Below are 55,443 nucleotides of genomic sequence, written 5' to 3'. Positions count from 1 at the left end.
CGCTGCCCGCGCTCGTGGCGATCGTCGTCGGAACCGTCGCGCTGGTCATCGTCGCGTCGCTGCCGCCGAGTCGACGCGCGGTCGCGATCGCGCCGGTCGACGCACTGGCCGTCGCCTGACCGGACAGACCACCGCGGCCGCCGAGGGGATGCCCCCCCCCGGCGGCCGCGGTATGTCGTGGGTGTGGCTGCTAGACGTCCGCGCGTTCGCGGGCCTTCGTGAGCGATGACCGCACAGCGGTGTCCGACTCGCGGGAGGGAACATCGAACGGCTCGGGAAGCACTTGCCCTTCGCCGACGCCTTCGACCTCTGCGACGTCACGCACCTTGGTCGACAGCGGCTTCTCGTCGACGAACAGCAGGACGATCAGTGCGGCGACGGCCAATGGGACGAAGAACAGGAAGATCGGGAGCAGCGCGTCGTTGTACGACTCGATGATCGGAATCCGGATCTGATCGGGCAGAGAGTTGACTGCTGCCGGGGTCAGGTCGTTCCGGCCGCTCGATCCGCCTGCCGCCGCTCCCGTCCCGCCGAGGCGCTCGCTGAGCAGATCGACGAGACGGGACGCGAAGATCGAGCCGACGATGGCCGAGCCGAGGGTCGCGCCGACCTGCCGGAAGTAGTTGTTCGCCGCGGTCGCGGTGCCGACGAGAGCCCCGGGGAACTCGTTCTGCACGATCAGAGTGAGCACCTGCATCGCGAGGCCCAGGCCGATGCCGAAGACGGCGAGGTACACGCACATCAGCCAGGTCGGCGTGTCGACGTGCATGGTCGACAGCAACGCGAGGGCGATGCCGATGATCACCGAACCGACCAGTGGGAACACCTTGTAGCGGCCGGTGCGCGAAATGATCTGACCGGACGCGATCGAGGTGATGAGCAGTCCACCCATCATCGGGATCATGTACAGGCCCGCCACGGTGGCGTCGACGCCGGTGACCATCTGAATGTACGTCGGCATGTAACCGAGCGCGCCGAACATCGTGATGCCGACCATGAGTGCGGCGATGGTGACGAGCGTGAAGTTGCGGTTGGAGAACAGTTGCATCGGGATGATCGGCGTCTGAGCTCGTTTCTCGACGAACACGAACGCAACGGCGAGGACGACGGATGCGACACCGAGGCCGATGATCTGCGGGCTCGCCCAGTCGTAGGTGTGTCCGCCCCAGGTGCACATCAGCACAAGTGCGGTGGTCGCGGCGGCGATGAGTGCCATGCCCGTGTAGTCGAGCTTGGGGCGTTCGGAGTGCTGCGGCTTGGGCAGGCGCATGAAGACGATCGTCGCGGCGATGGCGAGAGCACCAAGCGGGACGTTGAGCCAGAACGCCCAGCGCCATCCGGGGCCCTCGGTGAGCCAACCGCCGAGCAATGGACCCGCGACGGATGCGACAGCGAACACCGCGCCCATGAATCCCATGTACTTTCCACGGTCACGCGGCGAGACGACATCTGCGATAGCGGCCTGCGACAGGATCATGAGGCCGCCGCCGCCGAGGCCTTGGATCACACGGCCGACGATCAGCCAGGTGATGTCGCCTGCGAGGGCTCCGACGATCGACCCTGCGATGAACAGGACGATCGCGGTGAGGATCACCGGTTTGCGTCCGAGGAGGTCGCTGATGCGCCCGTACACGGGCATGACGATGGTGCTCGCAAGGATGTACGAGGTGATGACCCACGTCATCTGATCGACGCCGTGGAGTTCGCCGACAATCGTGGGGAGGGCCGTCGACAGGACGGTCTGGTTGAGCGCAGCGAGCAGCATCGTGATCATCAATCCGATGAACAGCAGAATGATGTTCTTCTGCGACATCGAGCTCTCGCCCGGCGTCTGGGACGCCTGCGTGGTCTCGGGTGTGGTCATGTGAGGTCCTTCAAGGTGGTTCGGAAGAGCTCGACGGCGGCGGTCAGAGCCGGGGAGTCCGGGTCGTCGACGATGTCGGGGTCGAGTGTGTAGGCGTAGCGGAGGACAGCGGATCCGACCATGACGAGCGCCGTGGCACGCGCGGCGTCGTCGGCGTCGAAGCGTTCGGACAACGCTTCCGCCAGGAGCTCTTGAGACGCGATGTGGTGCTGTCCACCGCGTGCCCTCAGCTCCGGGATGGACTTGACCAGCGCACGGCGCACCGGCTCGTCTGTGCGGACGTGTCGGACGCTGCTCGCGACCGCGTGCACGACCAGCGTGGCCTTCTTCAACTGGTCCGGACCGTCGAGTAGTCCGTCGAGGGCCTCGAACGGGACCGTCGCAGGTCCCGCGCCGAGGACGGCGTCCTCCTTGGTGGGGAAGTAGTTGAAGAACGTGCGACGGGAGACGCCCGCGCGGTCGGCGATGTTGGCGACCGTCGCTGCCGTGAACCCTTCGTCGCGGACGAGGTCGATCGCCGCGTCGTGGATGCGCTGCAGCGTCTCGGCTCGTTGCCGTTCCCGTAGTCCTCCGTGTGTTTCTTGCACTAGTGCATCATTGCATGGGTGCAACTATTGCACCAGTGAATGTGACCCACGAGACTCGGATGGAATGCTTGACCTGTGATGCGACGTTGGCACTGGATATGACAGAGTCGGGACATGCGCAGGCCTTCGATGTGCGGCACCGTCGAGTGGTGGTGATCGGCGCCGGTCAGGCCGGGTTGTCGGCGGCGCATTTCCTCCAGCGTGCCGGCCTCGTCGCCGGAGTCGATTTCGAAGTGCTCGACGCCAATCCGACCGCGGGCGGCGCGTGGAGCCATCGATGGGACGCGCTGACGTTCGACCGAGTCAACGGTCTCCACGACCTACCCGAATCGGAGCTGGGTGACGTCGATCCGCGCGAGCCCGCGCGCGAAGTGATCAAGCGCTATTACAGCCGCTACGAGACGGAGAATGGACTGTCGGTCGACCGACCCTGGCGTGTTCGGTCGGTCACCAGGATCGATGACGGCGCCTCCAGAGTAAGGCCGGTCGAACGTTACGAGGTCACGGCGGAGCATCCGGACGGTCGGACTGCGGTCTACCGCGCGGGCGCAGTCATATCGGGTACCGGAACGTGGGACCACCCGTACGTGCCGTGGTACCCGGGCGCATTCGGTGGTCGACAGCTGACCACGCGCGACTTCACGTCGCCGGCTGATTTTGTGGGCCGCCGAGTGCTGGTCGTCGGAGGCGGCATCTCTGCGGTCCAGTTTCTGCAGATGCTCGACGAAGCCGGTGTCGACACGCTGTGGTCGACGCGGACGCCGCCGCGGTGGCGGGAGGCTCCGTTCGACCCGATGTGGGGCCTTGATGTCGAGAACAGCGTCGCTGCGCGGACCAGAGCGGGTCTGCGGCCGCTGAGTGTCGTCGCCGCAACGGGGCTTCCGCTCACCGCCGAGGGGCGTGCCGATGTGGAACGTGGGCTGCTCGTGTCACGCGGGGCCATCGCTGCGCTCACCGACGACGGGGTCGATTTCGCCGACGGCACCCACGAATCAGTGGACGTGATCCTCTGGGCCACCGGTTTCCGGGCGGCGCTCAGTCACCTCGCGCCGCTGGGAATCCGCGACCCGGCCGGTGGCGTGGTCATGGCAGACGACGACGTGAGCGTCATCGTGTCACCGGGTCTGTTTCTCGTCGGCTACGGCAGAAGTGCGTCGACGCTGGGCGCCACTCGTGCCGGACGCCGTGCGGCGCGAGCCGCTGTCCGTGCGACCGATGTCAGTGCAACCGATGTCAGGGAGCCCGCAGAGTCAGTGACTGGTTGAGAGCGCCGAAGGGCCCCGACTCGTCGTGGAGGACGCTAGACGTCAGCCCGATTCCGTTGGGGCCGAACGATACCGACGTGTCGAAGCCGACCCACTCGCCGTGCGGTTCGCGGAACACGTGTGCGGTGAGGTCGAGGTTCGGGTAGGCGAGTTTCGTCGGATCCATACGGGCCGACATGCCGTTCGCGATGTCGAACATCCGGGTGGCGTGTGACAGCGGCCGGACGGTCTCGGTGTCCACGAGACGATGCGGAGACCGCGCCCATACCGTTCCGCGACCGGGTTCTCGGAGGAGCCGTCGAACCTCCGCGGATGCGATGTATCCGCCCCGCCACATCTGCGAGGCATCCCATGGCTCGTGTGCGTCGACCGGGGGAATCGGGTCGAAGGCGGTGCCCGCGACGGATGACGTGTCGGAGGGGGTGGTGAGCCAGGCGCGCAGGCGGACGATCACTCGGCCGTCGTACGAGAGGGTGCCTTCGACGAGTTCGATGGTCCGACCCGGCCGGATCACCTCGGCTGCGAGGTCGACCTCGCCGATCGGCATGATCCCGAGGATGTCGAAGGAGAGTCTGCTGATCACCAGGTCGCCCCGGCGTGCCGCATGATCGGTTTCGACCACATGCGTGAGCAGCCCGAGCGGCGCCGCGATGTGCTGCTCGTCCAACGACCACGCGCCCTGCACGTGATTCGTCGCCCGATACCGACCGTCGCCGAGGGCGTGGAAGTAGGGCTCGACGTCGCTGTTCCCGGTCATGGTTCGGAGCCTATCGACCTGAATGCCAATTTATCAACCCTGAGGTCGAAAATGTGGAGACGCCACCGCGGCGACGTGACCGCCGCCCGACGCACTGACCTGATCAGACGAACAGACGGAGTGCCGCGTCGACAACGGCGTCGCGTTGGCGGCGGTCGGCGTCGGACGTCGGGTCGAGCCACAGGGAGGCGTGATTGAGCATCCCGTGGAGACAGTGCAGGGCCACTGCCGGGTCGGCGGTGGTGAACTCGCCGCTCGCGACGCCTGCGTCGACGACGTCGCGGAAGATCGTGTCGTGTGTGCGCCGCATCGCCTTGATCGCGGTCGCATGCTCGGCGGGCCATGGGGCCGGGAAGGAGAAGATCGCCCCGACTTCGGGGTAGTCGACTGTCAGAATGTCGAGCTGAGTGTCGACCAGCACGCGGAAGCGGGCCGTCGCCGGCGCTCCGTTCAAGGGTTCCAGGGCCGTGCTCAGTCGACCGACGACGTCGTCGGTCAGCTTGGCCAATGCTTCGGCGACCAGCTGATCCTTGCTGGGGAAGTAGTAGTAGAGGCTGGCTTTGGCGATGTCTGCACGTTCGGCGACGTCTTCGAAGCGCATGCCGTGATATCCGTGCGCCGACAGCAGTGCGAGGGCCGCCTGGATCATCTCGGCCTTGCGCCGGTCGCGGCGTCGCGACGTGCGGTCGGTCGGTGTGCTCACCGGTCAACGGTGACACATCTCCCGCCGACAGTGTCGAACAGGTAGTGAGGATCGGCCTGTCACGCGAACGACAGGAACAGCCTTTCCAGCTTCTCCTTGTCGACGTTCTCGGGACCTTCGGTGATCAAGCAGTGTTCCAGGCCGGTGGCGACCATGGTGTATCCGCTGCGACGAAGTGCCTTGTCGACCGCGGCCAACTGGGTGAGTGCGTCCTCGCACTCGGCACCCTCCTCGAGCATGCGAATGACGCTCGCGAGGTGGCCGTGTGCTCGACGCAGGCGGGTGAGGATCGGTTTGAGGTCTTCGTCGGGAAGCTGCATCTTTCAGGCTCCTTCGGTGAGTGCGGCGAGGACTCCGGAGAGTCGCTCCTTCGCATCCGCGGCGATCGGTCCGAGTTCGGCGGTGCCGGTGAAGTCCTCCATGACGGACGGATCCATGATCTCCACCAATGAACTGTCGGGGCCGTCGGCGGAGACGACGACGTTGCACGGGAGCAGCGCGGCGACACGAGGATCGGCGGCCAGGGCCTGGTGTGCCAGTTGGGGGCGGCATGCGCCGAGGATGATCTTCGGTTCGACGTCGACGTCGAGCTTGGCCTTCAGCGTCGCTTTGATGTCGATCTCGGTGAGGACGCCGAATCCGGCGTCGGCGAGAGCTTCGCGAACGCGCGCGACGGTTTCGGCGTACTGCGCGGCGACGGTCGTGGACATGGTGAAGGCAGTCATCTTCTCGGCTCCTCTGCTCGGCTGGCTGGTGTGCTCCGCTCCAGTATTGCATAACCCCCTAGGGGGATGCTAGCTTCGCCTTCGAATAACCCCCATGGGGGATAAGGAGAGATGGATGACGACAATAGAAACGACCTCGACACTCGCGGACGAAGGCCGGCGTCGCGGACGCCTCGGTGCACTCGGCCTGTGGGTGGCCGCCCATCGACGCATCGTCACGTGGGGCTGGGTGCTGCTGATCGTGGTGCTCGGCGCCTTCGCCCCGATGGTCGAGAAGAACCTGTCTGGAGCGGGCTGGCAGGCGAACGGGTCGGAGTCGGTTCAGGTACGAGAGCTCGCGATTGACCACTTCGGCGGCAATGCATCGTCGGCGATCCAGGTGGTCATCCATTCGGAAGAACCGCTCGGCTCAGACGCGGAGAGGCAGGTGATCGACGGGGTCGTCGCGCGATTGCAGGCCGACGACCGGATCGGGGAGGTCCTGCGTCCGGTCGCGGGCGCAACTCTGTCCGCGGACGGGCGCACGGCGATCGTCATCGGCGGCGCACGCGCGAGCACGGACGACATGGTCAGGGCCGCGACAGCCCTCACGCCCGACCTGCAGGCCATGTCGACGGAGTTGATCACGGTCGCGGCCACGGGTGCGTCGGTTCTCTGGTCGGATTTCAACGCCGCGAACCTCGATGCGATGCTGACGTCGGAGATGATCTCGTGGCCCGTCACGCTGCTCATCTTGGTGATCGCGTTCGGGGCGGTCGTCGCGGCGGGGCTGCCACTGCTGTTGACGCTCGCCGGGCTGGTCTCGGCCGCCGGAGTCCTTGTGCTTGTGAACTTTGTTGTCCCCGTGTCGATCTGGGCGATGAACTTCGCGATGATGTTCGCGCTTGCACTCGGCATCGACTACGCGCTGTTCCTGGTCGTCCGTTTCCGAGCGGCTCTCGCGTCGGATGCGACGTCAACTGCCGATGCGATTGCGCGAACGATGGACACTGCGGGCAAGGCGGTGTTGCTGTCAGGAGTCACCGTCCTCGTGTCATTGTCGGCGGTCATGCTCGTCCCCTCGCCGTCGTTCCGATCGATGGCGGGCGGCGTGATGATCTCCGTGGTCTTCGTTCTCGCCGCGACCTTGACCTTGCTGCCGCTAGTCCTGGCCAAACTCGGAGATCGCGTCAACGGTCTCGCCTTGCCGTGGGCGAAGCTCGACCGACACCGGTCGCCGATCTTCGAGCGATGGGCACAGATGCTGTGGCGTCGACCGCTTCGGTTGGGCGGTGCCGCGTTCGTGCTGTTGGTCGCGCTGGCGATTCCGGCGTTGTCGTTGACCACCGCGATGCCGTCGATCAAAGTGTTGCCGGACGACGCGAGTGCTCGCCAGGGCTACCAGCTGGTTCAGGACGCGTTCGGTGACGGTGCCCCGGGCATGCTGCAGGTGATCGTCCCGACCTCGGACGCCGACGCCGCGTCGGCCGTCATATCGTCGGACAGGGGAGTGGTGGCGGTGATGCCGCGTGCAGTTCCGGCGGACGGCTCCGATCTCAGGCTGATTCAGGCGGTTCCCGCCGTGGATCCCTCGTCGTCGGACCTGGCCGACGTCGTCGATCGCCTTCGGGGGGATCTTCCGGATTCCGCCGTTGTCGGCGGCGCCGCCGTGGAGAACCTCGATCTTGCCGCTCAGCTCGACGAGAGTCTGCCGCTGGTGATCGGGGTGATACTGGTGCTCGGGTTCCTGGTTCTGCTCGTCGCGCTGCAGGCCCCGTTGATCGCGTTGCTCGGCACCGTGGTCAGCCTGCTGTCGACGGCGGCGGCCTTCGGCGTCGCCAAGCTGGTGTTCCAGGACGGCCTGGGCGCGAGCCTCTTCGGTTTCGAATCGCAGGGGTTCCTCGATGCCTGGGCGCCGGTGTTCTTCTTCGCGATGATCTTCGCGATCGCGATGGACTACACGGTGTTCCTGTTGGCCTCGGCGAAAGAGCACTGGGAGAAGTCCGGTTCGGCACGCGAGGCGATGGTCGAATCGCTGGCTCGGTCGGGTCGAGTGATCTTCGCGGCCGGCGCTGTGATGGTCGCCGTGTTCTTCACGTTCTCGCTCTCGGGGCCACTGCCTCCGAAGGAGATGGGCGTGGTGCTCGGTTCGGCTGTCCTCCTGGACGCGTTCGTCGTGCGCCTGGTGCTCCTGCCGGTGATCCTGCGCGTGACGGGCCGCGCGGCGTGGTGGTCGCCGCGCGGCCTGCGACGGGTGCTTCCGTCGGTCACGTTTGCACACGACTGACGTCGGCAGGCGCCGGTCAGTCCTGCGTCGACAGGACCTCGGCGACGAAGGCCTCGACGCGTCGCGTCATCTCGTCGACCTGCATTCCACGGATCATGTCGAGGTCGGTGCCTTTGTGATAGGCGGGCGGCAGCTTGCGGGCGTGCTTCGGGCACCCGAAGTCTTCGCACACCAGGGCGCCGATGGTGTCGCCGCGTCGGCCGCGCGACCCGGTGCGGCGCGTGGTGTAGAGAACGGCGTCTTGTGAGAGGTCGACGTCCCGGCACCACGCGCACATCGCACGACGCGATGGCTTCGCCTCGGCGCGCGTCAGGATGAGTGCAACGAGCTCGTCGTCGAGTTCAACGACGATGTACGCCCGGCGAGGAATCTTGCGGTCGCGCCAACCGTAGAACTCCCGTCGAGAGAAGTCGACGTCGTCGAAGTCGAGCGGAAAGGTGACCCGCGCGAGTTCGCTCTTCGTGGTGCCGCGGAATGCGGACAGGATCTGCTTCTGGGTGGGGGTGCGCATTGAATGCAACCGTTCGTGAGGTGCGCGTGCCGTCCGGCTGTCGCGCGAGTGAATGAGGATACCGTTCAGCAGCCGATCACGCGGATCGGCTGCGGGGCGCGGTCATCTCGACTCGGCGCTGAACGCGCCGGAGTCCTCCTGCACTCGAATGGTCACGGTGCCCAGGCTATGCCTGTCGGCAGCTCGCAGCAAACGGATTCTCGTATCAGGCAAACGGGCCCGCGTAAGGTTCCCCGATTCTGCATCAATTCGACAGATATGGTCGTATGCGCGGTAATTCGGGGAACCTTACGCGGCCCGCGCCAAGAAGCGTCGTTCCCGGGGGACGTTCTTGCAGCGCTTTTCCTCAGTCGAGGGCGCAGACAGCAGAAAACCCGCTGCGCAAGCAGCGGGTTTTGTGTGCTCCCCCAACTGGACTCGAATCAATCATGGGGGGTATGGTCGTGGTAGTGAATATGCAGGTCAGAGGGTTTTGGAAGCCGCAAGTTACCGGAAGAATCGGCAACTTATGGCATGCTGGACCCCACGCTGACCCCACGACGGGAGTAATTCATGGCTAGGAAGCCACCGGAAGCGTTCGGAGAGATCGAGAAGTTGCCCAGCGGGCGATACCGGGCCCGGTACACCGGACCGGACGGCAAACGGCACAAGGCACCATGGACATTCGCCGGGAAGGGCGAAGCGCGCTCATGGCTCGCCGGACCGGCCGCCGATATTGCGGCGGGTCGATGGGTCCACCCCGACGAGCTGGCCAAGCAGAAGGAAGCCGCAGCGGCCGAGGCAGCGCGGAAATCCGTCACCGTCGGCGATTACGCCGAGCAATGGATCACCCGGCGGGTCAACGCGGGCAAGCTCGGAGCTCGCGCCGCATATGACTACCGGAACATGTGGCGGGGACCGGAACCGAAACGACCCGGACACCGGGCGAAACCTGCTGGACGGCTGCACATTTGGTCCGATGTGCCGATCGGTGACGTCACCCGGCAAGCGGTGGACGCATGGCACGACGACCAATTGGCCAGCGGAAAATTGACGATGGTCGCTCGGGTCTACGACCACTTGCGCACGGTCATGGCCGACGCCGAGGACCGCGAGGTGATCGACAAGAACCCGTGCCGGATCAAGGGGGCATCCAAGCTGGCCACCGGCCGCAAGCGGATACCGCCGACCGACGACGAGCTGGCCACCGTGATCGAGGCGATGCCAACGCATCTGCGGTCGCTGGTGGTCACCGCCGCCGCGACCGGGTTGCGGTTCGGAGAACTCACCGCTCTTCGTGGCCACGACTTCGAGGTCGAGCACGACACCGATGGTGCGGTCGTGTGCGTCCGGGTCACCGTCGATGCCGCCGTCACATATGTTCCCGGCGTTGGCCACGGCGACAAGGCCCCGAAGTCGGCCGCCGGTGTCCGGTCGGTGCCGGTGTACGGAGCCGACGCGCTGGTGATCGCAGCGCACCTGGAATCCATCGGTGACGACGACCTGCTGTGGAGCAACGCGGCGGGAACCGGCGCGCTGAGCCACGCATCGTTCACGTGGCATTGGGACAAGGCCCGCCGGGTCGCCGGTCGGCCCGACCTGGAACTCCATAGCCTCCGGCACTACCACGGCACCAGGTACGCCCAGCTCAGCGGAGCGACCTTGGCGGAAATCATGGCTCGGCTCGGGCATAGTTCGGTCGATGCCGCGATGCGATACCAGCACGCGGGCACCCGCGACGACGAGCTTGCCCGTCGGGCGGCTCGGTAGTCTGGTCACCGAGACGAATGAGACCCCGCACCAATCGGTGCGGGGTCTCTGGTTTCCTCGCAGGGGCGGCCCATCGGCCGGCCACTCCTTCGTCGCGGCAGGCCGATGGATTGGCGAGTGTTGCGGCGATGTGGACGTCACGTCGAGTCGACGATGGACAGCGAAGGCCCCCGGCGGGGAGCGGTGAGCCGGTGGCGATTCGATAGACGTGGTGGAAGAGGCGACTAGGACGCAAGGTTTGTCGGTCCTGGTGGCTACGATGCCGGTATGAACCGGAACGAGACGATCCGAACACTGTGGGCCACCGCTGAAGTCCTAGAGGTGATTCACGCACGTCTCCAGGACCGTCGTCGTTACGGTGCATCGCCTCAGCTCGACGCCGAGCTGGCCAGGCTCAAACAGCGATTCGTCGCCGTCGGCGGAACCATCGTCCCCGAACACCTGCGGGATCTAGACAACGTCGTGCGGCTGGTCACGGAGATCGAGGCGGGTCGAGCCGTCGACGTGCCGAGTGCAATCGCATCGTTGCACCGGCAGCAGGAAGCGGAGCGCGACGCCGAGCATGAGCGGCGGATGCAGCGCATCGCGGCCGACGGCCAACATCAGGCGAACCTCATGATGCACAGCTCGATGCTCGCCGAGGGGCGACGCACCCGGCGTGTGTTGCGCGCCCCGTGGCGAAAGCACTGACCAGCACGAACAAGGCCCGGAACCATTACGGTTCCGGGCCTTTGTTTACCGGGATCACCCGAGTTGCGGACCGCGATCAGGGCCGGACGAACGCCGTTCAGCGGCGGTGGCCAGCCGGTCCGGGGCCACGGCGGCGGCGTCGACACCTGCGGCCTCAGGAGACGCAGCCCAACTCGTTTCCAGGTTCTCACCCTTGAGAAGGTCATGAGCGTCTGCGGCGTCGACGCCGTCGAGCGCGCCGCCGGGGATCAGCGAGCCCCGGCCCCGTTCATCGCGCAGCTCCGCGAATCGGTCGATCGCCGCTTGACCCTCACGGGTCTTGGCGCGGCGCATCCATGCGATGAACAGTGTGGTGGGAATGCCGATCATCGGGTTCTCGGCTGCGAAACTCGTTGACTGCGTGAATAAGTGGTCAAAGTTCTGGCGCGTCTGCTGGTGGACCGCCTCGGCCTCCCGTTGCCCCTGTTCAGCGGCCCGCTCGTCAGCTTTGAGTTTTTCCAAGCGTTGAGCATTGCGCTCGTGGATGTTCCTCGGTCGTCCGGTCGTCATTTCCTAACCTTCTTTCTTCTTCGGGCCGGTCCCGGATTGGACCAGCCATGTTCGGCGGGGCCGCTGGCCGCCGCTGATCTTCGACGTCACCACCCCGGCGGCCGTGGAGGCCATGACCGTCCGGGCGACCGATCGGTCGTCGCCGACGGCGGTCTCGGAGGTCGGCACCTCACCGAGCACCTTGGGCGTGGCCACGGGAGACGGTGTCGGCGCGGTCGGCTCGTCGGACGACGGGGCCGTGGTGGGCATCGCCGTCAGGCCTTCGGACTTCACGCGACCGGCCAGAGCCTCGACACCCATCAGGCTGCCCGAGGCCTGCCGAGCAGCCGTCGACGACAGCTCGATGCCGTTCGCATCGATCATCGGTTGGCCGTCAGCGTCCAGGATCGTGCCGTCGGAGTTGAACCCGCCGATGTCGCCGGAGTCGATCGGGTTGCCGTCGGCACCGATCACCTCATTGCCTCCCGGGGCGTCCATCAGGTGACCGCTCGAGGAGTCGATCGGCACGAACGAGTCCAGCCCCATCGGGGTCCCGGCCTTGCTCATCACCGGGTTACCGGCGGCGTCGACCATGCGACCGTCCGGGTCAACGCTCATCGAGCCGTCGCCGTTGGTACCGGGCGCACCGTCGGCGGGAGCAGCGACCTGGCCACGGGCATCGCCGCCGTTCATCGGGGGTGCATCGTCGGGGTTGCCGCCGTCTCCCGACACGTCGCCGGAACCGGCATCGCCGCCACCGTCGAGCTGCGAACCCATCAGCATCGACTGCGCGCCCATCGACACGCCTCGGCCGATGCCCTGGCGCAGCGCACCGGGCTGTGCCGGTGCCATCGCCGACGGCGCGTCGGTGGCCAGGAAGCGATTGACGAGGTTGGTCGCGCCCTGGTCGATCGAATCGAGCAGCCCACGGCGCAGGCGCATCGCCATGATCGTGAATACGACCACGCCGATCGTGCCGACGAGAGTCGCCAGCAACGCCGCAATACCCAAACCCGTCGACGAACCCAGGTCCACGATTCCACCGTGGAACCGTGAGGTCAGCGGCTTCTCCAGGATCGAGGGCACCAGCAGGATCAGCTCCTGCACCAGCTTGTACAGGAACAACGTTCCCAACACTTCAAGCAAGAGCGCAGCGGTGTAGATCGCGACCTTGGCCACGCCCGAGATCAGGCCGACGCTCGCCGCCAGCACCGAGCCCATCAGGTGGAACCCGCGCTTGATCGTGCTGAACATCATCGCCAGCGCGTAGCCGAAGCCGATCACCACGAACGATGCCAACACACTCAGTGCGGAAACGAAATACAACATTCCCGCAGGTCCAGCGCCTACGGCGGTGACCGACGCGTGATTTGTGCGCGAGTACGAGTTCAGCGTCTGCTCGGGGCTGAAGGTTTCCATCGACGTCGGACCGAACGCGGCGTTCAAGAAGTTGTACATGGACACGATGCTCAGGTTGCACGGGATCAGGGGTGATTTACCCGTCGTCCAATCGCTCGGCACCACGCCACCGCCAAGGGCGTCGAGCGCGCAATCGGGATCGTCTTCGCCCGCGTGGAAACTCCACACAGCGCCGTCGCGATACGCTTTCATACCGCCATACGTGTTATCGATCTGTGCGAGCGGATTACGCAGCGCGGCAACGTCTCTCGCAGTCATGGACGCCAACGCCGACGGCGTAGACAATTCGTTGAACCATTCCAGGACGTCGGTGGCGGGCACGGCGGCAAGCGCACCCTTGACCTCCGACTCGAAGCCCGACGCACTGACCGTCGAGCCCTTGGCGTACCGCATCAGGAGATCGCGGGTGGCATCGAAGCCGACCAGAGCTTCACCCACAGGCACACGGTTGCCGGTCGTGTTGGTCCCGTCGGCGTTCTGCTGCTGGTTCCCAGCGACCTGTGATCCCCAGTTGTAATCGAAGCCGGTTCCTGAAAGCGCTGACGCCCAACGGTTCTCACGCATCGACTTGAAATTCTGATTGTTCGTCGAATTGATCTCCAACGCGCTCACACGCACGGCGGCGTCCGAAGCGCCGGTTGGGGCGTGCTTGTCGAGATCCCACGTCAAGCTCTGATTGCCCGGAGGGGACAGCCGGGAATTACTCACCCACGATTCGAAGTCGACAAGGGTGCTCAACACGATCTTGGTGGACGCCCCGCGAGCGCCGGAGGCATCAGCGCTGGACATCGAGGTCAGAGCCGCCGTGTACAGCCCGCCGAAGACAGGCAACCCCGCAGCCAGGAAGACCACCACGATGATGACCTTCTTGGCCTTGCCCCCGGTGCCCGCCTGCTTGAGGAACACCGCAGCGAAACCGAGGGTGATCAACAGGATCGGAACCACCAACATCCAGCCAATATTGATCAGGACCGAGTAGATCTTGCCGAAGGCCTCCTGCAGCCCTGCGAAGCCTCCCTCGGGCTCGCCCTCGACCGGATCGCCCAGCTCGCCCTTGGCGCCGTCGCCGTACTCGCCGGTGATCGCATCCACCATGAACCTGAACGGGTTCAGGAACTGCAGTGCCTCGAGCACCGAGTCGAACAGCGTGTCCAGGAAGCCGGTGCCCATGTAGGCCAGCAGGAGCGCGTAGCCGCGAGGCTCCTGGGCCGTCAGGAGCCCGGAGACGCCCGTGTCCGGGGACACCGCGGTATCGAGGCCCAGACCGGTGAGGGTCGCGCCGTAGGTCAGATACCCCTGCGTGCCCACATCAGGGGCCGACCCATCGATCGCACCCTCACCGACCACGGTTTCGGGCGGGACGTCCCGGTCGAATGCCCTGTACTGGATCTGGGCCGCGTTGGCGGAGTTGCCCCGGCCGAACAACCACTCGTTGCTCTCACCCTTGGCCGCATCGAGCGCCCCGACGAAACCTCCGGCCATGCCGGGGGAACTCAGAAGCGGAGCCCAGGCGTCGAGACCCGTGGACGCCTCAGCACCGCCATCGGCGGCCGGAGACAACGCGTTGACGTAGAACGCGGTCAGCGAGGCGCTGATACGGCCGAGAGTGAGCGTGGCCATCTGCTCGGCCTGCTCGGTGGTCTGCTCGTCCTTCTCCTCGTCCTTCTCACCGAAGCCCTCGTCGGCCATGCACTCGATGAAGTCCTTCTCGTCGGCGCGCAGCGGCTCGGTCGGCCCGCCCTCGGCGCACGTTGACGCGGCCTTCCACAGTTCCTCAGCGTCATCACCACAGGGCGCGTCGTCGGGACCGTCGCGGTCCATACACAAGACCGCGAGCTGGTCCTCGACGAGCGACTGGTAGGCGGCCGGGACGGTGGCGCGGGCCGTGGCCGTGGCCGGGTCGGCCATCGCCGTCCCGACCCCCCACGGCACCACGAGGACGGCCAGGAGCGCCAGGACGGCGGCGGCGGTGGTGCGAATCGTCATTACGCGCCCTTCTGACGGGAGTGGGTGCGGGATCGGGACCGACGGGACGAGGCGGCAGCGGCGAGACGGCTGGCCACGTCGCCGACAGCGTCGTCGACCAACATCGCCTCGATTGCGTCGCGCTCGGCGTCGCGGTCTACCGACGGCGAGGTCGCCCGTCCGGCATCAGGTCCCCGCGCAGCACGCCTTCCAGGAGCGCCTTCATCCTCGCGTCCTGCGCCGCCTTCTCGGCCTCGGTCGTCTCCAGGCCGCCGCTGGCCACGAACCGCCGGTACGCGCTCATCTCCGGCTGGTTCGGCGTCGAGGGCTTCGAGGTCGAAGTCGTCGGTGTCGGCTTCGGTTCCGGTGTCGGTACCGACACCCCGGTCGGCGGGGCCGGTTCCGGTTCCGGCTTCGGTGCCGACTCCTGTGCTTTCAAATCGTCCAAGATGCCCATCGCTGATCTCCTTCTCTCGTTCTTCCTCGTCGCGTTCACGGACCGCCTGGGCGGCCCGCTGCGCGTGGTAATTGAAAATCTCCTGTGCACCGTCGGCGGTGAACTCCGGTGTCAGGCCGCTGGACTTTTTGCGGCCGAGCTTGCCGGTGTCGGTGCGCCGCATTTTGTAGCTCCACCCGTCGCGGTCGGTGACCGCGAGCGTCACATCGCGTTCGGCGAGAACCTCCTCGAAGTGCTCCCGGTCGACTGAGCGCGGATCACGCAACGCGGCGGCCACACGGTCACCGAGCACCTGCTCGAAACCACCGGCCGTGAAGTCCTCCCGGCGCTGAATCCAAGCGGGCTTCTCCCGTTCGGGGTCCGGGAGAACCCGCAGGCCCTCGGACTCCATCAGCTCGTCATTGAGCTGCCGGAGACCGTTCTTCCAACTCGTGTAGCGCTGGATCGATTGCCCCGTGAGGTCGTCATGGTTCACGACGTAGATGTGCGCATGAGCGTGACCGCCGTCAGCGTCATCGTGAACCACGACCGCGTAGCCCGCCGAGTGCATTCGCTTCACCAGCCTCTCGCCCACGGCGGCGACGCGATCCAAGTGTTCCGGGTTGGTCACGTCGAACTCGTCGGGGTGGAACGCGAGCGTGTACGTGTGCAAATGAATCTTGCGGCCGTGCCCCTCGGCGGCCGCGACGATCACGTCGCGGACCGCCGGGGTGGCCAAGTCACCGAACGAGCTACGGAAAGCTGCAACACGACTGGTTCCGGCGGCCAGGTGCAACATCTTCTGCGTACCGCTGTCGCCGTAGAAGGCGTAATCGATCGAACTCGCGCCCGACTTCGATGCCTTGTACTTGATAATGCTCACAGACGCGTCTCATCTCCGAAGGTCACACGCATGGTGTCGACCTTCTCGATTGCTTCGGCGATCAGTTCCGCATGTGTTTCGTCGGCGAGCGCGGTCGCCGCCGCGAACAGCTTCTCGCGCAGTTCCTCGTCGAGCTGACCGCTGCCCTTGAGCCTTTCGTACACGGCATCGAGGACCTTGAACCCGTGGTTCCGCCGCCGCTGCTCCTGGTTCAGTGCGACGCCGACGCCACGCAATTGCGTGACGACCCCGGCGCGCTCCGGGTCAGGCTGCCGCGCCGCTTCGCGGTGCAGCGCCGCGACGTCGGCGCGGCCGACGTCCAGCGCGTCGCGGATCACCGCCCGCGCCCAGCCGGAGGACTTCACGCCGAGCGACCGGGCGCGTGCCGCGACCTCGAGCTTCTCCGAGCGGCGGAGCCGCACGTCCAAGCTCGTGTCCAGGCGATCCGCGCCCGCGTTCCCGCGCCGGACAAAAGAAACGTCAACAGAGTAATTGTCGGACACGGCTTCGCCGCGCCCGCCAATCACTGTCGACTCCGTCCTCGCTTCGCTGCGGGCGGAGGGGGTGGCGCTACTCGCCATGATGACCACCACCCCAAGTCGCTTCGGTGGTCTGTTCCCGTGTCTCGTCCGGGGTCGATTCCGGAGGGAAAAGCTCATCGCGGATGAGCTTGAACTCGGCGGTGAACGACTCACGGCCTTCGCCGATCTTCGAGTGCAGGCGCTTACCGATCTTGGTCGCTTCGCGAGCCTCCTTCGCCCGCTGCTTCTTCTTCAGCTCGGCGACGCGAGCCTGAGCGTCGGCGAGCAGTTCATCGAGGTTCTTCGTTGCCATGTTCTTCTCCTTCTAGGTGTTGATGGTGTTCGTCAATGCGGGGTGTGAGAGCAACCGCTCGGTGCGGTACCGCGCCATTTCGGGTTGGGCTTCGGGCACGAATGGGTTTCGGGACCAGGCGGGGCCGTCCGCGCAGGCGTACCGCTCCTGCGCGGAACGTTCATCGGCGGCCACCATCGCTTCGGCGGCGGTGGCGGAATCATTGGCCAACGCTTCGGCGGCCAGTTCTTCGGGGCCTTCGACCGTTGTCGTCGCCTCCAGCTCGGCGAGTGCTTCGGCGGCGGTCAACGCCGCCGGGGTCGGCTTCAAATCCAGGTGCGCCTGGACCATGCCGCCGAGCATTCGCGCTCCCGCCGCTTCCCGGAATTGCTCCTTGGCGGCCTCGGTCGGGAGCGCGTCGATCGTGTCGATGACGCGGCCCATGTTCGCCCGGATTCGGGCGACCGGATCGAAATCCTGGTACGAGTCGGAGCGACCGGCGAACCCCCGATTGAGATAAAAATCGATGGTCTCCGAGGTCACCGCTGCGACGAGGGGAACCCGACCGTATGCCTGGTCCTTGTCCTCGACCTCGACCCTCTCTCCGGTCTTCTTGTCGGTGTACTCGCCCGCGAGACCATCGAGAAATTCCACGTACGACTGAATGCCGGTGATGATGTTGACCGAGTTCAACAGCGAAACCGCACCGAACTTCTTGTTGACCTGGACCCGCTTCGGATCGATGTCCAGGACCGGCCAGATCGAATCTCGCTGGCGCACGTCGCCGCCGATGGCCTCGATGATCGAGAGCGGCCGGTAGTCGTCCCAGATCAGGATCGGCTGACCGTCGTAGCTCTGGAATGCGACGCCCGGACGGCCAACCATGTAGATCGCTTCATCGAGCGCGAGGCCCGGGTACAGCTGACGGGCGAGCGTCTCGGCATACAGGACCGCAACAGTGCTCTTGCCCGTCCGGGCCGGTCCGCCGATGTAGTAATTCGTGCGGAACGGCGGCAGCGGGGCGCGCAGCAGGTAATCGTCACGGCACTTCTGAAGGTGGGCGATCGTGCCCTTGGCGAAGTAGATCGCCGGCTCCCGTTCGCGGACTTGCCGCAGGGTCAGCGAGCCGCTACCGACCGCCTGGTAGAGCTTGCTGAGTTTGGCCCCGCTGCCGCCGTCGGTAGCCGCGTTGTGGCGCGTGGCCATGTGCGCATCCAGCTCACGACCGAAGGCGAAGTTCGCGACCACCCGGCCACGGCCGTACTGGTACTTACCGGGTTTGCCGGGTTGGGTCTTGTCCACCAAGTAGTGGCGATCCTGCTGGTGGATGCCGGGGATCGCATCGGACCCCCGAGACTCGTGCGGCAGATACTCGCACAGGTCGTAGAACGCCTTCTCGGCCGCGCCACGGCCCTTGTGTTCGACCGATGCAGGATCATCCGCCGTCGTCTCCTTCGGGGTCCGCACAACGGCGCTCGGAATCGCGAAGGCGTCGGAAATGGTGCGGATAGAGGGCCGAGGGCCATCCGAATCGGCAATCCACAGCACCATGTGCGCGTGCAAACCCTTGACGCCGCAGCAAGTCACCTCACCCGTCGACTCCTCAACCTCAACGAGACGGTCGTACGGATGCCAGATGTACGCCCACTTATGCAGACGGCCGCCCAAGGTCTTGATCCCCTGGTCGATCTGCTCCTGTGTGAGCATTACCACGCCGCTGTCGGGGTTCTTCCGATACTGCATCACCGAGAAGACGCGGGACTGCGTACGGGCACGAGACTTCTGGGCCTTGGACTCGGCCCCCTTCGCGTCCCTGAAGAACCGACGCGCCTCGGCAACCTGCTCGTCGGTGGACTCCACGACGAACGGCAACACGTCATCACCAGGGTCCGCACCCGGCACAGCTAATTCCGCGAAATCGGACGTTTCGGGCGCAGGATCTGCAGCCGTTTCCAAAACGGCTGCGCGCCAACCCAAGAAGTGGCGCGCACGCGTTGGGACCCTAAAGGCCAGTTCAGCGATGGTTCCCGGGCGGTCCTCTGAGGCATCGGAATCGGCCGATGCAGCCGAATCCGTTTTGATTACAAATCCGTCTGCGGCCCGATCCGGGTGCGTTTCGTCGTCCGGTTCGGAAGACGGGAGAGAAACAGCAGGGGACAGGGGCGGTTCGATGGTGGTCCAGTCGAGGACCATTGCGGTGCTCATGCGGCACCGCCGTAGAGGTAATCGCGGATCGACTCGGCCGTGACGAGTACGGTCACGCCACGCGTGCGTGGTCGCCGTGCGGGCGTTGATAGTTCACCGGCATCGATCAGCCGGAAAATGGTGTCGTCGGACAGATCGAGCAGCGCGGCGGTACGGGCGACCGTGACGGCGGCGCGGCCGTCGATGAGGACCAGATCGGTCTGAGGGGTGGACGGGGCGGCGGCAGGCATGAAGCCCTCCTCGGGAGAGGAGTGCTTCGCGATCCCTGTGGATGCTTGGTGCCAGTTACGCGGGTCCGTGGGGGAACATCGCGTGACCCGGGGTTGGTCCGTGTGCGGGGTTCACACCATGCACACGGCGCAGGTTCGTCGGGTCCGTGGACCGTTCACCCAACACCGAGCCGACATAGCCATCAAAAAGTGACGACACTCGTTGTACAACGCCGAAAGTACCAGCCACCGCAAGAAGCCGCAAAGAGGCGGGTGTCATACCTATGCCCGGATCGACCCCATCAAGCTACAACCCCACGCTGACCCCACGGCGCCCAAAAATTGATCGCAGAAAAGAAGAAAACCCGCTGTGACCAGCGGGTTTTCCTTGCTCCCCCAACTGGACTCGAACTAGTATGGGTACCTCAGGTAGGCGCGGAAAGTGCTAGGTCAACCGGTATGGATAACCGCAGCAATATGCAAGAAACGGCAACCCGGGGCATCCTGGGTACCCACCAGGTACCCACTTTCGTACCCACCGACTCCAGCTCCGACAGGGGGATCACATGGCCGAGGCATTCGGCATCATCGACAAGCGCGGGAAGCGCTACCGCGCCCGCTATACCGCGCCGGACCCGCTGGGGCTGACCGGACTCACCGCAGCGCAGCGCCGCATCTCAGCACCACACACCTTCGAGACCAAGAAGCTCGCCCGAACGTGGCTGGCTCAGATCCAGGCATCCATCGCCAACGGCACCTGGAAGCACCCGGACGTCGTCGCGGCCGAGGCTGAGGCTGCCGCGGCCGAGGCCGAGCGGCAGGCCACCATCGCCGCGCAGAAGTCGATCCCGGCGGGGGAGTACGCGGCGAAGTGGATCGACACTCGCGCCAACTCCAAGGGTGAACCACTGGCCGCGACCACCCGCTACAACTACGAGAACTTGTGGCGCCCAGCCGAGCCCAAGCGGCGGGGACACCGGGCCAAACCTGCTGGCCGTCTGTACTCGTTCGCCGCCGTGCCCATCGACGAGATCACCGCTGAGATGGTCCGCGAGTGGCACAGCACCGCAATACGTAGTGGGAAGGCGACGGCTGTCGCCCGCGCCTACGACCACCTACGGGCCGTGCTGCACACCGCAGTCGAGGACGACCTCATCGACAAGAGCCCGTGTCAGATCAAGGGTGCGTCCAGGGCATCCACCGGAATCGAACGGGACCCGCCCACCGACGACGAATTGGCCGTCGTTCTCAGCACGATCCCCGACAGGTATGTGCCGCTGGTCATCATGGCCGGCTTCGCCGGCCTGCGCTACGGGGAGGCCTCGGCCATGCGCGCCGGCGACCTGGCCATCGAGCGCAACGAGCACGGCGACGTCGCCTGCGTCCGACTCCCCGTCGGTGAGGCGATCAGCTACACGCCGACCTCAGGTCGCCAGCGTGGAAAGACGAAGACGCGCAACAGCCGCACCGTCCCGGTCTTCGGCATCGACGCCGCGGCCCTTGCTGCTGCGGCGGAGGGGAGAGCGCCCGATGAGCTGCTCTGTCCCAGCACCACGACCGGTGGACCTCTGCCGCACTCGACCTTCGCCGGCCATTGGGACGTCGCACGGACGAAGGCCGGTCGCCCCGATCTGGCCTTCCACTCCCTGCGCGCCTACGACGGAACACGGTTCGCGCAGACGGGCGCGACCCTGAAGGAGATCATGGCGCGTCTCGGCCACACGACGGTCGAGGCCGCGATGAGGTACCAGAAGGCTGGCACCAGAGACGACGAACTGGCCCGCAAGATGGCCCGCTGAGCGATGGCCGCACAGCGGCCACCACGAGAAGACCCGCAGCACACCCAGTGCCGCGGGTCTTCGTCATTCAGGAAGCCGACTCGCGGTGATCCTGCTCTTGCGCATTGTCGGATGATCCGTAATGTATCCCGTGTAGCCGCGCGGCTACATGCTTGTGAGAGGAGGGAATCGTGCAGCAGTACCCGCGTGCACCCGTGACAAACTGGGCACATGGCCGTGCCCGAGAAGCGACTGAGCGACGCGCAGCGCAGGATCCGCGCTGTGCGTAGACGCGCGCTCGCCGATGCGCTGACCGCGGCGCGTCGCGAGGCCGGTCTGACCCAGACAGAACTCGCGGAAGCAGCGGGGATGAGCCGCTCGGCCATCGCTCGACTGGAGAACAGCACGGCCTCGATCGCCTCAGATGCCCTGTGGGACATCGCGGTCGCACTCGGCATGCGCCCCAGCGCCCTCTTCCTCCTGGCTGAGGCCGACGGGGCCGCAGCCGACACTCTCGACGGGGCGTAGAGCTTCGCCCCGATCGGGGCCCTTCCATCACCGCCGACACGCCTCGCGTGATCGGTGACTCACCCATACCCGTGAAGGATTCACCATGCCCGAAAACGGTTCTGCCCAGCGGCCTGTCGACTACTACGCCTCGCTCGGCCTCGACAGCCGAGCGCCCTCGCACGCACTGCTCGCGCAGTTGTCGCACCGGATCTCTCAGACGACGATCGGCCCCGAGCGACACCTGATGGAACAGGCCCGTGCCATCCTCGGCGACGTCGGCAAGAAGCAGGTCTACGACCAGCGGCTGACCAACCCGCACGCCAAGCCGTGGACCCCGGACGAACTGCACGAGCTGGCGAGGGCTCAGCCTGGCCGACCCGCAGCCAGTGGCCTCGGCGCACAGCTCGCGGCCATCCCGCGCCGTGTCCTCGCGGCCGTCGCCGGTGGACTCGCCGTTCTCCTGGTCCTGGTCATCACTGTTGCGTCGTGCACAGGCGGTAGTGCGGATACGACTGTCGCCGGGGACGATACCAACCGATCGAACTCTGGCGAGGCGGGGGACTCAAACGCGGGGAAGTGCTGGAGGGTCGACAACACCGATCTACCTTCCGCGGCATTCAAGGACAAGAGTGACCGAAAGTGGCAGCCGCGCTGGGTCGTCATGCTCACCGAGGCCTACGACCTGCCGAGCAGTTTCGCAGGCATGGCGACGACAGACTGGAGCGGGGGCAGGGTCTCGGCCGTGTTCAGCACCCCGTACGAAGGTCTGACGCAGTTCCAGGACAAGAACGTCGGCGTCGCCTGGCCCGGGGTCTCACGCGAGAACGACATCCTGGCCGTGGTGGACCCGAGCGGCAAGGTCGTCGCCGAATACAGCGAGGCCGACGCCAGCCGCGCACCCAAGCAGTTCAGCCTTGCAAAGCCCCAGAGCAGCGGCTTCTACCGTGTCGAGGCCCGGGACGGCCTCTCGATCCCGCAAGCGGCCAACGGCACCGAGACCAACATGAACTTCGCCTCAGCGATCTTGCCCGACGCGTTCGACAAGAGCCTCCTGTGGGTGATGATGCGCGGTTCGGCCAAGCTCTACAAGGCCAATCTCTACTTGTTCGCCGACTCTGTCCCTCTGGGCCAGGGTGCTGACGTGAGCGGGTGCGGAGTGATGGAGTGACCCCGCTCTTCTAACGCCCTGCAACCGCACGCGAAGGCCGCCGCTGCACACGGCAGCGGCGGCCTTCGTCGTCTGCACATCGACCCGGGAGGAGCACGATGACCGCCAGTACTCTCGACCACCCCCATTACGCTCTCGAACACCCCCGTTATGACTTCCTCGCCGCCTCAGTGGAGACGCCCCCTCGTACCAGGCTCGCCTCCCTCGTCGTCGGCACCAGCGCGTTCGCGGCCGCCGCGGTGGTGTGGCTGGTGCAGCTCATCGTCGTTGACGTCGCGGCCCGCGGCCATGGTTCGACTCTCCGCGCCGCATTGACCCAGTGGGACGCCAAGTGGATGACCCTGATCGCCGACCACGGCTACGCAGGCTTCACATACACCGCTGATCCCGCCGAGCCGACGATACTGCGCTCCGTCGCGTTCTTCCCCGGTTATCCGACCGTCGTCCGCGTCGTCGACGCGCCGCTGACGATCTTCGGCGTCGACGACGCGACGCTCATCGCCGCCGTCGTCACGTCGGCAGCAGCCTCGCTCGCTCTGGCCTGGGGCGCCGCCGCCCTGGCCCTGGAGATCTGGACGCGGGCCACCGGCCGAGAGGCCGGCCTGGCCGCCTCGATCGCCGTCTCCGTCGTCGCGTCCGTTGTAGTCTTCGGCGCACCGATGGGCATCGTCTACCAGATGCCCTACTCGGAGTCCTTGTTCACCGCACTGGCGGTATGGGCGCTCGTCGCGATGATCCGCAGCCGCTTCGGCGTCGCCGGTGTCCTGGTCCTGGCCGCCGGCCTCACCCGCCTCACCGGCGCGGCCCTGGTCGTCACGCTCGCCATCGCGGCAGCGGTCGAGCTCATCGACTACTGGCGACGACGCGGTACCTTCGCGGCCACGACTTTTCCCTGGGCGGCCGTGACGGCGCCCATCGTCGGAGCACTGGGGATCGGCAGCTACTTGCTCTGGGCCAGCGCTCAAACACGCAGCGCCGGAGGATACTTCGCCATCCAAGACCGTGGGTGGGGTAGCGGATGGGACTGGGGGCGGTCGACGGTCGGCTGGATCGGTGATCACGTTGTCGGCGGCTTCGCGGACGCGACCGCGGCCGGGTACACGATCTCGGCGTGGTCGATGATCGTCGCGGCAGCGCTATGCGCGGCGGGACTGTGGCCGGTCGTGCGCGGCCGCCTGCCCTGGCAGCCATGGCTGTTCTCTGTCGGCGTGGCCGTCATCGTCCTGGGCTCGGGCGGAATCATGCACAGTCGGCCGCGGCTGCTGCTGATCCCGGTCTCGCTGCTCATGCTGAGCTTCGCCGTCCTGGCCATCAGCGCGGCCGCGCGAGCGACGTGCCGGAAGCGGTGGGCCGGCGGTGTCGCTGTGATTGGCAGCCTTGTCGCCTGGTGCGTGCTCGGCGTCTGGGTATCGACGTTCATGTTGATCGACTTCGACTACGGCATCTGAGGCCGCGCAGCGGCCACCGGGGGCTCGGTGACCTGTCCACTGAGCCCCTGGAGGCCGTCATGTCCCCACTCACCAGCCGCTCCGGCGCCCGCCTGGCCGTCACCCGCACTGACGACGTCCTGCCCGGCCACGCCGCGCTCATCACCGTCGTCAGCGCCGGTGCTGACATCATCGATCTCGACCCGGTCAGCGCCTACAAGCTCGGTCGACTGCTCATCGACGCTGCGGGCGACGAAGGGTACCGCGAGCACCTGATCGCCCTCGGGCGCCTGTCGCCGGGAGCGCGTTCAATGAACCTTGCCGAAGCCATCGAGCAGCACAATGACGCAAACGCAGTTGTGCCCGGTGACGCCGACTACCTCTACTCGTCAGGTACCCCCGATGACAAAGGCTTGCTGAACGCCGCGATTGAGCTGATCCCCGAAGCCTGGGCCATCGACATCGCGGCCGCCGCTGCCGCGGAAAAGATGGGTGTCTCCTACGCCCCAGCCCGCACAGGACTGCGAACTGATGTCATCCAGCGCCTCACCACCGCTTTCGCTGAACGTGAAGGTGATCCCGACTGGGCGTCGTTGTCTCAAGGACGGCAACTGGACGAGTTGTTCCCGAAGTACAACGGCATTGGTGTGTGGGAGCTACTTGACGAACTTGGGATTACTGCCGTCTACGTCTCGTACGCCTGACGCCCCGCCGGGGGCACCCGGGCCGGCCAGGTCGCTGCGCTCCCTGGCCGGCCCGGTTCAGACGACGCGGTGCCGGTTGGTGCGATGTACTGGAGCGATGGACGAAGAGGATGATCTGACACCCGAAGAGATCGACGCGCTGTTCGAGCAGACCCAGCCGATCGGCAACGCGCTCAATGCCGTTTACCAAGCCGAGCTGATCGTCGTGGCCGCGGCCACCCCGATCCCGGCCCACGTTCGCGCCCGTCTCGACGCCACCCTGCGCGACCTCACCGACGACAAGGAGGACCTGTGACCCGCTACCCCGACCCCATCCCGGCCACCGACGACCAGATCGTCCGCGCCCTGGCCCAGGCTGACGGAGTGCTGGCCGCGGCCGAGTTCACCATGAGCCCCGACAACCGCGCCGCCTCCGACGCCGAGATCTCCGCGGCCATGCGCGGCGAGCAGAGCTTCGACGACGCCGTGGCCGCCGGTCTGGCGCGCATCACCGGGAAGGGCACAGCCCCATGACCAAAGAAGATCCCCTGCACGTCAGCTTCCACGTCCGCGACGAGGGGCTCGCCCGTCACCTCGATAAGCTCATCGCCCGCGCCGGCGGCGATCCCGACGAGTGGTTCAACGGTCTGATCGACGAGGCCCGCCAGGCGGCCATCGCCGCGGCCCCGGCCCGGCTGTCCGCCCTGGCCGAGACCGTCAGCGCCACCATCGACTACGAGACCGTGGCCGCCTGGGACGGGGTCGCCCCGTCCAACCCGCCGCCGCGCCCGGCCGCAGCACGCGCCGTTCGCGGGGACTCGACCTGGCGGACCCGGTGAGCTCGCCGCTACACGAACGGCACGCTGAGCTTCTCCACCGCTGCACGCCGGGCCTCGATCCCGCGTCGGTCGTAGCCGGACGTGGTCTGAGGCGACGTATGCCCGACGATCTTGCTCACCGACGACAGGTCCGCACCCGCGTCGAGAAGGTCTCCGACGAATGTGCGCCGCAGATCGTGCGGCCTCACAGCCTCGTCCTCGCCGGAGAACCGCTTCTTCACCGCTGCCGCGACACCATTCACCGAGAGCCGTCGACCGGTCTCGGCCACCCGCGGCACGGTCCTACTCATCGGTGTCAGCAGCGGGCCGTCGTCCTCGCCGCGCACGTCCAACCACGCGACTATCGCCCGGCGCACGCCCGGCGCCAGCGGCACCGACCTGACCACCGCGCCCTTGCCCGTCACGACCACCGTCTCGCGCGCAGTGTCCAGGTCCGCCAGGTCCAGCGCCGCCGCTTCCTCGCGACGCAGGCCGGCACCGACCAGCAGCGCGATCAGCGCTGCGTCCCGGCGGGCAGTGGGGGACTCGTCGCCGGCCATCGCCGCGAACGCGGCCCTGACCGTCTCGGCGCTCAGGTGTCCGCGCGCCTGCTTCTCCTCGTCGCGGCCGATCTTCTCCGGCCGCAGCGCGCTCAGGGCGACCGTCGCCCGATCATGTGTCATAAGTCCCGCGTCCCGGCAGGAGCGCACCACCGCACGCACGCTGTCGCGCATCGCGTTGCGCGTGGACGCCGCGCCCCATGTCTGACCGATGCTCCTGTCCAGCGACTCGTAGGCCGGGCTCGGCAACGCGCTCCAGTCGGTCGACCACGCCGCCACGGGGGAGTCGACCTGTCCGGTCGCCATCACCACTCGGGCCAACCTTTCGAGCCTCAGCTTCGCCGTCTTCTCCGACCCGCGCGCCACCGCCAGCGCCACCGACCGGTGCACGCCCGTCGGCACCGGGCTGCGCGCGTCGTCGACCGCCGCGCGCACGACCGCGGCCGGCACGTGCGCCGGTGCGATCAGATCATCGCCGTCAACACCCTCGTACACCTCGATGTCCATGCGCCCAGCGTACCGAGAATGATTGGTCGATAACATACATTATCGCTATACGTTCCACTGGTGGCACGGGGCCGCAGGCCCCGCCATGATGGTGGGTAGACGATGCGGTCGTGATGGTTCGCGTCTTCCGCGTCGAACACCCCCTGCACCGATCCGGTGCAGGGGGTGTTCGTTTTCGCCGCTACCTGGTCCCGTGCCGGACCCGCTGACCACACCACCCACCGGGCTGCGCCCGGGCGCGCCGGCTTCGCCGACGCCATCCCGCCTGACAGGGGGCCGGGCTTCGCCCGGAGCGCCTGCGGCGCATCACGCGCGGGTCCGGCCCGGGCGGAGCCCGGGCCATGGGGAGGGTTGACCGGCGAAACCGCGCCGCTCACAACCATCACAAGGAGAACTCCCATGTCCTACATCGACACCCCCTTCGCCCGCTCCGCCTGGCGCGCCCTGCCCGGTGACACGATCTACCCCGAGGCCGACGAGACCGCCGTCACCATCGACCGGATCGAGCGGCACGGCAGCGACATCACCCTGACCGGCCTCGCCGCCGACGGCGCGCCCTTCCAGCGGCGCTATGCCGGCGACCAGCCGCTGGCGACCCTGCCCTTGAGCGAACTGCGCGACCTCCTGACCGCCTGACCTCACCAGCACCCCCGCACCGAGCCCCGGTGCGGGGGTGCTTGCTTTTCGCCGCAGCGGCGCAGCCGCCACCAAGAGTCTCCGCGACACGATCAAGGAGGCTCTTCATGTCCAGACCCGTATCCACCGCACAGGCACAGTCCATGGCGCGCGATGTTCTGCGCGTCGTCGACATCGACGTGCCCACCGATACCGCCGTCGTGCTCACCGACGGCGACGACACCGGCCCGCACCCCGAGGGGCACCTCGTCAACCCCGGCCAGATCGAGTACGCGGCCGAGCAGTTCACGATGATCACCGGCCTATCCGTCGACGGTGACCGACTGGTCGACGCCTTGCCCTGGATCGGCGACGAGGAGGACCAGTGAACGAGCCCCTGCAACCATCTGTCGCCATCACCGCACCGGATCGCCCACGAGCCTGGATAGGTTCACTCGCCGCGTACAACGGGTCGCACGACGGCGTCCCGCGCCTCATCGGCGGGTGGTACGACGCCACTGACGCCGTCGATGTCACCGTAGCCGACCTGCACGCCGGCACCGGAGTGCCCTTCACCGATGACGACGAGCTGTACGTGCTCGATCTGGACGGCGAGTGGCCGGTTCACCGCGAGATGGACCCGGCCGAGGCGGCCCGCTGGGGTGAGATCTACGAAGAAGTCGGCGCGACCATGTGGCCGGCCCTGTGCGCCTGGGTGCGCAGCGGCAGCTACGTCGCCGAGGGCGACACCGACTACCCGGTGATCGGCGACTTCGAGGAGCGGTACGCGGGCGAGTGGGACTCCTTCGACGACTACGCGCAGGACCTGGCTGAGGGCATCGGCCTGCTCGACGGTGTCTCCGACGAGGTTCAGCGCTACTTCGACTGGGCGAGTTGGACACGCGACCTGCGGTACGACTACTCCGTCCAGGACTGTCCGACCGGGGGTGTATTCGTCTTTCGTGACACCTGAACCGCACGAGCCGGAGCTTGCCGACTTCATCGTCGTCGCTGCGCACGAGTTGCGGCACGGCGACATCTTGCTCGACCTCGGCAGCGAGTTGAGCGGCCGCATCACCATGCTCCGCAGCATCGATTTGAGCGAACCGGGTGATCACGGGATGGCCGAGATCAGTGTCGATCTCGCATGGCGTGGTGAAACCCTCACCCGCACAACGATTGTCGCGGACATGCTCGATCTGCGCGTCATCGCGGTCCGCCCTTGACCCTGACAAGCGAAGAACCCCGCTGGTGCGATATGCGCACCAGCGGGGTTCTTCTTTCTCACGGCTCACTCGCTCGGAGCAGAACTGCTGGCAGCACCCACCTTCTCCGGCTGATCGGCCTCGATCTTCTCCAGGCTCAGCTCGATGATTTCGTCGTCGGTGATCCCGTACATGACATCGCCGACGCTCTTGCTCGCGAGGATCTCGATGGGCTTCTCCTTGTCACCGTCGACCACCGCATACGTCGTCGCACGGGCCAGGGTCGGGCACGCGCCCGCGTCGTCGCCGACGCGCGGTGTGGCACCGGAATTGAGCACGACGGGCACGCCGCCGGTGATGGAGATGACCGCCCGGCTGTAGATGCCCGCGGAATCAGAGGCGTACACACCCAGCCGATTCCTCTCGGACTGCACGATCGACAGCTCGGAAGGATCGTCCTTGTGTCGCTTCTTCACCCGAGCCGTGATCGAGGACGGAAGCTCTGCGGCCGACTCGCGCCGGAGGCGGAACTCGGGCATCTCGCCCTCGCCGTCCCAGCGTGCCTGGGCCGGGTCCATGCACTGCGCACCGGTGACACGAGCGCCGGTGCGGACCGGCTCAGGCGCGGCCGACGGTTCCGGCTCCAAGACCTCCTCCTTCTTGTCCTCGACGGACGACTGCACCTCCTCGACCTTGCTCGATGCCGCGGCCGCGACGTCCTCGGCCGTATTCTGCTGGCCCAGCGCGTGCATGCCGTACGCCGCGCCACCGCCAACGAGCAGCACCAGCGCCGCAACACCGCCCAGCAGAGCCTTCGGTACCCGAGAACCTCCGTCCGCGGGCACGGCGGGGGTCTCGGCGGCCGGCTGCTGCGCAGCAGGCGCCTCGACCTCCTCGACATCCTCGACCTCTTCGACGATCTCGATGTCGTCGCCCAGTGCCGCGATCTCTTCGACCGACAACGGGTTGCCGTCCTCGTCGACGTACTCGAACTCTTCGTGATCAGACATTGTTGTTCTCCATCTTGTTGACTCGGCGCACGACGACCCTCTTGGCCGGTGCGGGGGCAGGTGCAGGTGTCGGCTGCGGCGCAGGTGTCGGAGCCGGGGTCGCGGTGGGGGCCGGTGCGGGCTGGACCGTCGCCGTCGCGGTGACGGTCGGCGGCACGGGCGCACCCACGACGCCCTTGCGTTTGAGCGAGCCCAGGATGCTCGGCAGAAGCGAGGGGAACACGACGACCGCGCCGATCATCGCCGCGACACCGCCGGCCACCCAAAGGTTCTGGAACACCGAGAACGCGGCGGAAACGCCCGCGCGCAGCACCAGGAACGCGATCGCGTAGCCGATCGAGATGACCGCCAGGGCGGGCATGCTCGTGCCCGCCAGCCAGCGCTGATACTCACCGCTGACCTGGGCGATCATGCCCTTCGTCGCAGCGAAGCCGTCGTCACCGCCATCGCTGCTCGGCAACCGCACCAGACCGCGCCGGTACATGAGCTTGACCATCATCACGATCATCAGCGTCATACCGGTCGCGGCCAGCTCGGCGTGCGCACCCTGCGCCACAGACCACGCGACCGCGCCGGCGCCGCCGAACAGCAGAATGGTGCTGACGATCCGCAGGACCTCACCCGCTCCGCTCTGGACATTCACGGTGATCGGCTGGTTGGTGCTCATCGGGTCTCCTCCTCGTCGTGGTCCTCGACGTCCCAGTACCCGCCCGGCGCGACCTCGGGCTCAGCGGCCGGCTCCGGGGCCGGGGCCGGCGGCACGTACTCCTCGCCCCGGTCGACCTCGAACTCGACCTTGTTGCTCGGCGCGGTCCAGGTGCCGTCGGCCCTCTTCTTCGGTGCCGCGGGGCCCGGCGTCGGCGCACCGGCCCAGCCCCAGGCCCAGACCTGGTAGGCGACCGTGCCCAGTGCCACGACCACGGTCCACTGCGCCCACCCGGCCAGACCGCCGAGCAGGATCCAGTCGCCGGGGAAGAACCGGCCGACGCCGTAGGCGACACCCAGTCGCGGCCAGTCGGTCAGCGCCACCCGGGCGATGAACGCGACCGTGCCCAGCACCGCGAACGCGGCGCCGACCCAGAGCATCCGGCGGCCGAGCTTCGGACCCACCGACCGCTCCAGCACCCGATAGCCGTACCGGCCCAGGTAGACCCCCGGCACCGACGGCAGCAGCAGCGCTGCCATCGGCAGCGCTGCCCACTTGACCCACCCACGCCACTCGCCGCCGGGCTTGTGAGTCCAGGTCCACGAACTCGACTTGCTGATCGCCTGTACCGCCGCGGCGCCGGCCAGCCCCGCCTGGTCCCGGTCGCGCCGGGACGCCGCCCGATCGAGCAGGTCCACCCGGCGCATCCGGCTGGCGATGCCCTGACCCCGACCGGCGCGCAGCCACGCGGCCCGTTCCTTCTCATACATATCCGCACCCATGACACCTCCCTGTGCTATTGCTTGAACGCTTGTAGTTACAAAGATACAATGGTGTTGTTGTATTTACAATAATACAGCGACATCGGATCGAACGGAGGCTCGATGTCCGACCAACCAGCAGAGAAGAGGATCGCCGTGACCGTGACCAGCGACCAGGCGCAGCGCCTGCGCGCGCTCGGTGCGCAAACGACCCTCTCGACCGGGCTGCTCTCGCGCGCGCTCATCGAATACGCGCTCGACCGCGCCGACGACCCAGGCAGCAAGGACGCGGTGCTCGAATACGTCACCGCTGTCCGAGAGGCCGACCGTGCCCGCCGACGCGCCGTCGGAGCGCGCGTGATGACCGAGCGCCACAGCGCCAAGAAGAAGGAGACCTGATAGCAATGGCAACCGTCCTGCGCCGCAAGAGCGCCGCGCCTGCGGCCCCCGCCAAGAGCGCCGCGCCCTTGGATGAGCCCTACGTGGGCCTGGACCCCGACACCGGCCGGCCCTACCGCACCGGCATGCCCCACGTGCTGATCACCGGCATCACCTCGGCCGGCAAGAGCCGGACCGTGATCTCCACAGGTGTGCTGGAGTGGGGCCGCCGCCCGGTGGTGAGCGTGTCATCCAAGGCCGACATCCTCGGCCTGACCATCGCGACGAGGGCTCGCTATGGACCCGTCTACGTCATGGACCTGTCCAACGAGGTGCCCGAGAGCGCCTACCAGGGCCTGCCGGTCACCCTCGTCAGCTCGGACCCGACCACGCTCGTCGACAGCAACGACACCGCGTTGGAGATGGCCGGGTTGCTGATGGAGGTGGGCGATCTGGCCGCGGGCGACGGCGGCGGGGGAGGCGGCGACGGGGCGTTCTGGAAGTCCCTGGCCATGCGGCCGCTGGCCGGCATCCTCACCGCGGCCGCGGGCTACTACGACCCCGTCGACAACGAAGACAAGCCCGGCGGCGGCATCAACTGGGCCCTGGCCGCCGTCGATGCCGACGCAGCCGCGCTCACCGTCGACCCCGACACCCCCGCCGACTACCAGACTCCGAACTGGCTGACGGCGATCAACCGGCTGGTGGCCAGCGGCTCCCGCCACGCCAGCGCCCTGTCCGCGGCCCGGGGCCGCTCCGACGAGCAGCGCGGGTCCATCGCGATCAACATGCAGACCGCGCTGGGGGCCTGGTCCTCCGACGCCGTGGCCGGCGACGGCACCGCGGTGCCGTTCCGGCCCGACATGCTCGAAGCCCCCGGCGCGACGCTGTACATCATCTCGCCGCTCACCGGCAACGCCGCACCGGCGGCGGCCACGACGCTGACCGGTCTGGTCAACCACTGGCGCCGCCGGGTCGACCAGCTACCTGCGCTGCTCATGTCGGTCGACGAGCTGCCCAACACCTCGCCCCTGCCTCGCTTGGCCAACTGGATCGGGGAAGCTCGCGGCCTTGGGATCCGCATCGTCGCCGCGGTGCAGGCCACCAGCCAGTTCGAGCCCCGCTGGGGAAGCTCGGGCTTGAAAGTCCTGCGCGACGTCTTCCCGCAGATCCTCATCCTGCCGCCGGGGTCCGGCGCGCCCTGCCCGGTGGAACAAGAACTGCTCGAACGGGCGTCCTGGGCGGCCGGGCACGTCGAGCGCGGCTCGGTCTCCACCGACGTGGCCGGACATGCCTCCGGTGGCCGCGACCGGGTGGAGCGGATCAGCGGGGCCGAGCTGCTGCCCGGCCGGGGTCAGGGCCGGCTACTCATCGCCGGCGGGCCCGGCAAACTCGTCAGGTTGGTCGACATCTCCTCGACCAACCTGACGACCTGACCCGGCCCCAAGAGAACAGCCCCGGTGCGATGCACCGGGGCTGTCGTCTGTCACCTCACCTGCCCTGACCGCGGCCCTGACTGCCGGCCAGCTCCTTCTCATGACGGTGCCGATCGCCCTCGGCCAGGTCCCGGCGCACCGCGGCCACCCTCTCCTGAGCCTGCCGGGCCCGGTCCGGGCCGCGCTGGGCATCGGTGCGGTCGGCCTGTGCGCCGCTGCGGCCCTGCTGCCCGGCCGAGCTCTGGCCCCGATCCTGCGCCGCCGTGGTCGCCTCGGCCTCGCGCTGCTCGGTCGCCTGCTCCTTGCGCGCCTGCTCCCGGTCCACTGCGGCCGCACGGTCGGCCTCGCTCGCCTCGGCCTCGCGCACCCTCTTCTCGGCCGCGGCCTGGTGCCGGGCCCGCGCCTGCTGGCGCTGCCTCTGTGCGATGCGGAACTCCTCGCTGTTCAGCTCTTCCTCGCCGAAACGGTGCTGCACCGCGGCCTCGCCCTCGGCGTCCAGGAGCTTGCGGATCTGCTCGACCCGCTCGTTGTCGATCTCATCTGCCATGACCTATCCCTTCGTCGCGCGAGCAGCCAGCTCGCGATAGTGCCGCGCCTGCGCGCGAAACGCCGCGGCCTTCTTCCTGTACTCGTCCGCGGTGGCCATCGAGTCGACGAAGGCATAGCTCCCGCCGCCGTACCACCGCGCCGACCTCTCCTCCCGCGATGCCGCCATCGCCTCATAGCGCTCGGCCTGCCGATCGGCCAGCACCGCCTCGGTCGCCGGTGAAAGGTCCGTCATTGCTCCTCCTAGCTCTGTCCCGGGCCCTGTCCCTGGGGCCTCTTCTTCTGCTGCTGCTCCGTCGACGCCGACAGCCGCACGCCACGGGCGTTCAGGCGCTCGTTGCGCTCGGCGCGCGTCTCGGTCATGAACGTCTTCTGATCGACGCCCTGGCCCTGAGCCTCAGCCTCGTAGTTCTGCACACCCAGATGGTGCGCCTGCTCCAGCACCGGCTTGCCGGAGTCGGCGTCGCGCATCTTCTTCAGGTGTCGGACGAGCTCTGCCGGCGAGTGCTTCTCGGCCTCGGCCGGGTCGTATACCGGGATCGCATCCAGTCGGCGCTTGACCTCGTCTCGGTCCCGCTCAGCCTCATCTCGGGCCTGCGTGGCCGCATCACGATCGGCCTGCATCTCGTTCTCGATCTCGGTGCGGATCTCGTCGCGCAGTGCCGGTGCGGTCTCGGTTTCCCATCGCTCGACGGCCGCCTCACGCTCCTCAAGTCGCGCGACCTTCAAGTCGTACTCGATATTCGCGGCCACCCGGCCCCGCTCCCGACCGTGGTCGTAGCCTTCCTTGTAACCCTGCTTGCGGCCGTCCTCCACCGCGGTCTCTAACTCTTCCCGGAGCTCCTGCACCGCGGACAGACCCTCGGCGCGACCCTGCTCCCGCCCCTCGGCCACACCGGCGGTCAAGCCCGCGTCGTACCCCGCGGACTCAGCGTGTGCGGCCCTCTCTCGCGCAGCGGCCAGAGTGCGCTCCGCCTCGGCGATGACCTCGGCCGCACGGGCATCGGCGGCGCGCCGCTCGGCAGCCAGCTCCACCTTCTGCACATCGATCTCGGCCGCGAGATCGGCCATCAGCCCCGCGGCCGAGTCCTCGGTCTCCAGCGCCGCGCCCAGATCAGCCATCGCCGTCTGCGACTGCTCCTGGGCCTCGCGGGCGGCGTCCATCGCCTCGCCGTAGTCGATCATGTCGCCGACGACCCGGCGATCGTGGCGCACTGGATCACGCTCGGCCTCGATCGCGAAGCCCTTCTCGACCAAGTAGTCCTTGAAGCGCTGGTGGTACATCTCCATCTTGCCGTCGGCACCGATGGCGACCATGACCGGATCGCCGGCCTTGTCGAAGACCGGCCGGCGGGACCGCTTGTCAACCTTCTGCCGCAACGGAAAGTTGATCTTGTCCTTCGGATGCCTGCCGAACGTGTAGCTGAACGAGTTCAGCAGCGCGTCCGGCTCCTTGCCGCGCGGATTCGCCGCGAAGGGGTCCACCAACAGCTGCAGGTGCGGCCGGTGCTCGTCCAGGTTCAAGGAGCCGCCGTGGATCGCATCCTGACCACCGGGCAGCAGCGCCGCCTGGAAGTCCATCACCGCCTCGACGTATCGATCGGCCTCCTTCTGCATCTCCGGCTTGATCCGGTAGCGGGGGAGCGAGACCAGCGGGCGGTCGTCCTTGCCGTCCTTCGGCAGCCCGTCCTTGCCGAGCGGGTGGTAGAAGGTGCCGTCCTCTTCAAGCAAGTACATGGGTAACTGCATCACGATGGTCTGGGCGTGCCGCTCGCCGGCACCTTCGCCGTGCTTGTCGAGCTTGCCCTTGATCGGCCGCGACAGCCTGTTCCGCCGCGCCGTCCCGTAGTCGACCACCTCCTTCAACGATGTGGCTGTGCGGTACCCGCCCTCGCCGTCGTTGACAAAGTCCCGATTAAACCGAGTCATATCCGGATTGATCGCCGGGTTCTGCGCCGCGTACATCGCGACAGCCTGCGGACCGGCGGTCTTGCGCATCGACTCGTACAGAGTGTTCATCCGCCGCGTCGCATCCGCGGCCGGGCTCGCCGACTGCATGCTGCGGAAGTCCATCGACGCTCTGCTCGCGGTGTCCGACATGCTCGGCGTCTCCTCCCTGATCTCTATGGCCGGCCTGACGGCCGGTGGCGGGCCGCCTGCGGCGTCCCCGGCGACAGCCGCGCGGGGCCCTCCGGCTCGCTGCGCTCGCCGCCCCCGCGGCGGTCGCCGGTAGGCCTCACCCCTGTTCCCGGGTCCCTGCATCGACGGGGGCCCTCGCTGCGCTCCCCGTCGATGCTACCCGGAAACAGGGGTGATTCCTAGGCCCCATTGGAATCACTACCCTCGCTGCGCTCGGCGGGCCTGCGGCCCGGTGATTCCCACCGCTCGCTGCGCTCGCTTGGGGAGCCGCGCTTCGCGCGGGGGATAACAGGGATCGGGCCTGCGGCCCTCGGTCCGCGCGCAGCGCGGCAGGGCCCGCGACCTGCGGTAACGGGCCCGTGGGGTCGGCGGCAGACCCGAATGCTCGCGCGCTCGCATCCGTGCCGGCCTGCCTGGATCCCGGCACCGGATGGCCACTCGCTCGCTCGCGGCCACCGGCGTCCGGGCAGGGGTTCGGTGACCAGCGCCGAAACTCGAAGTGCGTCACTCTCCCTTATGCCAGTTACGGTTTTCGGGCACCCCTCCGAAATGACCCCGAAATCGGGGTCGATGGCGCAGGGGTCTACCTGCGAGAACAGGGGTTTCGCAGGGGGGCCTGCGCCGTGCCGTTTCTCTACGGCGCAGGGTTATTCGCGCCTTGCCGTTTCCGCAGGTCAGATACCCCGTGACCCTGCGCCGCCTTTTTAATGCCCGTGACGCAGGTGGCGCAGGGGTCGAAAACGGCCCTTCTGCGGCGATTTCGGCCCCGGATGGCCCCGGTGGTGCCGATCCGGCCGATGGGCCGGCAGCGGCGTGATGAGGCGGCCGGAACGGGCATCAGGATGTTCTTCTGCGGCCTGTCCGCAGCTCGGTGATGGTCGACCGCAGCGGTGAAGAGGATCTGCGGTGGTCGCCGGCGGTGGCCGCTCTGGCGGTGGCCGACACCTGGCCAGCACGGTCGACGTCGAAGCGGCATCGTCCCGAGCGGGCTCCGCCCGCACCGGGCCGCTGCACACCGGCGGCCGTCGCGGACGGCTGTGCAGGGTGCTGTCGGCGGGCGGTCGGGTTGTCCTGGCGCAGACCACGGACCGGTCGGCGAGTACGTCGATGGGGCCGACGAAATATCCGGTGCAGTAGCCGCGGAGTTCTTTCAGAATATGCAGATGGGCATCAGGAAGGCCTCGACCGCGGCATGAGAAGACCCCCGCCGGCCAGTGGCAGGCGGGGGTCTTCGGCGTCGACCGGGTCAGTCGACGGCGACGAGCTGGCGGCGACCCGCGAGGGCCGCGCTGTAGACCGGCTGCTCCTTGGCCGCCCTGACCCACGCCGCGATCGGGGTCCGGCTCGGTCCCTCGGGCGCCAGCGCGTCACTGATCCTGCGGGCGCTCATGCCATCGAGCGCGAGTTCCAGGACACGCTCGACGACCGCGGTGTCCGCGGTGGTGCCGACCTCGGCGATGACCCGCGCCGTCACCGACGCCAGGTCCAGCGTGTCCGCGGAGGTGTCCGCGTCATCGCGGGCACCGCCATCGAAGGTGTCATCCGCGGTGTCCTGGACACCGGCAGTCGCAGTGTCAGCCACGGTCTCACCGGTGTCCACGGCGGTGTCATTCGCAGCCTTGACACCCCCGGAAACGATGTCCTGGACAGCGGAATCGAAGGTGTCAGCCTCATCCTGGACATCGTCATCGAAGATGTCATCCGCGGTGTCCAGGACACCCGTGTCAGCAGTGTCAGCCGAGCCCTGGACGGACACCGACGGACTGTCCACACGCTGGTCAGCGGGCCGTGACAGCGGAATCACGGTGTCCTGGACAACCGCAGCCGGAGTGTCAGCCGCAGTGTCCAGCGTGTCCACGACAGTGTCATCCGCGGTGTCCGTGACAGTCCGGCGGACACCGACGACAGGGTGTCCGCCGGTGCTGTCCGCCCGGTCGTGTCCAGGTGTCATCGACGGCCCGGCGGACATCCGGACAGCCGCCACCGTGACACCGCTGTCCGTCGTCACGGACGCCTCAGCCAACTCGGCGGCGCGGGCCATCTCCTCGCGATCCAGGCGCATCTCCGCCTCCGCGACAACAACCGCCAGGGTCGCGGCCAGGATCACCGCGTCGATGATCAGCGGCACCAGCCAGGCCAGGCTCGTGCTCATCTCGCCGTAGAGGACGGCCATGTCCCGCAGCGCCGCGAACGACAGGACGAAGGACACCAGGGCGATGGCAGCCGACACCGCAGCCACGACGCCCCGCAGGCGCACCAGCCAGGTACGCCGGTGGCTCCAGTCCTGGATCAGGCCCACCAACAGGTGAGTGGTCAGCAGCATCGACAGCGGCGCCATCACGGCCATCAGAGCGATCGCGAACGCTGCCCAGCCGTCGCCGTCGGCGCGCATGGTCAGGACCGCGTGCACGCCGTTGAGCATCATCGAGATGATCGTGAAGCTCAGGATCAAGGTCCAGCCGAAGCCCCGGTGGTAGGTGTTCACCTTCACCGTGCGGCTCATGCCGATGCTCCGTTCTCGTCGTCAGCGACGTCGTCGACAGACAACGCGCGGGCCTTGAGCCTCAGATGGAGACGGATGTTCCCGACGCCCGCCGCACGCCGGTTGCCGCCGTACCGGATGACCAACTCGTGCAACCACCGATCCGGATGACTGAAGGTCCGGTAGGTCGGCGACGTGGGATCGTCGTCGTACAGACCCAGCACGCGCTGCCCGCCGGACAGAAACAGGACGCGCACCGGGTGCAGAGCCAGGATCGCGTGGAGGGCTTCGAACCACCCCACAGCGCGCAGCGGGCGTAGCGGACTCGACGGTCGGACCGTCCCATCGTCGATCCGAGCCTGCTCGGCTGCGATCGCCTCGTTGATCGCCTCCAGCAGTCCGCCCATGATCACATACGGCTCCAGGCCCGCGAGCCGTGCCACCCGCTCAGGCGCGAAGTACGCCTCGCAGACCCGTTGACGGAGGGCGATTTGATCCGCCGCGTAGTCCTCAGGGTGAACGTCTTCCGCGAGGTAGTCCGGGTAGTCGGTCATGCGACCGCTCCTTCCATGCTGAGTGCCTTGATCCGCTCGGGCCGGAACCCCGACCAGTGCTCGGTGCCGGCCACGACGACGGGCGCCTGCTGGTAGCCCAGCGCCATGACGTAGTCGCGGGCGTCGTCGTCCTGGCTGATGTCGACGGTGTTGTAGGTCAGGCCGGCCGCGTCGAGTCGTCGGATCGTCATGGCGCACGGGCCACATGACGGCTTGGTGTAGACGGTGATGGTGCTCATCGGGTCACCGCCTCGGGAATGGTTCGGACCCGCACGAGCGGCCGGTTGCCTGCCGCGGTATCGGTCAGGAATGCCCGCACCGAGCCGGGTCCGGCACGCAGGATCGCCACCGCCCAGGCCCGCTGCTTCGCGGACGGGGCACGGCGACTGTTGAACATGTCGAGAAGGAAGTTGTACTCCCTCTGTTCAATCGCCCCGTACTCGAAGAGCGCAGCGATCTTCAAACGGCTCAAGTGCTTCATCTCCAGCGGAATGTGCGCCGCCACGACCTGCTCCAGATTCCATATCGCCTTGAGCGCGGCCACACTCGCGTCCATCGCCGCGTCCTCGAAGTAGTGGATGCACTCGGAGCCGATCGGTCCGAGCACCGCGCCGGTGAGCGGATTCGCGATCTCGAACAGGTACACCAACCCCTTCTGGCCGCAGACGCACTCGTTGTCATACGAGCCGACACCCTTCGCATGTTCGCCGCCGGAGGGCTCCCACTCGCCCCGTGCCTCGTCCCATGTATCCGATTCGGACAAAGCGATCACCGCTTCGACCAGTGCCGGGCGACCGCGGCCCGGCTTCATCACGTCACCCATCCGTACGTCCTCCTTCGTTGTTGCCGGTGTGCCACACGCACCCCGGGTCGTGGCAGCGGGTCTGCTCGCGGTGGTCGCGGGCTACCTCCGGCCAATCGGACTTCTCGCTGCGATAACAGTCGGCCCAGTCGGCACCCCGGTCGGACTTGTCGGCCAGAATCGGCACCGGGATCGCATCCGGAGAGAGGCACATCTGGAACTGCATCGCACTGAGCACGGCCAGCTCAGCCTCGCCGGCCCGGTCGGAAGGCACCGACAGCACGATCTCGTCGTGAACCACCCCACGCAGACAGGGGATCAGCCACTCGGGGAGCCGGAGGATCCCCTCGGCGAGGATGTCGCGCGCGGTTCCCTGGCCGAGCGACGCCGGCGCGGTGGTGTACTCACGGCCCCTCTCGATCCGCATCGGCCGACCCCACGCGGAATAGACGAACCCGCGCTCGGCCTCGCGCCGGATCTCCTGCTTCCACCGCGCCAACCCCGGGAACCGGCGGTCGAGAGTCTGCATGAGTTTCTCCGCCTCGCCCTGCGGGATGCCCGCGGACGTCGCGAGCCCGCGAGGGCCCATGCCGTAGGTCGTTGCGTGGGTGACCGGCTTCGCGTCGGACCGCCGGGCCGGATCGCCGAACAGGGCCAAGGCCATCTCGGTGTGGAAATCCTTGCCCGGGGCGAATGCGTCGATGTAGGCCGGGTCCTGGCAGTGCGCCGCCACCGCTCGGGCGTCGACCTGTGAAAGGTCGAACGCGATCAAGACACCACCCTCATCGGGCAGCAGTAGCGACCGCTCCAGCGCATTGGCCCTGTCCCTCTTACCCATCACGGTCAGACCGGGCTTGGTCACCGAGATCCGACCAGTGCTCTGCCCGGCGTCGATGCACGGGTGCACGCGACCGTCGGGTCCGGTGTGGTCGAGGACCGTCTGCGTCACCGATCGCTGCCCGTTGAGCGCCAGCAGCAGCGCGCACAGCTCCCGCAAGACCGGGTTCTCAGGATGCTCGTCCAGCAGGCCGATGATCGTGTCCTTGCCAGTGGCCAGCGCGCCCTTGGCGGTCCGGGGCGGGACAACGCCGCAGGCTTCGAACGCGCGTTCCAGCGCCGCGATCCCAGCCTTGGTCCGGTGCGGGGCCTTGCCATCTGTCGGCAGGCCGTAGCGGTCGGAAAGCTCCTTGCGCAAACCGACTGTCCGCGACTCCTGCGCCGCGACACGACGGCGAGCCTCAGCCACGTCGACCCGCCAGCCGTTGCGGCTGATCTGTGACAGTCGGTACATGACCTGGTGTTCCCGCACGCCGTAGGCGTCGCACGCCAGGAAGCTCGCCGCGGACCGCAGCAGCTCCACATCCTGCTCCAGGTACGCCCGATACGTCGGATCGTCCAGCGGAATCCGGTCGTAACCGCCGTGCAGTTCGGACAGCTTCTTGAGCGCGGACGCACCGTCGTCGACCACCTTGCCCTCGCCGAGCAGTCGGCGCCCCAGCGCATCGAGGCCGTAGCGACGTGCGTCAACCTTGCCCGGCAGCGGGGGATCGTTGAGCCGGGCCAGGATCAGCGAGTCGCGCACCCGGCCCTGCTCAACCAGTTCGGCCACATCGAGTCCGTGCCAGTGTTCCAGAGCCGCCAGATCGAAGCCGATCGCGTTGTGCGCCCAGATCCGGTCGGCGGCCGCGATCACCTCGCACAACTCGTCCATGTCCGTGGTGATGACCACCGGGCCATCGTCGACCGCGTACCCTGCCAGGCGGCAGTAGCCCTGGCCGTAGGTGTACAGCTCGTCGGCGTCGGGGGTCTCGATGTCGAAGAAGATCGCGCTCATCACGCCACCCCTTCGTCGAGATCGGTGATGACCGGCATCGGACGACCACCCTCAGCGGGCATCTTCGGCGCAGGCGGAGGCGCAGAAGTCGCCGCAGCAGATTCAACGGGGCCCCCGGCTGTTTCGTCGAACTGCTCGATCCGCCACTTCATCCGGCCGCCCTGACCGGCGACCGACCGGACGATCCGCAGACCGTTCGGACGCCAACGATCGGTTTGTTTGGACCACGCCTTGCCCAACTCACGGGCGGCCGAAGACTTCTCGACCAGGTTCTCCAGGCCCGGCGGGTACTCAGCCTCGTCGTCATAGCGCAGGTCGTCGGCCGCGGTTCGCGCGGTGAACTCGCCGTCGCCGTACTTGTCCGACAACCAGGCCAGATGAGCGGCCCAGTGCTGACCCTCGAAGTCGGCGTCCGCGCGTTGCTCGGCCATACCCTCGGTGAAGCCCTCGATGCCGGCGACCATCAGGATTCCGCCGATCATGTCCTGCCACCTCTCGAAGGAGCCCATGCGGAAGCTGTGGTCCGGGACCGGCTGACCGGCATCGAACCACGCACGGATCAGCACCAGGCACGCTCGCAGGAGCCGCGCACGGTTCTCGACCACCCACCCCTTGAGGTCCGAATGACGGAAGCCAGTGCGGTTCTCCGGGTTGGGCTCATCGGTATGGAGTCGGATCTGGACAATGCGCCGCGCCGCATCACCCAGGATGACCATCTGATTGCCGGCGAAAAAAACGACGGCCGTGTTCGGCATCTCGATCCGCTCCGTGACACCCAAACGTCGATCCGACCATCTCTCAGCGGTCATAAAGCCGTTGAGCACCGCCGAATCGAGTTCGGCCGTCTCATCGAAGAAGACGATCGTCTGGCCGCTGTGCAAGATCGCCGTCAACGACTTGCGCATCTCATCCTCATTCGAGGGAAGCATCGCCAGCGGAGGCATGAGCCCGGAGACCACCGTCGAGATCACGAACAGCAGCAAACCCTTGCCGATCCCCATCTGGAGGCCGTTCACGGCGAAGCCAGGGCTCGTCGGCAACAACGTGCGCACAAGCGGGGTCAGGATGGCCGCTATCGCATGCGCGACGTCGGATCGGTCCTTGAACGCGAAGTCCCCGAGCAGGTCGACCACCAGAAGTTGCACGGCGTCACCGATGTCCTGCCGTGTCGGACTGTCGGGTACATCCAGACCGATCAGGTCGTCGGTGAGATGGACGTAGTGCCGCGTTTCGGCGTCGTACCCAGCGGCTGTGACGACGGACCCATCTGCCCGCACCAGCGGCACACCGCTAACACCATCAAGCGGCATGTAGGTGCGAAAACGCGACTCGACGGCGGCGAGAGTGTTCTTGTCGGGCCAGGCGAAGGGGTGAGAGCAACCCTTTCCGTCGTCGCGGACAGCGCCGTCGACCGTGATCGCCACCTGTGACACGAGGTCGGCGAAGGCACCCTGCGTCACCGCATTGACCACCGGCCCGCGCTCCTCAGTCACAATCTGTCCAAGGGCATCACCGTGTCGGAACAGCACCCGGCCGTCGAACCAGCGGTGCAATAAGGTGTCGAGCTGGTGGATGACCTGGAAGCGGTCCTCGCCGACATGGATGACAGGCCGCGGATCGTTGCGCCGTTCAGCGGCCAGTCGAGCGGCAGCGCGACTGGCCTCGTTCTCTTTGCGTTGTGTGGCGGTCAAACCCTTCGGCGGGGTCTTCGCAGGCTTGTCCGATGCTGCTGCCAACAGGTCCAGGACCATCTCACGGCGTTCGTCGTCATCAGCGCACGCGCCCAGGAGGTCGTCGATACCGGTGTTGCCGAACCCGGCCACGCGGGCGAACCGCACAGATTCTGCTCGGCGCATCGCGCACGCAGCTCCGAGCTCGGCGGCGCCGTCGTACACCGCGCGCTTGGTGGAGGCATCCGCATCCGGCACGATGACGACACCGTGACCCCGGACCACGCGGAGGTGCTTGGTGGGCACGCCATCGCGCACCCAGCCGGTGATCCCACAGATCCGGTAGATCGACCAGTCGGCTGGAGCGTACGCGGCCAGCGCCAGTGCCTGCTTCACGCCTTCGGCGATGATCACCCCGGCAGGGGTGTCGACCACGCGAACGGCCGGGAACTGCGGAGACTCGGCCCCGGCAGGGGAGACGTACTTCATCTCGTTGCCGTCGTTGTCGACCACAGAGCCCGCAGCCGGCTTGACCTGGCCAGTGATCGACCCATCGGGCTCGACCATCGGGTAGCAGAGCACCGGGTAGATCACGGTGCCGAACTTGTCGTCGAGCCACTGCGCCCATCCGGGCAACCCGTCACGATCCGTCGCCGTGTAGACGCCGTGCTCCTTGGCCACATCGAGCGGAACGGCGGACACAGCGAGTTCGTCGACATGCTCCGGCGCGATTGACACAGCACCGCTTGCGGCCCCGTCAGCATGTCCCATATAGTGAGACACAGACTCCGTGCCGTGAGACGCAGGATTCGTGGAGACCCCGGACTGGCATCCGGGGTTTTCTTCTGCGATCACCCCGCGACACCCGCCTTGGCGGTGCGCCGGAAGATCGCGGCCACAACGCGCGCTTCACGCGCATTCATCGGCGGAGCAGATGCCACCTGCTCCAGCGTCCACTCCCGGACCGGATCACTCAGAACTTCGACGGCAGGCGCGATGTCCGCCGGGACGGGCTCGCGCAGCGCTTCGAGTTCGGCGCGGTCGAACCGCCACTGGCCCTGAACCTTCTCCGCAGACGGCATCAAACCGTCCGTGATGTACTTACGGACGGTGGAATAGCCCCAACCAGCGGCGACGGCGTCGCCGGTGGTCCACATTTCGGGGGCCGCGAGAGCGGCCACCTCAAGGGTGCAACCCATGAAAAACTCCAGACAGCTTGAACTGTCCGGAGAGGGGTGCTTTCCCGGCGATACCTGGGCGGATTCGTTCCGTGCCTCGTTGGCGGAACGAATCCGCCCGGTGCTTTACAGGAGCGCTAACTCCCTACCCAGCCTCTTATGTCGCCTCGCCTGCCGGGCGAGATCCTGCGTCACGTCGGAGGAGTACCGGCTGCTCGGCCGTTCGGTGGCTACACCGTGGACTGACGTCCATCCTCGGGGTTATCCCTTGCCAGGAACCTGGCGTAGCGGCCCCTGACAACTACGACCAGAGTATCACGGAGCGCTCGCCTACGGGGCTGCGTCGGAGGCAAGAGTCGGTTGGGTCGGTTGGGTCGGTTGCTTTTGGCTCCCACATACACGAAATGAAAACGTGCGACACCCTGGAATGGGGCACATGTGACAGGTGATGTAAATGTGACACTCACCGAGGCGCACGGAAAAATTTCCGCATGCGCGTAGCGGAATTCGAACCGACCCAACCGACCCAACCGACCCTCGGGAGGAGCGCCGGGGCGCTGCGGTGCGTGTTGCGGCCGTGGAGTCGTGTGTAACCGAGGGTGGCCGCGGTGGCCGGCTGCTGTTGTGGAGTCGTCGATCATCACCGAGGTGGCCGCGGTGGCGCTGTTGCTACTGCTCCTGCTGCTTACGTCGAGCATCGCCGGGGGAGTACCGGCGTGAGTGGCCGCAATCCCTGCGTCACTCGCTGTCCCCGTAGATGTACCGCCGCAGTGACGCTGCCGAGATCAGCAGCACTCGTCCGCGCTCACGCGGCCGGATCGAGCGCAGCTCGCCGGAGTCGACAAGTCGGATGACGGTGTCGACGGAGACGTCGAGCCTTTCGGCGACGGTGCTCGCGCGGAACGCCCGCAGATCATCATCGAGCAGGTTCGTTTCGGACACTTCTTCTCCAGAGGTCTGAATGCCTCTGAACGCCCAGTCCTGCAGCCGGCCTCGCCGGTGCCGGGCGTCTCAGTGCCCGAAGCGCTTCAGCCGCGGCCGGGGCGGCCGCTGGGGTCTTCCAACCCTCGAAGAAGTGGTGCCCACACCGTAGGCAATAACCGCAGACAAACGCAAGCAACTTACGGCGCATCAGGGATTCCGAGGTACCCACCAAGTACCCATCCGCAAACTTACTCGTCGGTAGAAAAGCAAGAAACCCGCTGTCACCAGCGGGTTTCTTGAAGCTCCCCCAACTGGACTCGAACCAGTAACCTGCCGATTAACAGTCGGCTGCTCTGCCAATTGAGCTATGGGGGAATGTTCTTTCCGAACCGAGGTCAAACTCTAGCGCATGGATTCTGTGCGGTGCAAAACGGCTGGTCAGTCCCAGATCGGAGTGGATTCGAGGTGTCCGATGAGGCGGGCGGCGCCGTCGTCGAACTGGCGACGGACGGCACCGGCCGCGGCCTCGCCGTCACCTGCGCGATACGCGTTGATCAACTCCTCGTGGGCTTCGAGCGCCTCGCGCGCCCACTCGGGGTCGCGAGCGTACAGCTGGTGCGGCGTGTACCGCGTCGCGTTCTGCAGGATCCATGCGAGCTTTCCGCTGCCGCTGATGTGATTGTGCGTCCGATGGAAATCGAACTCGGCCTCGACGATCGCGGCGGCGTCTCCTGACATGACCGCGCCCCTGAGGTTCGCGTTCGCCCACGAGAGTTGATCGATCTCCGACGGAGTGATGAGTACACATGTCCGTCGGGCGATGCGAGCTGCGGCTTCGCCCTGCAGCCAGAACAGGTCGGCGACGTCGGTGCGGGTCAGGTCGGCCACGGTGTACCCGCGGTGCGGGGCGAAGGCGACCATGCCTTCGCCCCGCAGCGTGAGCAGTGCCTCTCGGACCGGCGTCACGCTCACCCCGAGCGCAGCGGCCGTCTCGTCGAGGCGGACCCATTCGCCGGGGAGGAGCTCGGCCGTCATGATCCTGTGTCGGACGACCGACGCCACCTCCTCCGACAGTTGCGGACGCCGACCCAGTGCGGGCTTGGAGACCGAGTCAGAGTCCATACGTCTTTCCGATGACATCCCGCTGGATCTCGTTGGTGCCGCCGAACACCGTCGAGATGATCGCGCCGCGCATCAGCCGCTCGGCGTCGAACTCCTTGGCGTAGCCGTAGCCGCCCATCATCTGCATGCCGTCGATCGTCATCGCCTTGCTCGTCTCGGTGGCCTTGAGCTTGACCATCGACGCTTCGCGCGGCATCAGCTTGTCGGGGTTGGCGTCGGCGGCCTTCGCCACGCTGTAGACGAGTTCCCTGGTGCACGCGATCTCCGTGGCGTGGTCGGCCATCCGGTGGCGCAACGCCTGGAACGTGCCGATCGGCCGCCCGAACTGCTTTCGCTCGGTGATGAACGCGAGCGTGTCGTCGAACGAGCGCTGCGCCAGTCCGAGCTGCATCGCGGCGAGGATGAGACGTTCGGTGTTGAGGCCTGCCATCAGCTGCTTCCAGCCGTTGCCGACCTGGCCGACGACGGCGGAATCGGGCACTTTGCAATCGGTGAAGTAGAGGTCGTTCACCTCGCGGCCGCCGAGGGTGTCGATCTGCGAGATCTGCAGGCCGGGAGTGTCGGCGGGGATGTGGAACTGGGTGAGACCCTCGTGCTTGCCTCCGCTGCGGTCGGTTCGGGCGATGAGCAGGATCGACTTCGCGAAATGAGCGTTCGAGCACCACGTCTTCTGGCCGTTGATGACCCAGCCGCCCTCGACCTTCTCTGCGCGGCAAGTGAGGGCGCCGACGTCGGATCCGGCTTCGGGCTCGGACATCGAGATCGACAGCGCGTCACCCGCGACGACGCCTTCGAGCACCTCGCGCTTGAGGTCGTCGTTCGCGAACTTCTCGTAGGCCGCGGCGGTGATCAGTGTCGGCCCGATTCCGCCGATCGGCGCTTGGTTGCGAATGGCCTCTTCGAGGAAGATGCAGAGCTCCACGTTTCCCGCCCCGGCCCCACCGAACTCCTCCGGGACGATGATGCCCGCCCAGCCGAGGTCGGCCATCTTCTTGTACAACTCCTGCGAGTGATTCTCCTCGCCGTTGTTCGTCCACTTGTCACGCTGCTCGCGGGTGCCGGTCTCGCGCTGGCAGAAGTCGGTGACTGCCTGTGCGAACGCAGTCTGCTCTGGGGTGAAAGTGACCATGTGGACGTCTCCTGATGCTGGAAGGTGCCTGCGTCGCGATGTGCGACACTCTGTTATCAGATATATGTGATCAGACGAGCTGTGGCAAGGGGCACACGGAGATACCGCTACATTGGTGCCCATGCCCTCCAGTTCTGACGACAGCCCGACACCTCTCGACGGTGACGACTTCCTCGCCGTGAACAGGGCGAATCGCGAACGCATCCGCGCGGAGGAAGCAGAGAAGGCTAGCGAGACCGTCGACATCGCGAAGTCGAGCGACACGGCTGAGCCGTCGACGTCCGGCGGACGCAACGTCGTCGTCGCGCTGGGTGCGGCTGTGGCCGTCCTTGCGGTGGCGGTGATCGTGCTCGGTGTGCTCCTCGCGGCGTCGTCGGGCGACGACGGCGGCACCGACGAGGAGGGTGCGCTCCGCGATGCGAAGACGTACGCGTCGGAGATGTTCACCTACGGGTTCGGTAAGTACGACGACCTCGATCGACGCATCCGGGCGATCTCGACTCCCGAGTTCGCCGATGAATACATCAAGTCGTCCCAGCTCGCGCGGAAGGCGAACGACGAGGCGAAGGCGTCGTCGAAGGGCTCGGCGACCAGTGCAGGCATCGTGTCCATCGAACCTGATCGAGCCGTGGTTCTGGTGGCTCTCGACATGGCAGTGACCAGCCCGGATGCGCCGGTCCTCGGCCAAGGGGACCCGTCGCAGTCGCGTGTGGAACTGGCACTTGTGAAGGCCGACGGTCGATGGCTGGTCTCCGGGTTGGACGTCGTCTAGCGCCGGCGAGATTTGGGGCATTCGTGTCGGATGTTTGCGACCGAACGATTCTCGGTCGGGCCCGTCTCGGTAGACGTCAGCCGGTCAGTGCCTTCGCGCATGCCGCCGCCACCAGAGGCTTCCCGATCCCTGGTTGCCCGTTGACCAGATCGGTCGCGACATTCAGGCTCGCGTGGACCAGGAATCTCGCCTGAGCGGTGGTCACTTCCGGCCGGGCGCGTACGACCCACGCAGCCCACTCGTCGACGTTGAGACGCTGACTTCGGCGCAGGGCTCGACGCTCGCTCTCGTCCACCGCGCCGATCCCGTTCATGTAGACCGTCATGATGTCGGGTGCGTCGACACAGAGCTCGCTGTACCGCTCGGCGAGGGCGACGACCGCCTCGCTCGGGGTCTGTGCCTGGGCGAGTGCCGCAGCGACAGCGTCTGTGGTGCGGTCCGCCGTTCGCCAGAGGGCGGCCGCGAGGATGGCGCTCTTGGACGAGAAGTGGCGGTAGACCCCGGAGGCGGGCAGTCCGACGGCGTTGCCGATGTGGTCGACCGTCACCTCGTGGAAGCCGCGATCGGCGAAGAGGCGTACTGACGCCGCAAGGATCGCCTCGCGTCGGCCGGTGGGCGCCAACCCGGGGGCGGGGACGTGAGCTTCGGTGGGCTGCGGCACCTCCACTTCGACGATGCGGGCCGCGGCGTTCGACAACAGGTCGACCGCGGCGCGTCGGCCCAGGGCTGCGCGGTGGGTGGTCGCGCTCGCCGCCACGGAGAGGGACGCGATGGTCACGGCTTGTGCCGTCGTGCGGTCGATGTCGGGTCGAGCGGCCTCGACGAGCGCCCTGAGTCTGCGGTTCAGGCGGATCCGCACATCACGTGTGTAGCTGCGATCCTCGGCGCGCAGCACCCGGTCCTCCCATCGGTACAGATTGCCGCCGGCTCGGTGGACGAACGTCATGTCGGTGAATGCGGTGAGGACCGCGGCGAACTCGCTCCTCGGATCGTCATGGGTCCGAACGCTCGAGACGGCCTCGTCCACGCGTCGGGACAACTGCTCGACAGTCGCGGAGAACAGTCGGTACTTCGTGTCGAAGTGGCGATAGAGGGCGGGCGTGGAGATCCCCACCTCGTCTGCGATGTCTGACAGGCGAGTCGCGGCGTAGCCCTCGGAGCTGAACGCGGCCGCGGCGGTCGACAGAATCCTCTCGCGTCGATCGGCAGGCCGGATGGTCATGGGTAGTGATGGTATCGAAGCCCGGAGAAACATGCTGAGAATCATCTGAAGTTGGATAAACCCAGGTCATCACCCAGTAAGTTGACTTATAAGTTAATGACTATTCGCATGACTTCCGTCACTCTTCCTGTTACGGTGTGTGGCATATCAACGACAAGTCCGACGGTGATGCGAGGAACGATGAGTGACGAGGCCGGGTTCGAGGGCGGTGTCTGGGACGAGATCGACGGTCGGGGCGTCGCACGCATCGAGATCGATCGACCGGAACGGATGAACGCGCTCGACGGTGCGGCCTCCGGGCGGATCATCGAACTCTGCCGCGACTTCGCGACGCGCTCGGACATTCGGGCTGTTGTGATCACGGGTCGTGGCGGATCTTTCTGTGCGGGCGCCGATGTGGCGGGCATGGCTGCGGACTCGGCGGCCACCGGAGGGTTCGACGAGTCGGCGTCGCGCGCGATCATCGAGAACGGTTCGCGGTTGATCGGGGCAATCCGGTCGCTGCCGATGCCCGTGGTCGCGGCTGTCGACGGCGCCGCGGTCGGGATCGGCGCGTCACTCGCAGTCGCCGCCGACCTCGTCTATGCGACGAGTCGTGCGTACTTCCTGCTCGCTTTCGTCAACATCGGTCTGATGCCCGACGGTGGAGCGACTGCGCTGTTCACCGCGTCGCTCGGGCGAGCACGCGCCAATGCGCTGGCGCTTCTGGGAGAGAAGTTGTGGGCACCCGAGGCGCTCGACGCCGGTCTGATCAACGCCGTCGTCGACGACGGCGTCGCGTTGACCGCGACGGTCGACCGCGTCGTCGGCAGGCTTCTCAAGAGCTCGCCCGACGCACTCGCCGTGACCAAGGCGGCCCTCGACGCGCACTCGTTGGCCGGATACGACGACGCGATCGACCGCGAGATCGCCGGCCAGACACAGCTCCTGCAATCCCCGGCCTTCGGGCGAGCGCTCGCCGCGTTCGTCGGCAAATGACCCCGCACCACCCACCCCGAACCCATCGCACGACCTGAGATCGAGGAGCTAGAAGAGATGACCGACGTACTGGGCTTCGCCCTCAACGCCGAGCCGCAGCGTTCACGCCGCCACCATTGGAACAACCAGGTCCGTCGACATGCGGAGATGAAACCGGACGCTCCGGCGCTGCGGTTCATGGGTGCCACCACGACGTGGTCGCAACTCGACGCGCGCACGCACTCGCTGGCTGCGTCGCTCCTGCGTCGCGGAGTGTCGTTCGGCGATCGAATCCTCGTGATCATGCTCAACCGCACGGAGTACGTCGAGTTGGTGTTCGCGGCGAACCTGATCGGCGCGATCCCGGTCCCGGTGAACTTCCGCATGACGCCGCCTGAGATCGGATACCTCGTCTCCGACTCCGGAGCGAAGGTCGTCGTGACCGAGACGATGCTCGCGCCGTTGGCTGATGCGGTGTCGGCGGCCACCGGCGCCATCGAGCACACGATCGTCGTCGGCGGGGCACAGAACGACGGTCACCTCGACTACGAGGCTCTGGTGTCCGAAGAAGGGGAGCCGCTTCCGGACATCGACATCCCGGAGGAGACGATCGCCCTGATCATGTACACCTCGGGCACCACGGGGAAGCCCAAGGGTGCGATGTTGACTCACCAGAACCTGCAGTCGCAGGCGCAGACGACGCTGCAGGCGCTCAACACGTCGGCCGACGACATCGGTTCGTGCGTCGCTCCGATGTTCCACATCGCCGCGCTCGGTGCGATGACGGCCCTGATCTACATCGGCGCGCTGTCGGTGATCCATCCGCTCGGGGCGTTCGATCCGAACGACATGCTCGACACTCTCGAGCGCGAAGGCACCACATCGATCTTCCTGGTTCCGGCACAGTGGCAGGCCGTCTGCGCGGCCCAGCAGGCCAAGCCGCGCGATGTGAAGCTGCGCGTGATCTCGTGGGGCGCCGCACCGGCGTCGGACACCGTGCTGCAGGCGATGAACGACACGTTCCCGGACGCGTTGAACATCGCGGTCTTCGGGCAGACCGAGATGTCGCCGATCACGTGTGTGCTCGAAGGAAAGGACGCGCAGCGCAAGATCGGTTCCATCGGAAAGGTGGTGCCCGCGGTGACCGCTCGCATCGTCGATCCGGAGATGAACGACGTGCCGCAGGGCGAGGTGGGCGAGATCGTCTATCGCGGCGCGAACCTCATGGCCGGGTACTGGCAGAACCCGCAGGGGACTGCCGATGCGTTCCGCGGCGGCTGGTTCCACTCGGGCGACCTCGTGCGCGCCGACGAGGAGGGGTTCCTGTTCGTCGTCGACCGGGCCAAGGACATGATCATCTCCGGCGGAGAGAACATCTACTGCGCCGAGGTCGAGAATGTTCTGTTTTCGCACCCGAAGATTCTGGAAGCCGCGGTGATCGGTCGCGCCCACGACAAGTGGGGCGAAGTTCCCGTCGGCGTCGTGGTGCTCGCTGAGGGTGTCGACGAGTTGACCATCGAGGAGCTTGAACCGTTCCTCAACGACAACCTCGCCCGTTTCAAGCACCCCAAGGACATAGTCGTCGTGGACGAACTGCCGCGAAATGCGGGCGGCAAGGTGGTGAAGCCGGGTCTGCGGAAGGCATACGGCAGTAAGGACGCGGGCCTCAAGAGCTGATCGTGTCGCACGAGATGGCCGTCTGAGCAGCGGAATCGGACCACGTTCCACAATCAAAACTGGAACGTGTTTCAATTTCCGTCTCAGGTGACTACTCTCACAAGCGAAGCACGATCACGCGCGACGCGAAACGCGTGGCCCGAGAAGACATCCGTTCGAAGTGAGGTTGTGAAGGTGAAGACGAAGGGCGCACTCCTGCGGGAGCTGAACCAGCCGTGGCAGATCGAAGAGATCGAGATCGGCGACCCCAAGGCGCACGAGATCAGGATCCGCATGGAAGCCGCGGGCATGTGCCACTCGGACCATCACCTGATGACCGGCGGCATCCCGATGGGCGGATTCCCGATCCTCGGCGGGCACGAAGGCGCGGGCGTCGTCGAAGCACTCGGCGAAGGCGTCACCGACTTCGAGGTCGGCGACCACGTCGTCCTGTCGTTCATCCCGTCGTGTGGCAAGTGCAAGTCCTGTAAGGCGGGCGTCGCCAATCTCTGCGACTTCGGCGCCATGCTGCTGCAGGGCGAAGCGGTCTCGGACCACACGTTCCGGATCCACACGACGGACGGTCAGCCGGTCTACCCGATGACCCTGCTCGGCACGTTCTCGCCCTACATGGTGGTTCACGAGGCGTCCGCGGTGAAGATCGACAAGGACATCCCGTTCGAGGTCGCCGCACTCTGCGGCTGTGGCATCCCCACCGGCTACGGCTCGTCCACCCGCAGCGGCGACGTCCGCCCGGGTGAAGACGTCGCGATCGTCGGCGTCGGCGGCGTGGGCACCGCAGCGCTCCAGGGCGCCGTGATCGCGGGCGCACGCAACGTGTTCGCCATCGACCCCGTCGAGTGGAAGCGCGAGCAGGCGCTCAAGTTCGGCGCGACCCAGGCGTTCGCGACCGTCGAAGAGGCAATGAACGAGATCGGCAACGCCACCGAGTGGGGCATGTGCCAGAAGGTCATCGTGACCGTCGGTGAAGTGTTCGGCAAGGACGTCGACACCTGGCTGTCGATCACCGCGAAGAACGGCACCTGCGTCCTGACCGGCATGGGCAACATGATGGACAACCAGGTGACCCTGAACCTGGCGATGCTGACACTGCTGCAGAAGAACCTGCAGGGCTCGATCTTCGGTGGCGCGAACCCGAAGCTCGACATCCCGCTGCTGCTGTCGATGTACAAGGTCGGAAAGCTCAACATCGCCGACATGATCACCCGCGAGTACACCCTCGACCAGATCAACGAGGGCTACACCGACATGCTCGAGGGCCGCAACATCCGCGGTGTCATCCGCTACACGGACGCCGATCACTGATCTTCGCGAACCTCGCATGAGGCCCGCCGACTTCGAGTCGGCGGGCCTTCTGCATTTCTTCGACGGATCTGCATTAATGTTCTTCTCGACTGCGCTCGAAGGGCGGAGATGACGCGCTCGTCGGGCGGAACCCGACCCGTTCTTTCGAGCGGACTTATCTCCGTTCTTCGAGCGCAGTCGAGAAGCTACTGGGAGGAAACACATGGCCGAGAACAGCCGGAGCTCACGGGCGAAAAAGGGCGCCGAAGTCGCGGAGCAGCAGACGACGAGCGGTGGCTCGTGGTCGGCGTCGCCAGAGGCGAAGTCGAAGGCGCTGACTTTCCGCATCATCGCCGCAGTGCTGTGGGCGATCGCCATCGGCGGTGAACTCTTCACCATTTTCTGGGTCCTCCGCCAGGATCCGATCCTCATGTGGCTGCTCATCGTCATGCTCGTCGTCATCGGTGCTTTTGCCCTCGGCGGTTCGCTGCTGTGGAAGAAGGCGAACCGTCTCGACCCGGCGTCGCGCAAGGACACTGTTCGCTTCTTCGTTCAGAATCAACTCGGCGTCATCATCACGGTGATCGCGTTCCTGCCGCTGATCGTGATGATCTTCCTGAACAAGGACATGGACGGCAAGCAGAAGGGCATCGCCGGCGGTATCGCGATCGTGATCGCCGCAGCGGTCGGCCTGGCCAGTGCCGACTGGAATCCGCCGTCGGTCGAGCAGTACAGCGTTGAGACCAACGTGGTGAAGGAACTGACCGGCAAGGACGAGGTCGTGTGGGTCAAGGGCGGCTCGGCGTTCCACGTCTGCGAGGACGTTCCGGACTTGCGTCGCTCGACGAAGACGAAGGAGCGCACCTCGGTCGCCGACGCGCATGCGGCCAACATCCCGCGACTCACCAAGAAATGGGTGTCGGAGGCGATCAACAGCTGCGGCTACACCACTGCCGACGTCGACCGCGTGCTGGGCGGAGTCGACGACGTCACGTCCACGCTAGACGAGGATCAGTTCACTGAGACCTCTGGCACGCCGGAAGTGAAGTCGCCTGCTGAGAAGGGCGATTCCGAGGTGCACGAGGGTGCGCCCCAGTCGTCGACCGTTCCGGCGACGCCGTAGGCGGCCACAAAGTGACTGTGCTGGACGATCTCTCCCGCTGGCCGGTCGACAACGTCGCCGGGGCGATCATCGGCCCCGGGGGCGTCGTCTCGACTGCCGGCGACACCTCCCGCGTGTACGAACTGGCGTCGGTGACGAAGCTGCTCGTGGCACAGGCGGTCTTGGTGGCCGTCGACGAGGAGGCGATCGACTTGTCGACGCCTGTAGGCCTGCCGGGAGCGACGGTTCGACATCTGCTGTCCCACGCGTCGGGCATGGCGTTCGACTCGCGTGAGCCGCAGGCGGGGCCGGGGGAGCAGCGCATCTACTCCAGCGCGGGTTTCGAAACGCTCGCCGAACTCGTGACCGCACACACCGACATCGCATTCGAGGACTATCTCGGCGAGGCCGTGTGCGAACCTCTCGGCATGACGTCGACCGTGCTCGCCGGTCCGGCCGGACATGGCGCTCGGTCGAACGTCGACGACCTCGCGCGTTTCGCGGGCGATCTGTTGGCGCCGCGGCTGCTCGCCCCGGAGACGGCCGCTGCGGCGGCCACAGTGCAGTTTCCCGGGCTGGACGGCTTCGTCCCCGGGTACGGCAAACACCGGCCGTGCGACTGGGGTCTCGGCTACGAGATCCGGGGCGAGAAGTCGCCGCACTGGACCGGCTCAGAGAACTCGCCGAGCACGTTCGGTCACTTCGGTCAGGCGGGCACGTTCCTGTGGGTGGACCCGGTGCTCGGCGCCGCGTGCGTGGTCCTGACCGATCGGCCCTTCGGCGCGTGGGCGAAACCGCTGTGGAGCGAATTCAACAACGCTGTCGTGAACGAACTTCGTCGCTGACGCACGTCCGGTGGCGATGCTCCCAAGATCGGCACGTTCATCGCATTACGCCGGCATAGTGCCAGCGGATCGCGATGAATGAACGGATCCTAGGAAACAAGGTCCGAGAGTAGAAACGCGCGCCCGG

General features: G+C 66.8%; 58 protein-coding genes and 1 tRNA gene (1 of these 59 only partly in view). 26 read left to right on the top strand and 33 right to left on the bottom strand.

What is annotated here, in order from left to right; translation table 11 throughout:
- A protein-coding gene (locus tag GM1_RS04660) for an ABC transporter permease (protein ID WP_008376945.1) crosses the window boundary here: on the top strand, nt 1-119 show its 3' end. It extends 1,258 nt beyond the left edge of the window; the window shows 119 of its 1,377 coding nt (coding positions 1,259-1,377); its start codon lies beyond the left edge, outside the window; the stop codon is at nt 117-119.
- Nucleotides 120-190: 71 nt separating this feature from the next.
- Here the strand turns inward: GM1_RS04660 and GM1_RS04655 are convergent, their stop codons facing one another.
- Together GM1_RS04655 and GM1_RS04650 are read right to left on the bottom strand one after the other, a co-directional pair.
- A complete protein-coding gene (locus GM1_RS04655; protein ID WP_008376944.1) occupies nt 191-1,864 on the bottom strand; it encodes an MDR family MFS transporter in 1,674 nt (557 codons plus the stop codon).
- Entirely contained in the window at nt 1,861-2,451 is a 591-nt protein-coding gene (locus GM1_RS04650) for a TetR/AcrR family transcriptional regulator (protein WP_008376941.1), read from the bottom strand. Before GM1_RS04650 ends, GM1_RS04655 begins: the two co-directional genes overlap by 4 nt.
- A gap of 98 nt (nt 2,452-2,549) precedes the next feature.
- Between GM1_RS04650 and GM1_RS04645 the strand changes: the two genes are divergently transcribed.
- Nucleotides 2,550-3,716 carry a flavin-containing monooxygenase gene (locus tag GM1_RS04645; RefSeq protein ID WP_052005307.1) on the top strand — a complete coding sequence of 389 codons (1,167 nt, stop codon included), beginning with the start codon at nt 2,550-2,552 and terminating at the stop codon, nt 3,714-3,716.
- On the opposite strand, the gene GM1_RS04640 is transcribed toward GM1_RS04645, so the two are convergent.
- The 4 genes from GM1_RS04640 to GM1_RS04625 form a co-directional block, all read right to left on the bottom strand.
- Entirely contained in the window at nt 3,685-4,473 is a 789-nt protein-coding gene (locus GM1_RS04640) for a thioesterase family protein (RefSeq protein ID WP_008376938.1), read from the bottom strand. The genes GM1_RS04645 and GM1_RS04640 overlap by 32 nt on opposite strands.
- Nucleotides 4,474-4,576: 103 nt before the next feature.
- A complete protein-coding gene (locus GM1_RS04635; protein ID WP_008376937.1) occupies nt 4,577-5,176 on the bottom strand; it encodes a TetR/AcrR family transcriptional regulator in 600 nt (199 codons plus the stop codon).
- Nucleotides 5,177-5,235: 59 nt separating this feature from the next.
- On the bottom strand, nt 5,236-5,496 hold the full coding sequence (locus GM1_RS04630) for a metal-sensitive transcriptional regulator (protein WP_008376936.1): 261 nt from the start codon (nt 5,494-5,496) through the stop codon (nt 5,236-5,238).
- Between the two features lie 3 nt (nt 5,497-5,499).
- Nucleotides 5,500-5,901, bottom strand: coding sequence for a DUF302 domain-containing protein (locus tag GM1_RS04625; protein ID WP_008376935.1), 402 nt, complete (start codon nt 5,899-5,901; stop codon nt 5,500-5,502).
- Between the two features lie 115 nt (nt 5,902-6,016).
- On the opposite strand from GM1_RS04625, the gene GM1_RS04620 reads away from it, so the two are divergent.
- Nucleotides 6,017-8,167 (top strand): MMPL family transporter, encoded by a 2,151-nt coding sequence (locus tag GM1_RS04620; protein WP_008376934.1) that lies wholly within the window; start codon nt 6,017-6,019, stop codon nt 8,165-8,167.
- Nucleotides 8,168-8,183: 16 nt separating this feature from the next.
- On the opposite strand, the gene GM1_RS04615 is transcribed toward GM1_RS04620, so the two are convergent.
- Entirely contained in the window at nt 8,184-8,678 is a 495-nt protein-coding gene (locus GM1_RS04615; RefSeq protein ID WP_008376933.1) for an FBP domain-containing protein, read from the bottom strand.
- A 552-nt stretch (nt 8,679-9,230) separates the two neighbouring features.
- On the opposite strand from GM1_RS04615, the gene GM1_RS04610 reads away from it, so the two are divergent.
- Together GM1_RS04610 and GM1_RS04605 are read left to right on the top strand one after the other, a co-directional pair.
- Complete coding sequence (locus GM1_RS04610; RefSeq protein ID WP_008376932.1) at nt 9,231-10,427, top strand: tyrosine-type recombinase/integrase; 1,197 nt, start codon at nt 9,231-9,233, stop codon at nt 10,425-10,427.
- A gap of 267 nt (nt 10,428-10,694) precedes the next feature.
- Nucleotides 10,695-11,117 (top strand): hypothetical protein, encoded by a 423-nt coding sequence (locus GM1_RS04605; protein ID WP_008376931.1) that lies wholly within the window; start codon nt 10,695-10,697, stop codon nt 11,115-11,117.
- Between the two features lie 54 nt (nt 11,118-11,171).
- On the opposite strand, the gene GM1_RS22255 is transcribed toward GM1_RS04605, so the two are convergent.
- Genes GM1_RS22255 through GM1_RS22880 form a run of 7 tightly spaced genes read right to left on the bottom strand, consistent with a single transcriptional unit; the run spans nt 11,172 to nt 19,596 of the window.
- Nucleotides 11,172-11,666, bottom strand: a complete 495-nt coding sequence (locus tag GM1_RS22255; RefSeq protein WP_008376930.1) for a hypothetical protein — start codon at nt 11,664-11,666, stop codon at nt 11,172-11,174.
- Between the two features lie 3 nt (nt 11,667-11,669).
- Nucleotides 11,670-15,050, bottom strand: coding sequence for a hypothetical protein (locus GM1_RS04595; protein WP_008376929.1), 3,381 nt, complete (start codon nt 15,048-15,050; stop codon nt 11,670-11,672).
- The gene (locus GM1_RS04590; protein ID WP_008376928.1) at nt 15,050-16,348 is read right to left on the bottom strand and encodes a relaxase/mobilization nuclease domain-containing protein; all 1,299 of its coding nucleotides are present in this window, start codon (nt 16,346-16,348) and stop codon (nt 15,050-15,052) included. The genes GM1_RS04595 and GM1_RS04590 overlap by 1 nt, the downstream gene beginning before the upstream one ends.
- Entirely contained in the window at nt 16,345-16,941 is a 597-nt protein-coding gene (locus tag GM1_RS21495) for a hypothetical protein (RefSeq protein WP_157435800.1), read from the bottom strand. Before GM1_RS21495 ends, GM1_RS04590 begins: the two co-directional genes overlap by 4 nt.
- Nucleotides 16,919-17,182 (bottom strand): hypothetical protein, encoded by a 264-nt coding sequence (locus GM1_RS04580; RefSeq protein WP_008376926.1) that lies wholly within the window; start codon nt 17,180-17,182, stop codon nt 16,919-16,921. The genes GM1_RS21495 and GM1_RS04580 overlap by 23 nt, the downstream gene beginning before the upstream one ends.
- A 12-nt stretch (nt 17,183-17,194) precedes the next feature.
- Nucleotides 17,195-19,366: a P-loop NTPase family protein gene (locus GM1_RS04575; RefSeq protein WP_008376925.1), complete on the bottom strand. Its 2,172-nt coding sequence runs from the start codon at nt 19,364-19,366 to the stop codon at nt 17,195-17,197.
- Nucleotides 19,363-19,596 carry a hypothetical protein gene (locus GM1_RS22880; RefSeq protein WP_008376924.1) on the bottom strand — a complete coding sequence of 78 codons (234 nt, stop codon included), beginning with the start codon at nt 19,594-19,596 and terminating at the stop codon, nt 19,363-19,365. Before GM1_RS22880 ends, GM1_RS04575 begins: the two co-directional genes overlap by 4 nt.
- Nucleotides 19,597-20,141: 545 nt before the next feature.
- Here GM1_RS22880 and GM1_RS04565 point away from each other — a divergent pair.
- The 8 genes from GM1_RS04565 to GM1_RS04530 all read left to right on the top strand — a co-directional run bounded on the left by GM1_RS04565 (nt 20,142) and on the right by GM1_RS04530 (nt 25,980).
- Nucleotides 20,142-21,374 carry a site-specific integrase gene (locus tag GM1_RS04565; protein WP_008376923.1) on the top strand — a complete coding sequence of 411 codons (1,233 nt, stop codon included), beginning with the start codon at nt 20,142-20,144 and terminating at the stop codon, nt 21,372-21,374.
- A gap of 210 nt (nt 21,375-21,584) precedes the next feature.
- Nucleotides 21,585-21,881: a helix-turn-helix domain-containing protein gene (locus GM1_RS04560; protein WP_008376922.1), complete on the top strand. Its 297-nt coding sequence runs from the start codon at nt 21,585-21,587 to the stop codon at nt 21,879-21,881.
- Between the two features lie 85 nt (nt 21,882-21,966).
- Nucleotides 21,967-23,031: a hypothetical protein gene (locus GM1_RS04555; protein WP_008376921.1), complete on the top strand. Its 1,065-nt coding sequence runs from the start codon at nt 21,967-21,969 to the stop codon at nt 23,029-23,031.
- A gap of 98 nt (nt 23,032-23,129) precedes the next feature.
- Nucleotides 23,130-24,479: a hypothetical protein gene (locus GM1_RS04550; RefSeq protein WP_008376920.1), complete on the top strand. Its 1,350-nt coding sequence runs from the start codon at nt 23,130-23,132 to the stop codon at nt 24,477-24,479.
- Between the two features lie 59 nt (nt 24,480-24,538).
- Nucleotides 24,539-25,162: a hypothetical protein gene (locus GM1_RS04545; protein WP_008376919.1), complete on the top strand. Its 624-nt coding sequence runs from the start codon at nt 24,539-24,541 to the stop codon at nt 25,160-25,162.
- A 97-nt stretch (nt 25,163-25,259) separates the two neighbouring features.
- Nucleotides 25,260-25,457, top strand: coding sequence for a hypothetical protein (locus GM1_RS04540; protein ID WP_008376918.1), 198 nt, complete (start codon nt 25,260-25,262; stop codon nt 25,455-25,457).
- Complete coding sequence (locus tag GM1_RS04535) at nt 25,454-25,675, top strand: hypothetical protein (RefSeq protein WP_008376917.1); 222 nt, start codon at nt 25,454-25,456, stop codon at nt 25,673-25,675. Before GM1_RS04540 ends, GM1_RS04535 begins: the two co-directional genes overlap by 4 nt.
- Nucleotides 25,672-25,980, top strand: a complete 309-nt coding sequence (locus GM1_RS04530; protein WP_008376916.1) for a hypothetical protein — start codon at nt 25,672-25,674, stop codon at nt 25,978-25,980. Before GM1_RS04535 ends, GM1_RS04530 begins: the two co-directional genes overlap by 4 nt.
- An 8-nt stretch (nt 25,981-25,988) precedes the next feature.
- On the opposite strand, the gene GM1_RS04525 is transcribed toward GM1_RS04530, so the two are convergent.
- Entirely contained in the window at nt 25,989-27,026 is a 1,038-nt protein-coding gene (locus tag GM1_RS04525) for a tyrosine-type recombinase/integrase (RefSeq protein WP_008376915.1), read from the bottom strand.
- 399 nt (nt 27,027-27,425) lie between these two features.
- Here GM1_RS04525 and GM1_RS04520 point away from each other — a divergent pair, with 399 nt between their 5' ends.
- From GM1_RS04520 to GM1_RS04505, 4 genes are all read left to right on the top strand, one after another.
- The gene (locus tag GM1_RS04520; protein WP_008376914.1) at nt 27,426-27,662 is read left to right on the top strand and encodes a hypothetical protein; all 237 of its coding nucleotides are present in this window, start codon (nt 27,426-27,428) and stop codon (nt 27,660-27,662) included.
- A gap of 107 nt (nt 27,663-27,769) precedes the next feature.
- The gene (locus GM1_RS04515; RefSeq protein WP_008376913.1) at nt 27,770-28,030 is read left to right on the top strand and encodes a hypothetical protein; all 261 of its coding nucleotides are present in this window, start codon (nt 27,770-27,772) and stop codon (nt 28,028-28,030) included.
- Nucleotides 28,027-28,614: an antirestriction protein ArdA gene (locus tag GM1_RS04510; RefSeq protein ID WP_008376912.1), complete on the top strand. Its 588-nt coding sequence runs from the start codon at nt 28,027-28,029 to the stop codon at nt 28,612-28,614. The genes GM1_RS04515 and GM1_RS04510 overlap by 4 nt, the downstream gene beginning before the upstream one ends.
- Complete coding sequence (locus tag GM1_RS04505) at nt 28,604-28,867, top strand: hypothetical protein (protein WP_008376911.1); 264 nt, start codon at nt 28,604-28,606, stop codon at nt 28,865-28,867. Before GM1_RS04510 ends, GM1_RS04505 begins: the two co-directional genes overlap by 11 nt.
- A 65-nt stretch (nt 28,868-28,932) precedes the next feature.
- On the opposite strand, the gene GM1_RS04500 is transcribed toward GM1_RS04505, so the two are convergent.
- The 3 genes from GM1_RS04500 to GM1_RS04490 are packed head-to-tail and all read right to left on the bottom strand — an operon-like array spanning nt 28,933 to nt 31,284.
- A complete protein-coding gene (locus GM1_RS04500) occupies nt 28,933-29,856 on the bottom strand; it encodes a hypothetical protein (RefSeq protein ID WP_008376910.1) in 924 nt (307 codons plus the stop codon).
- Nucleotides 29,849-30,523, bottom strand: coding sequence for a hypothetical protein (locus GM1_RS04495; RefSeq protein ID WP_008376909.1), 675 nt, complete (start codon nt 30,521-30,523; stop codon nt 29,849-29,851). Before GM1_RS04495 ends, GM1_RS04500 begins: the two co-directional genes overlap by 8 nt.
- Entirely contained in the window at nt 30,520-31,284 is a 765-nt protein-coding gene (locus tag GM1_RS04490) for a hypothetical protein (RefSeq protein ID WP_008376908.1), read from the bottom strand. The genes GM1_RS04495 and GM1_RS04490 overlap by 4 nt, the downstream gene beginning before the upstream one ends.
- A 102-nt stretch (nt 31,285-31,386) precedes the next feature.
- Between GM1_RS04490 and GM1_RS04485 the strand changes: the two genes are divergently transcribed.
- Together GM1_RS04485 and GM1_RS04480 are read left to right on the top strand one after the other, a co-directional pair.
- Nucleotides 31,387-31,662, top strand: a complete 276-nt coding sequence (locus GM1_RS04485; protein ID WP_008376907.1) for a hypothetical protein — start codon at nt 31,387-31,389, stop codon at nt 31,660-31,662.
- Between the two features lie 5 nt (nt 31,663-31,667).
- Complete coding sequence (locus GM1_RS04480) at nt 31,668-33,077, top strand: type IV secretory system conjugative DNA transfer family protein (protein WP_008376906.1); 1,410 nt, start codon at nt 31,668-31,670, stop codon at nt 33,075-33,077.
- A gap of 55 nt (nt 33,078-33,132) precedes the next feature.
- Here the strand turns inward: GM1_RS04480 and GM1_RS04475 are convergent, their stop codons facing one another.
- The 3 genes from GM1_RS04475 to GM1_RS04465 are packed head-to-tail and all read right to left on the bottom strand — an operon-like array spanning nt 33,133 to nt 35,642.
- Entirely contained in the window at nt 33,133-33,624 is a 492-nt protein-coding gene (locus tag GM1_RS04475) for a hypothetical protein (RefSeq protein ID WP_008376905.1), read from the bottom strand.
- Nucleotides 33,625-33,627: 3 nt separating this feature from the next.
- Entirely contained in the window at nt 33,628-33,858 is a 231-nt protein-coding gene (locus GM1_RS04470) for a hypothetical protein (protein ID WP_008376904.1), read from the bottom strand.
- Between the two features lie 8 nt (nt 33,859-33,866).
- Nucleotides 33,867-35,642 carry a FliH/SctL family protein gene (locus GM1_RS04465; RefSeq protein WP_157435798.1) on the bottom strand — a complete coding sequence of 592 codons (1,776 nt, stop codon included), beginning with the start codon at nt 35,640-35,642 and terminating at the stop codon, nt 33,867-33,869.
- On the opposite strand from GM1_RS04465, the gene GM1_RS22245 reads away from it, so the two are divergent.
- A complete protein-coding gene (locus GM1_RS22245) occupies nt 35,635-35,856 on the top strand; it encodes a hypothetical protein (RefSeq protein WP_157435796.1) in 222 nt (73 codons plus the stop codon). The genes GM1_RS04465 and GM1_RS22245 overlap by 8 nt on opposite strands.
- Nucleotides 35,857-37,008: 1,152 nt before the next feature.
- Here the strand turns inward: GM1_RS22245 and GM1_RS04455 are convergent.
- The 11 genes from GM1_RS04455 to GM1_RS04405 form a co-directional block, all read right to left on the bottom strand.
- Nucleotides 37,009-38,265: a DUF2637 domain-containing protein gene (locus GM1_RS04455; protein WP_008376902.1), complete on the bottom strand. Its 1,257-nt coding sequence runs from the start codon at nt 38,263-38,265 to the stop codon at nt 37,009-37,011.
- On the bottom strand, nt 38,262-38,798 hold the full coding sequence (locus GM1_RS04450) for a hypothetical protein (protein ID WP_008376901.1): 537 nt from the start codon (nt 38,796-38,798) through the stop codon (nt 38,262-38,264). The genes GM1_RS04455 and GM1_RS04450 overlap by 4 nt, the downstream gene beginning before the upstream one ends.
- Complete coding sequence (nrdH, locus tag GM1_RS04445; protein WP_008376900.1) at nt 38,795-39,037, bottom strand: glutaredoxin-like protein NrdH; 243 nt, start codon at nt 39,035-39,037, stop codon at nt 38,795-38,797. Before nrdH ends, GM1_RS04450 begins: the two co-directional genes overlap by 4 nt.
- Nucleotides 39,034-39,621, bottom strand: a complete 588-nt coding sequence (locus GM1_RS04440) for a hypothetical protein (protein ID WP_008376899.1) — start codon at nt 39,619-39,621, stop codon at nt 39,034-39,036. The genes nrdH and GM1_RS04440 overlap by 4 nt, the downstream gene beginning before the upstream one ends.
- A complete protein-coding gene (locus GM1_RS04435; protein ID WP_008376898.1) occupies nt 39,614-41,434 on the bottom strand; it encodes a DNA polymerase in 1,821 nt (606 codons plus the stop codon). The genes GM1_RS04440 and GM1_RS04435 overlap by 8 nt, the downstream gene beginning before the upstream one ends.
- Nucleotides 41,434-43,842: a hypothetical protein gene (locus tag GM1_RS04430; RefSeq protein WP_040519466.1), complete on the bottom strand. Its 2,409-nt coding sequence runs from the start codon at nt 43,840-43,842 to the stop codon at nt 41,434-41,436. The genes GM1_RS04435 and GM1_RS04430 overlap by 1 nt, the downstream gene beginning before the upstream one ends.
- 113 nt (nt 43,843-43,955) lie before the next feature.
- Nucleotides 43,956-44,303, bottom strand: a complete 348-nt coding sequence (locus GM1_RS04425; protein WP_008376896.1) for a helix-turn-helix domain-containing protein — start codon at nt 44,301-44,303, stop codon at nt 43,956-43,958.
- A 717-nt stretch (nt 44,304-45,020) separates the two neighbouring features.
- Nucleotides 45,021-45,224: a helix-turn-helix domain-containing protein gene (locus GM1_RS04420; RefSeq protein ID WP_008376895.1), complete on the bottom strand. Its 204-nt coding sequence runs from the start codon at nt 45,222-45,224 to the stop codon at nt 45,021-45,023.
- Nucleotides 45,225-45,508: 284 nt separating this feature from the next.
- Nucleotides 45,509-45,581 (bottom strand) — tRNA-Asn (locus GM1_RS04415).
- Nucleotides 45,582-45,644: 63 nt separating this feature from the next.
- Complete coding sequence (locus GM1_RS04410; protein ID WP_008376894.1) at nt 45,645-46,328, bottom strand: GntR family transcriptional regulator; 684 nt, start codon at nt 46,326-46,328, stop codon at nt 45,645-45,647.
- Nucleotides 46,318-47,457 (bottom strand): acyl-CoA dehydrogenase family protein, encoded by a 1,140-nt coding sequence (locus tag GM1_RS04405; RefSeq protein ID WP_008376893.1) that lies wholly within the window; start codon nt 47,455-47,457, stop codon nt 46,318-46,320. Before GM1_RS04405 ends, GM1_RS04410 begins: the two co-directional genes overlap by 11 nt.
- Before the next feature lie 121 nt (nt 47,458-47,578).
- On the opposite strand from GM1_RS04405, the gene GM1_RS04400 reads away from it, so the two are divergent.
- Nucleotides 47,579-48,229, top strand: coding sequence for a hypothetical protein (locus GM1_RS04400; protein WP_040519463.1), 651 nt, complete (start codon nt 47,579-47,581; stop codon nt 48,227-48,229).
- A gap of 76 nt (nt 48,230-48,305) precedes the next feature.
- Here GM1_RS04400 and GM1_RS04395 read toward each other — a convergent pair whose 3' ends face one another.
- Nucleotides 48,306-49,451, bottom strand: coding sequence for a TetR/AcrR family transcriptional regulator (locus GM1_RS04395; RefSeq protein WP_008376891.1), 1,146 nt, complete (start codon nt 49,449-49,451; stop codon nt 48,306-48,308).
- Between the two features lie 180 nt (nt 49,452-49,631).
- On the opposite strand from GM1_RS04395, the gene GM1_RS04390 reads away from it, so the two are divergent.
- The 5 genes from GM1_RS04390 to GM1_RS04370 all read left to right on the top strand — a co-directional run bounded on the left by GM1_RS04390 (nt 49,632) and on the right by GM1_RS04370 (nt 55,316).
- The gene (locus GM1_RS04390; protein WP_008376890.1) at nt 49,632-50,429 is read left to right on the top strand and encodes an enoyl-CoA hydratase-related protein; all 798 of its coding nucleotides are present in this window, start codon (nt 49,632-49,634) and stop codon (nt 50,427-50,429) included.
- A gap of 57 nt (nt 50,430-50,486) precedes the next feature.
- On the top strand, nt 50,487-52,085 hold the full coding sequence (gene fadD5, locus GM1_RS04385) for a fatty-acid--CoA ligase FadD5 (RefSeq protein WP_008376889.1): 1,599 nt from the start codon (nt 50,487-50,489) through the stop codon (nt 52,083-52,085).
- Between the two features lie 174 nt (nt 52,086-52,259).
- A complete protein-coding gene (locus GM1_RS04380) occupies nt 52,260-53,390 on the top strand; it encodes an NDMA-dependent alcohol dehydrogenase (RefSeq protein ID WP_040519501.1) in 1,131 nt (376 codons plus the stop codon).
- Nucleotides 53,391-53,592: 202 nt separating this feature from the next.
- The gene (locus GM1_RS04375; protein ID WP_008376887.1) at nt 53,593-54,492 is read left to right on the top strand and encodes a cytochrome b family protein; all 900 of its coding nucleotides are present in this window, start codon (nt 53,593-53,595) and stop codon (nt 54,490-54,492) included.
- A gap of 11 nt (nt 54,493-54,503) precedes the next feature.
- Entirely contained in the window at nt 54,504-55,316 is an 813-nt protein-coding gene (locus GM1_RS04370; protein ID WP_008376886.1) for a serine hydrolase domain-containing protein, read from the top strand.
- Nucleotides 55,317-55,443 lie beyond the last annotated feature (127 nt).

This window comes from Gordonia malaquae NBRC 108250 (assembly GCF_000344135.1).
Taxonomy (GTDB): domain Bacteria; phylum Actinomycetota; class Actinomycetes; order Mycobacteriales; family Mycobacteriaceae; genus Gordonia; species Gordonia malaquae.
The sequence above is the reverse complement of the archived record's forward strand: the minus strand, read 5'-3'. Positions and strand labels throughout refer to the sequence as shown.

What these genes read in the sequence shown, in the direction of transcription:
- GM1_RS04390 (WP_008376890.1), top strand. Translation starts at nt 49,632, where the DNA reads ATGAGTGACGAGGCCGGGTTCGAGGGCGGTGTCTGGGACGAGATCGAC.
- GM1_RS04470 (WP_008376904.1), bottom strand. Translation starts at nt 33,858, where the DNA reads ATGACGGACCTTTCACCGGCGACCGAGGCGGTGCTGGCCGATCGGCAG.
- GM1_RS04655 (WP_008376944.1), bottom strand. Translation starts at nt 1,864, where the DNA reads ATGACCACACCCGAGACCACGCAGGCGTCCCAGACGCCGGGCGAGAGC.
- GM1_RS04610 (WP_008376932.1), top strand. Translation starts at nt 9,231, where the DNA reads ATGGCTAGGAAGCCACCGGAAGCGTTCGGAGAGATCGAGAAGTTGCCC.
- GM1_RS04410 (WP_008376894.1), bottom strand. Translation starts at nt 46,328, where the DNA reads ATGGACTCTGACTCGGTCTCCAAGCCCGCACTGGGTCGGCGTCCGCAA.
- GM1_RS04615 (WP_008376933.1), bottom strand. Translation starts at nt 8,678, where the DNA reads ATGCGCACCCCCACCCAGAAGCAGATCCTGTCCGCATTCCGCGGCACC.
- GM1_RS22255 (WP_008376930.1), bottom strand. Translation starts at nt 11,666, where the DNA reads ATGACGACCGGACGACCGAGGAACATCCACGAGCGCAATGCTCAACGC.
- GM1_RS04485 (WP_008376907.1), top strand. Translation starts at nt 31,387, where the DNA reads ATGTCCGACCAACCAGCAGAGAAGAGGATCGCCGTGACCGTGACCAGC.
- GM1_RS04480 (WP_008376906.1), top strand. Translation starts at nt 31,668, where the DNA reads ATGGCAACCGTCCTGCGCCGCAAGAGCGCCGCGCCTGCGGCCCCCGCC.
- GM1_RS04425 (WP_008376896.1), bottom strand. Translation starts at nt 44,303, where the DNA reads ATGGGTTGCACCCTTGAGGTGGCCGCTCTCGCGGCCCCCGAAATGTGG.
- GM1_RS04515 (WP_008376913.1), top strand. Translation starts at nt 27,770, where the DNA reads ATGTCCAGACCCGTATCCACCGCACAGGCACAGTCCATGGCGCGCGAT.
- GM1_RS04555 (WP_008376921.1), top strand. Translation starts at nt 21,967, where the DNA reads ATGCCCGAAAACGGTTCTGCCCAGCGGCCTGTCGACTACTACGCCTCG.
- nrdH (WP_008376900.1), bottom strand. Translation starts at nt 39,037, where the DNA reads ATGAGCACCATCACCGTCTACACCAAGCCGTCATGTGGCCCGTGCGCC.
- GM1_RS04450 (WP_008376901.1), bottom strand. Translation starts at nt 38,798, where the DNA reads ATGACCGACTACCCGGACTACCTCGCGGAAGACGTTCACCCTGAGGAC.
- GM1_RS04580 (WP_008376926.1), bottom strand. Translation starts at nt 17,182, where the DNA reads ATGGCAACGAAGAACCTCGATGAACTGCTCGCCGACGCTCAGGCTCGC.
- GM1_RS04575 (WP_008376925.1), bottom strand. Translation starts at nt 19,366, where the DNA reads ATGAGCACCGCAATGGTCCTCGACTGGACCACCATCGAACCGCCCCTG.
- GM1_RS04540 (WP_008376918.1), top strand. Translation starts at nt 25,260, where the DNA reads ATGGACGAAGAGGATGATCTGACACCCGAAGAGATCGACGCGCTGTTC.
- GM1_RS04640 (WP_008376938.1), bottom strand. Translation starts at nt 4,473, where the DNA reads ATGACCGGGAACAGCGACGTCGAGCCCTACTTCCACGCCCTCGGCGAC.
- GM1_RS04620 (WP_008376934.1), top strand. Translation starts at nt 6,017, where the DNA reads ATGACGACAATAGAAACGACCTCGACACTCGCGGACGAAGGCCGGCGT.
- GM1_RS22880 (WP_008376924.1), bottom strand. Translation starts at nt 19,596, where the DNA reads ATGCCTGCCGCCGCCCCGTCCACCCCTCAGACCGATCTGGTCCTCATC.
- GM1_RS04565 (WP_008376923.1), top strand. Translation starts at nt 20,142, where the DNA reads ATGGCCGAGGCATTCGGCATCATCGACAAGCGCGGGAAGCGCTACCGC.
- GM1_RS04545 (WP_008376919.1), top strand. Translation starts at nt 24,539, where the DNA reads ATGTCCCCACTCACCAGCCGCTCCGGCGCCCGCCTGGCCGTCACCCGC.
- GM1_RS04395 (WP_008376891.1), bottom strand. Translation starts at nt 49,451, where the DNA reads ATGACCATCCGGCCTGCCGATCGACGCGAGAGGATTCTGTCGACCGCC.
- GM1_RS04530 (WP_008376916.1), top strand. Translation starts at nt 25,672, where the DNA reads ATGACCAAAGAAGATCCCCTGCACGTCAGCTTCCACGTCCGCGACGAG.
- GM1_RS04500 (WP_008376910.1), bottom strand. Translation starts at nt 29,856, where the DNA reads ATGTCTGATCACGAAGAGTTCGAGTACGTCGACGAGGACGGCAACCCG.
- GM1_RS04595 (WP_008376929.1), bottom strand. Translation starts at nt 15,050, where the DNA reads ATGACGATTCGCACCACCGCCGCCGCCGTCCTGGCGCTCCTGGCCGTC.
- GM1_RS04630 (WP_008376936.1), bottom strand. Translation starts at nt 5,496, where the DNA reads ATGCAGCTTCCCGACGAAGACCTCAAACCGATCCTCACCCGCCTGCGT.
- GM1_RS04645 (WP_052005307.1), top strand. Translation starts at nt 2,550, where the DNA reads ATGACAGAGTCGGGACATGCGCAGGCCTTCGATGTGCGGCACCGTCGA.
- GM1_RS04400 (WP_040519463.1), top strand. Translation starts at nt 47,579, where the DNA reads ATGCCCTCCAGTTCTGACGACAGCCCGACACCTCTCGACGGTGACGAC.
- GM1_RS04435 (WP_008376898.1), bottom strand. Translation starts at nt 41,434, where the DNA reads ATGAGCGCGATCTTCTTCGACATCGAGACCCCCGACGCCGACGAGCTG.
- GM1_RS04375 (WP_008376887.1), top strand. Translation starts at nt 53,593, where the DNA reads ATGGCCGAGAACAGCCGGAGCTCACGGGCGAAAAAGGGCGCCGAAGTC.
- GM1_RS04455 (WP_008376902.1), bottom strand. Translation starts at nt 38,265, where the DNA reads ATGAGCCGCACGGTGAAGGTGAACACCTACCACCGGGGCTTCGGCTGG.
- GM1_RS04405 (WP_008376893.1), bottom strand. Translation starts at nt 47,457, where the DNA reads ATGGTCACTTTCACCCCAGAGCAGACTGCGTTCGCACAGGCAGTCACC.
- GM1_RS04465 (WP_157435798.1), bottom strand. Translation starts at nt 35,642, where the DNA reads ATGAACACTCTGTACGAGTCGATGCGCAAGACCGCCGGTCCGCAGGCT.
- fadD5 (WP_008376889.1), top strand. Translation starts at nt 50,487, where the DNA reads ATGACCGACGTACTGGGCTTCGCCCTCAACGCCGAGCCGCAGCGTTCA.
- GM1_RS04550 (WP_008376920.1), top strand. Translation starts at nt 23,130, where the DNA reads ATGACCGCCAGTACTCTCGACCACCCCCATTACGCTCTCGAACACCCC.
- GM1_RS04520 (WP_008376914.1), top strand. Translation starts at nt 27,426, where the DNA reads ATGTCCTACATCGACACCCCCTTCGCCCGCTCCGCCTGGCGCGCCCTG.
- GM1_RS04495 (WP_008376909.1), bottom strand. Translation starts at nt 30,523, where the DNA reads ATGAGCACCAACCAGCCGATCACCGTGAATGTCCAGAGCGGAGCGGGT.
- GM1_RS04475 (WP_008376905.1), bottom strand. Translation starts at nt 33,624, where the DNA reads ATGGCAGATGAGATCGACAACGAGCGGGTCGAGCAGATCCGCAAGCTC.
- GM1_RS04440 (WP_008376899.1), bottom strand. Translation starts at nt 39,621, where the DNA reads ATGGGTGACGTGATGAAGCCGGGCCGCGGTCGCCCGGCACTGGTCGAA.
- GM1_RS04605 (WP_008376931.1), top strand. Translation starts at nt 10,695, where the DNA reads ATGAACCGGAACGAGACGATCCGAACACTGTGGGCCACCGCTGAAGTC.
- GM1_RS04625 (WP_008376935.1), bottom strand. Translation starts at nt 5,901, where the DNA reads ATGACTGCCTTCACCATGTCCACGACCGTCGCCGCGCAGTACGCCGAA.
- GM1_RS04525 (WP_008376915.1), bottom strand. Translation starts at nt 27,026, where the DNA reads ATGGACATCGAGGTGTACGAGGGTGTTGACGGCGATGATCTGATCGCA.
- GM1_RS04490 (WP_008376908.1), bottom strand. Translation starts at nt 31,284, where the DNA reads ATGGGTGCGGATATGTATGAGAAGGAACGGGCCGCGTGGCTGCGCGCC.
- GM1_RS04560 (WP_008376922.1), top strand. Translation starts at nt 21,585, where the DNA reads ATGGCCGTGCCCGAGAAGCGACTGAGCGACGCGCAGCGCAGGATCCGC.